This is a genomic window from Saliphagus sp. GCM10025334 (assembly GCF_042663485.1).
Lineage (GTDB): Archaea > Halobacteriota > Halobacteria > Halobacteriales > Natrialbaceae > Natronosalvus.
On the sequence record NZ_JBHTAF010000008.1, the window covers coordinates 55,142 to 109,974 of the forward strand.

General features: G+C 63.2%; 59 protein-coding genes and 1 tRNA gene (1 of these 60 cut by a window edge). 26 read left to right on the top strand and 34 right to left on the bottom strand.

The annotated features are described in order from the left end of the window. Positions 1-56: 56 nt before the first annotated feature. Together panB and ACFQO4_RS20275 are read right to left on the bottom strand one after the other, a co-directional pair. Positions 57-869 carry a 3-methyl-2-oxobutanoate hydroxymethyltransferase gene (panB, locus tag ACFQO4_RS20270; RefSeq protein WP_500262546.1) on the bottom strand — a complete coding sequence of 271 codons (813 nt, stop codon included), beginning with the start codon at positions 867-869 and terminating at the stop codon, positions 57-59. 31 nt (positions 870-900) lie between these two features. Then, entirely contained in the window at positions 901-2,667 is a 1,767-nt protein-coding gene (locus ACFQO4_RS20275) for a sensor histidine kinase (RefSeq protein WP_500262547.1), read from the bottom strand. Positions 2,668-2,797: 130 nt separating this feature from the next. Here ACFQO4_RS20275 and ACFQO4_RS20280 point away from each other — a divergent pair, with 130 nt between their 5' ends. After that, positions 2,798-3,034 (top strand): DUF5822 domain-containing protein, encoded by a 237-nt coding sequence (locus ACFQO4_RS20280; protein ID WP_500262548.1) that lies wholly within the window; start codon positions 2,798-2,800, stop codon positions 3,032-3,034. Between the two features lie 66 nt (positions 3,035-3,100). Here the strand turns inward: ACFQO4_RS20280 and ACFQO4_RS20285 are convergent, their stop codons facing one another. The 3 genes from ACFQO4_RS20285 to ACFQO4_RS20295 all read right to left on the bottom strand — a co-directional run bounded on the left by ACFQO4_RS20285 (position 3,101) and on the right by ACFQO4_RS20295 (position 5,947). After that, positions 3,101-3,640: an HAD family hydrolase gene (locus ACFQO4_RS20285; protein ID WP_500262549.1), complete on the bottom strand. Its 540-nt coding sequence runs from the start codon at positions 3,638-3,640 to the stop codon at positions 3,101-3,103. 131 nt (positions 3,641-3,771) lie between these two features. Continuing rightward, complete coding sequence (locus ACFQO4_RS20290; RefSeq protein WP_500262550.1) at positions 3,772-4,902, bottom strand: acyl-CoA dehydrogenase family protein; 1,131 nt, start codon at positions 4,900-4,902, stop codon at positions 3,772-3,774. A 133-nt stretch (positions 4,903-5,035) separates the two neighbouring features. Then, a complete protein-coding gene (locus ACFQO4_RS20295; RefSeq protein ID WP_500262551.1) occupies positions 5,036-5,947 on the bottom strand; it encodes a dihydrodipicolinate synthase family protein in 912 nt (303 codons plus the stop codon). Positions 5,948-6,056: 109 nt separating this feature from the next. Here ACFQO4_RS20295 and ACFQO4_RS20300 point away from each other — a divergent pair, with 109 nt between their 5' ends. From ACFQO4_RS20300 to ACFQO4_RS20315, 4 genes are all read left to right on the top strand, one after another. Further along, positions 6,057-6,509, top strand: coding sequence for a ferritin-like domain-containing protein (locus tag ACFQO4_RS20300; RefSeq protein ID WP_500262552.1), 453 nt, complete (start codon positions 6,057-6,059; stop codon positions 6,507-6,509). Between the two features lie 97 nt (positions 6,510-6,606). Continuing rightward, positions 6,607-7,341, top strand: coding sequence for a ribulose-1,5-bisphosphate 5-phosphatase (locus tag ACFQO4_RS20305; protein ID WP_500262553.1), 735 nt, complete (start codon positions 6,607-6,609; stop codon positions 7,339-7,341). A gap of 8 nt (positions 7,342-7,349) precedes the next feature. After that, positions 7,350-7,991, top strand: a complete 642-nt coding sequence (locus ACFQO4_RS20310) for a ribulose-1-phosphate aldolase (RefSeq protein ID WP_500262606.1) — start codon at positions 7,350-7,352, stop codon at positions 7,989-7,991. A 148-nt stretch (positions 7,992-8,139) separates the two neighbouring features. Beyond that, positions 8,140-8,859, top strand: coding sequence for a class I SAM-dependent methyltransferase (locus tag ACFQO4_RS20315; protein WP_500262554.1), 720 nt, complete (start codon positions 8,140-8,142; stop codon positions 8,857-8,859). Between the two features lie 68 nt (positions 8,860-8,927). On the opposite strand, the gene pyrE is transcribed toward ACFQO4_RS20315, so the two are convergent. Together pyrE and ACFQO4_RS20325 are read right to left on the bottom strand one after the other, a co-directional pair. After that, positions 8,928-9,461: an orotate phosphoribosyltransferase gene (gene pyrE, locus ACFQO4_RS20320; RefSeq protein WP_500262555.1), complete on the bottom strand. Its 534-nt coding sequence runs from the start codon at positions 9,459-9,461 to the stop codon at positions 8,928-8,930. Between the two features lie 204 nt (positions 9,462-9,665). Beyond that, positions 9,666-10,211, bottom strand: coding sequence for a CDP-2,3-bis-(O-geranylgeranyl)-sn-glycerol synthase (locus ACFQO4_RS20325; protein ID WP_500262556.1), 546 nt, complete (start codon positions 10,209-10,211; stop codon positions 9,666-9,668). Between the two features lie 150 nt (positions 10,212-10,361). On the opposite strand from ACFQO4_RS20325, the gene ACFQO4_RS20330 reads away from it, so the two are divergent. Genes ACFQO4_RS20330 through ACFQO4_RS20340 form a run of 3 tightly spaced genes read left to right on the top strand, consistent with a single transcriptional unit; the run spans position 10,362 to position 12,800 of the window. Beyond that, entirely contained in the window at positions 10,362-11,198 is an 837-nt protein-coding gene (locus ACFQO4_RS20330; RefSeq protein WP_500262557.1) for a proline dehydrogenase family protein, read from the top strand. A gap of 39 nt (positions 11,199-11,237) precedes the next feature. Beyond that, on the top strand, positions 11,238-11,954 hold the full coding sequence (locus tag ACFQO4_RS20335; RefSeq protein WP_312908138.1) for a DUF502 domain-containing protein: 717 nt from the start codon (positions 11,238-11,240) through the stop codon (positions 11,952-11,954). Positions 11,955-11,984: 30 nt separating this feature from the next. Beyond that, positions 11,985-12,800, top strand: coding sequence for a ZIP family metal transporter (locus tag ACFQO4_RS20340; RefSeq protein WP_500262558.1), 816 nt, complete (start codon positions 11,985-11,987; stop codon positions 12,798-12,800). Positions 12,801-12,870: 70 nt separating this feature from the next. Here the strand turns inward: ACFQO4_RS20340 and ACFQO4_RS20345 are convergent, their stop codons facing one another. Both ACFQO4_RS20345 and ACFQO4_RS20350 read right to left on the bottom strand, forming a co-directional pair. Then, entirely contained in the window at positions 12,871-13,149 is a 279-nt protein-coding gene (locus ACFQO4_RS20345; protein WP_500262559.1) for a hypothetical protein, read from the bottom strand. Between the two features lie 137 nt (positions 13,150-13,286). Continuing rightward, on the bottom strand, positions 13,287-14,168 hold the full coding sequence (locus ACFQO4_RS20350; protein ID WP_500262560.1) for an amidohydrolase family protein: 882 nt from the start codon (positions 14,166-14,168) through the stop codon (positions 13,287-13,289). 305 nt (positions 14,169-14,473) lie between these two features. Between ACFQO4_RS20350 and hflX the strand changes: the two genes are divergently transcribed. After that, positions 14,474-15,814 (top strand): GTPase HflX, encoded by a 1,341-nt coding sequence (hflX, locus tag ACFQO4_RS20355; protein WP_500262561.1) that lies wholly within the window; start codon positions 14,474-14,476, stop codon positions 15,812-15,814. A gap of 451 nt (positions 15,815-16,265) precedes the next feature. On the opposite strand, the gene ACFQO4_RS20360 is transcribed toward hflX, so the two are convergent. Then, positions 16,266-17,525, bottom strand: coding sequence for a magnesium transporter (locus ACFQO4_RS20360; RefSeq protein ID WP_500262562.1), 1,260 nt, complete (start codon positions 17,523-17,525; stop codon positions 16,266-16,268). A gap of 565 nt (positions 17,526-18,090) precedes the next feature. Between ACFQO4_RS20360 and ACFQO4_RS20365 the strand changes: the two genes are divergently transcribed. Continuing rightward, entirely contained in the window at positions 18,091-19,248 is a 1,158-nt protein-coding gene (locus ACFQO4_RS20365; RefSeq protein ID WP_500262563.1) for a thiolase family protein, read from the top strand. Further along, positions 19,245-19,622, top strand: a complete 378-nt coding sequence (locus tag ACFQO4_RS20370) for a nucleic acid-binding protein (protein ID WP_500262564.1) — start codon at positions 19,245-19,247, stop codon at positions 19,620-19,622. Before ACFQO4_RS20365 ends, ACFQO4_RS20370 begins: the two co-directional genes overlap by 4 nt. A gap of 20 nt (positions 19,623-19,642) precedes the next feature. On the opposite strand, the gene ACFQO4_RS20375 is transcribed toward ACFQO4_RS20370, so the two are convergent. Then, positions 19,643-20,578: a DUF7547 family protein gene (locus ACFQO4_RS20375; protein WP_500262565.1), complete on the bottom strand. Its 936-nt coding sequence runs from the start codon at positions 20,576-20,578 to the stop codon at positions 19,643-19,645. A gap of 158 nt (positions 20,579-20,736) precedes the next feature. Here ACFQO4_RS20375 and ACFQO4_RS20380 point away from each other — a divergent pair, with 158 nt between their 5' ends. The 4 genes from ACFQO4_RS20380 to ACFQO4_RS20395 all read left to right on the top strand — a co-directional run bounded on the left by ACFQO4_RS20380 (position 20,737) and on the right by ACFQO4_RS20395 (position 25,002). After that, positions 20,737-21,393, top strand: coding sequence for a DUF7504 family protein (locus ACFQO4_RS20380; RefSeq protein WP_500262566.1), 657 nt, complete (start codon positions 20,737-20,739; stop codon positions 21,391-21,393). Between the two features lie 60 nt (positions 21,394-21,453). Next, positions 21,454-24,246: an ATP-dependent helicase gene (locus ACFQO4_RS20385; RefSeq protein WP_500262567.1), complete on the top strand. Its 2,793-nt coding sequence runs from the start codon at positions 21,454-21,456 to the stop codon at positions 24,244-24,246. A 184-nt stretch (positions 24,247-24,430) separates the two neighbouring features. Continuing rightward, on the top strand, positions 24,431-24,748 hold the full coding sequence (locus ACFQO4_RS20390) for a HalOD1 output domain-containing protein (RefSeq protein ID WP_500262568.1): 318 nt from the start codon (positions 24,431-24,433) through the stop codon (positions 24,746-24,748). Between the two features lie 14 nt (positions 24,749-24,762). Continuing rightward, entirely contained in the window at positions 24,763-25,002 is a 240-nt protein-coding gene (locus ACFQO4_RS20395) for a UPF0058 family protein (RefSeq protein ID WP_500262569.1), read from the top strand. A 242-nt stretch (positions 25,003-25,244) separates the two neighbouring features. Here the strand turns inward: ACFQO4_RS20395 and ACFQO4_RS20400 are convergent, their stop codons facing one another. Further along, a complete protein-coding gene (locus ACFQO4_RS20400; RefSeq protein WP_500262607.1) occupies positions 25,245-25,667 on the bottom strand; it encodes a DUF371 domain-containing protein in 423 nt (140 codons plus the stop codon). 215 nt (positions 25,668-25,882) lie between these two features. Here ACFQO4_RS20400 and ACFQO4_RS20405 point away from each other — a divergent pair, with 215 nt between their 5' ends. Beyond that, positions 25,883-26,104, top strand: coding sequence for a hypothetical protein (locus ACFQO4_RS20405; protein ID WP_500262570.1), 222 nt, complete (start codon positions 25,883-25,885; stop codon positions 26,102-26,104). 48 nt (positions 26,105-26,152) lie between these two features. Here the strand turns inward: ACFQO4_RS20405 and ACFQO4_RS20410 are convergent, their stop codons facing one another. From ACFQO4_RS20410 to ACFQO4_RS20420, 3 genes are all read right to left on the bottom strand, one after another. After that, positions 26,153-27,496 (bottom strand): alkaline phosphatase family protein, encoded by a 1,344-nt coding sequence (locus ACFQO4_RS20410; RefSeq protein ID WP_500262571.1) that lies wholly within the window; start codon positions 27,494-27,496, stop codon positions 26,153-26,155. 122 nt (positions 27,497-27,618) lie between these two features. Next, entirely contained in the window at positions 27,619-27,744 is a 126-nt protein-coding gene (locus tag ACFQO4_RS20415; protein ID WP_500262572.1) for a hypothetical protein, read from the bottom strand. Positions 27,745-27,868: 124 nt separating this feature from the next. Beyond that, positions 27,869-28,402: an inorganic diphosphatase gene (locus ACFQO4_RS20420; RefSeq protein ID WP_500262573.1), complete on the bottom strand. Its 534-nt coding sequence runs from the start codon at positions 28,400-28,402 to the stop codon at positions 27,869-27,871. A 199-nt stretch (positions 28,403-28,601) separates the two neighbouring features. Between ACFQO4_RS20420 and ACFQO4_RS20425 the strand changes: the two genes are divergently transcribed. Beyond that, entirely contained in the window at positions 28,602-28,961 is a 360-nt protein-coding gene (locus ACFQO4_RS20425) for a PadR family transcriptional regulator (RefSeq protein WP_500262574.1), read from the top strand. 16 nt (positions 28,962-28,977) lie between these two features. Here the strand turns inward: ACFQO4_RS20425 and ACFQO4_RS20430 are convergent, their stop codons facing one another. Beyond that, positions 28,978-29,622, bottom strand: coding sequence for a DUF7108 family protein (locus tag ACFQO4_RS20430; RefSeq protein WP_500262575.1), 645 nt, complete (start codon positions 29,620-29,622; stop codon positions 28,978-28,980). A 296-nt stretch (positions 29,623-29,918) separates the two neighbouring features. Between ACFQO4_RS20430 and ACFQO4_RS20435 the strand changes: the two genes are divergently transcribed. Beyond that, the gene (locus ACFQO4_RS20435) at positions 29,919-30,512 is read left to right on the top strand and encodes a hypothetical protein (protein ID WP_500262576.1); all 594 of its coding nucleotides are present in this window, start codon (positions 29,919-29,921) and stop codon (positions 30,510-30,512) included. A 48-nt stretch (positions 30,513-30,560) separates the two neighbouring features. Here the strand turns inward: ACFQO4_RS20435 and rnhA are convergent, their stop codons facing one another. Beyond that, complete coding sequence (gene rnhA / locus ACFQO4_RS20440; RefSeq protein WP_500262577.1) at positions 30,561-31,157, bottom strand: ribonuclease HI; 597 nt, start codon at positions 31,155-31,157, stop codon at positions 30,561-30,563. A 161-nt stretch (positions 31,158-31,318) separates the two neighbouring features. On the opposite strand from rnhA, the gene ACFQO4_RS20445 reads away from it, so the two are divergent. Continuing rightward, positions 31,319-32,281, top strand: coding sequence for a transcription initiation factor IIB (locus ACFQO4_RS20445; RefSeq protein WP_254156548.1), 963 nt, complete (start codon positions 31,319-31,321; stop codon positions 32,279-32,281). Positions 32,282-32,361: 80 nt separating this feature from the next. Here the strand turns inward: ACFQO4_RS20445 and ACFQO4_RS20450 are convergent, their stop codons facing one another. The 4 genes from ACFQO4_RS20450 to ACFQO4_RS20465 form a co-directional block, all read right to left on the bottom strand. Then, positions 32,362-33,540 (bottom strand): LolA family protein, encoded by a 1,179-nt coding sequence (locus ACFQO4_RS20450; protein WP_500262578.1) that lies wholly within the window; start codon positions 33,538-33,540, stop codon positions 32,362-32,364. Positions 33,541-34,011: 471 nt separating this feature from the next. Then, the gene (locus ACFQO4_RS20455; protein ID WP_500262579.1) at positions 34,012-34,323 is read right to left on the bottom strand and encodes a DUF7521 family protein; all 312 of its coding nucleotides are present in this window, start codon (positions 34,321-34,323) and stop codon (positions 34,012-34,014) included. Beyond that, complete coding sequence (locus ACFQO4_RS20460; RefSeq protein ID WP_254156545.1) at positions 34,320-34,667, bottom strand: winged helix-turn-helix domain-containing protein; 348 nt, start codon at positions 34,665-34,667, stop codon at positions 34,320-34,322. The genes ACFQO4_RS20455 and ACFQO4_RS20460 overlap by 4 nt, the downstream gene beginning before the upstream one ends. A 113-nt stretch (positions 34,668-34,780) precedes the next feature. Further along, complete coding sequence (locus ACFQO4_RS20465) at positions 34,781-36,631, bottom strand: cation:proton antiporter domain-containing protein (RefSeq protein ID WP_500262580.1); 1,851 nt, start codon at positions 36,629-36,631, stop codon at positions 34,781-34,783. Between the two features lie 133 nt (positions 36,632-36,764). On the opposite strand from ACFQO4_RS20465, the gene nreA reads away from it, so the two are divergent. Beyond that, positions 36,765-38,120 (top strand): DNA repair protein NreA, encoded by a 1,356-nt coding sequence (gene nreA, locus ACFQO4_RS20470; protein WP_500262581.1) that lies wholly within the window; start codon positions 36,765-36,767, stop codon positions 38,118-38,120. 120 nt (positions 38,121-38,240) lie between these two features. On the opposite strand, the gene ACFQO4_RS20475 is transcribed toward nreA, so the two are convergent. From ACFQO4_RS20475 to ACFQO4_RS20485, 3 genes are all read right to left on the bottom strand, one after another. Beyond that, positions 38,241-39,053 (bottom strand): DUF8593 domain-containing protein, encoded by an 813-nt coding sequence (locus ACFQO4_RS20475; RefSeq protein ID WP_500262582.1) that lies wholly within the window; start codon positions 39,051-39,053, stop codon positions 38,241-38,243. 110 nt (positions 39,054-39,163) lie between these two features. After that, positions 39,164-39,460 carry a DUF8593 domain-containing protein gene (locus ACFQO4_RS20480; RefSeq protein WP_500262583.1) on the bottom strand — a complete coding sequence of 99 codons (297 nt, stop codon included), beginning with the start codon at positions 39,458-39,460 and terminating at the stop codon, positions 39,164-39,166. 66 nt (positions 39,461-39,526) lie between these two features. Then, complete coding sequence (locus ACFQO4_RS20485) at positions 39,527-40,291, bottom strand: enoyl-CoA hydratase/isomerase family protein (RefSeq protein ID WP_500262584.1); 765 nt, start codon at positions 40,289-40,291, stop codon at positions 39,527-39,529. 394 nt (positions 40,292-40,685) lie between these two features. Between ACFQO4_RS20485 and ACFQO4_RS20490 the strand changes: the two genes are divergently transcribed. Then, positions 40,686-41,273, top strand: a complete 588-nt coding sequence (locus ACFQO4_RS20490; RefSeq protein WP_500262585.1) for an AsnC family transcriptional regulator — start codon at positions 40,686-40,688, stop codon at positions 41,271-41,273. Between the two features lie 48 nt (positions 41,274-41,321). Here the strand turns inward: ACFQO4_RS20490 and ACFQO4_RS20495 are convergent, their stop codons facing one another. After that, positions 41,322-41,960 (bottom strand): FAD-dependent oxidoreductase, encoded by a 639-nt coding sequence (locus ACFQO4_RS20495; protein WP_500262586.1) that lies wholly within the window; start codon positions 41,958-41,960, stop codon positions 41,322-41,324. A 158-nt stretch (positions 41,961-42,118) separates the two neighbouring features. Beyond that, positions 42,119-42,583: a winged helix-turn-helix transcriptional regulator gene (locus ACFQO4_RS20500; RefSeq protein ID WP_500262587.1), complete on the bottom strand. Its 465-nt coding sequence runs from the start codon at positions 42,581-42,583 to the stop codon at positions 42,119-42,121. A 128-nt stretch (positions 42,584-42,711) separates the two neighbouring features. Between ACFQO4_RS20500 and ACFQO4_RS20505 the strand changes: the two genes are divergently transcribed. Next, positions 42,712-43,524, top strand: coding sequence for an AAC(3) family N-acetyltransferase (locus tag ACFQO4_RS20505; RefSeq protein ID WP_500262588.1), 813 nt, complete (start codon positions 42,712-42,714; stop codon positions 43,522-43,524). A 53-nt stretch (positions 43,525-43,577) separates the two neighbouring features. On the opposite strand, the gene ACFQO4_RS20510 is transcribed toward ACFQO4_RS20505, so the two are convergent. After that, a complete protein-coding gene (locus tag ACFQO4_RS20510) occupies positions 43,578-44,933 on the bottom strand; it encodes a hemolysin family protein (RefSeq protein WP_500262589.1) in 1,356 nt (451 codons plus the stop codon). Positions 44,934-45,698: 765 nt separating this feature from the next. Beyond that, positions 45,699-46,355: a helix-turn-helix domain-containing protein gene (locus tag ACFQO4_RS20515; RefSeq protein WP_500262590.1), complete on the bottom strand. Its 657-nt coding sequence runs from the start codon at positions 46,353-46,355 to the stop codon at positions 45,699-45,701. Positions 46,356-46,551: 196 nt separating this feature from the next. Here ACFQO4_RS20515 and ACFQO4_RS20520 point away from each other — a divergent pair, with 196 nt between their 5' ends. Further along, positions 46,552-47,724 (top strand): sensor histidine kinase, encoded by a 1,173-nt coding sequence (locus ACFQO4_RS20520; protein WP_500262591.1) that lies wholly within the window; start codon positions 46,552-46,554, stop codon positions 47,722-47,724. 172 nt (positions 47,725-47,896) lie between these two features. Here the strand turns inward: ACFQO4_RS20520 and ACFQO4_RS20525 are convergent, their stop codons facing one another. Continuing rightward, the gene (locus ACFQO4_RS20525) at positions 47,897-48,439 is read right to left on the bottom strand and encodes a type III secretion system chaperone family protein (protein WP_500262592.1); all 543 of its coding nucleotides are present in this window, start codon (positions 48,437-48,439) and stop codon (positions 47,897-47,899) included. Positions 48,440-48,927: 488 nt separating this feature from the next. Next, a tRNA-Met gene (locus tag ACFQO4_RS20530) sits at positions 48,928-49,080 on the bottom strand. Between the two features lie 107 nt (positions 49,081-49,187). On the opposite strand from ACFQO4_RS20530, the gene ACFQO4_RS20535 reads away from it, so the two are divergent. After that, a complete protein-coding gene (locus ACFQO4_RS20535; RefSeq protein ID WP_500262593.1) occupies positions 49,188-50,285 on the top strand; it encodes a DUF7115 domain-containing protein in 1,098 nt (365 codons plus the stop codon). Positions 50,286-50,409: 124 nt separating this feature from the next. On the opposite strand, the gene ACFQO4_RS20540 is transcribed toward ACFQO4_RS20535, so the two are convergent. Continuing rightward, complete coding sequence (locus tag ACFQO4_RS20540) at positions 50,410-50,769, bottom strand: DUF5830 family protein (protein WP_500262594.1); 360 nt, start codon at positions 50,767-50,769, stop codon at positions 50,410-50,412. Positions 50,770-50,958: 189 nt separating this feature from the next. On the opposite strand from ACFQO4_RS20540, the gene ACFQO4_RS20545 reads away from it, so the two are divergent. Further along, positions 50,959-51,675, top strand: coding sequence for a TVP38/TMEM64 family protein (locus ACFQO4_RS20545; RefSeq protein ID WP_500262595.1), 717 nt, complete (start codon positions 50,959-50,961; stop codon positions 51,673-51,675). 99 nt (positions 51,676-51,774) lie between these two features. Here the strand turns inward: ACFQO4_RS20545 and ACFQO4_RS20550 are convergent, their stop codons facing one another. Then, positions 51,775-52,302: a response regulator transcription factor gene (locus ACFQO4_RS20550; protein ID WP_500262596.1), complete on the bottom strand. Its 528-nt coding sequence runs from the start codon at positions 52,300-52,302 to the stop codon at positions 51,775-51,777. A gap of 117 nt (positions 52,303-52,419) precedes the next feature. Continuing rightward, on the bottom strand, positions 52,420-52,536 hold the full coding sequence (locus ACFQO4_RS20555; protein WP_305882003.1) for an HVO_2523 family zinc finger protein: 117 nt from the start codon (positions 52,534-52,536) through the stop codon (positions 52,420-52,422). 170 nt (positions 52,537-52,706) lie between these two features. Between ACFQO4_RS20555 and ACFQO4_RS20560 the strand changes: the two genes are divergently transcribed. Further along, entirely contained in the window at positions 52,707-53,027 is a 321-nt protein-coding gene (locus ACFQO4_RS20560; RefSeq protein WP_500262597.1) for an antibiotic biosynthesis monooxygenase family protein, read from the top strand. Positions 53,028-53,292: 265 nt separating this feature from the next. Here the strand turns inward: ACFQO4_RS20560 and ACFQO4_RS20565 are convergent, their stop codons facing one another. Beyond that, positions 53,293-54,833: the final stretch of an adenosylcobalamin-dependent ribonucleoside-diphosphate reductase gene (locus tag ACFQO4_RS20565; RefSeq protein WP_500262598.1), read on the bottom strand. The gene runs 1,603 nt beyond the window's last position; only the last 1,541 of its 3,144 coding nucleotides appear in the window; its start codon lies off the right edge, out of view; its stop codon occupies positions 53,293-53,295.

Sequence of the window (54,833 nt, forward strand, 5' to 3'; positions counted from 1 at the left end):
TTTGCCGGGCAATGGAGCCGCGTCGTAACGGGTGACGAACGGGATCGAGTGCGAACTCAGTAGATCCGATCCAGGTCAGACTGCTCGTAGCTGTGTTCCTCCGCGGGGAACGTCTCACCCTCGACGGCTTCGACGTAGCCCTCGACGGCCGACTCCATCTCTTCGCGGACGTTTCCGAACTGCTTCGAGAACGAGGGACTCCACTCGCTGAGCCCCACCGCGTCGTGGAACACGAGCACCTGTCCGTCGCAGTCTGGCCCTGCACCGATACCGATCGTCGGGATGTCGATCGCCGCCGTGACCTGCGCGGCGACGTTCGAGGGGACGTGCTCCAGAACGAGCGAGAACGCGCCAGCGTCCTCGTGGGCCTGAGCCAGGTCGACGATCTTTCGGGCGGATTCCTCGTCAGTTCCCTGGCGGGGGAAGCCACCGTACTGGTTGACGTGCTGGGGGGTCAGCCCGAGGTGGGCCATCACCGGGATGCCGAGCTGGACCATCTTCTCGGTGAGGTCGACGGTGTGTGGCCCCGACTCGAGTTTGACCGCTTCGGCGCCCTCCTCTTTGAGCATGCGTCCGGCGTTCTCGAGGCTCTCTCTCTCGTCGACGCCGAAGGAGAGAAACGGCATGTCGGCGACGACGAGGGCGTCCTCGGTCGCCCGGGAGACGGCGCCGACGTGGCTGGCCGTCTGGTCGACACTCACCGGAAGCGTCGTCTCGTACCCGAGGGTCGTGTTGCCGACGCTGTCGCCGACGAGAATCACGTCGACGCCGGCTCGGTCGACGATGCGGGCCGTTGGCGCGTCGTAGGCGGTGAGCATCGTGATCGGTTCCGTACCGGCCTTCTCGCGAACGTCACGAACCGTTGGCATACCACGACGGTCGCGGTCGAGCGAGTAAACGTCACTGTTTCTGGGCCAGAGCGGGCTCGAGACGGTCAGCCGAGTTCTGAACCGAGAACTCGAAGCAGGCGCCGTCGAACCCATTTCGCCCGCGTTCGCTACACTCGACGGTCCAGCCGTGGGCGTCGGCGATCTGGGTGACGATCGAGAGCCCGAAACCCGTTCCATCTGCCCCGGTCGAATACCCCGAATCGAACACGCGTTCCCGTTCCTCCGGTGGTATTCCGGGCCCGTCGTCGACGACGTAGAACCCCTCGTCGCTCGAGCCGACCGCGACGGCGACTGCTGGTCCAGCGTGTTCCACGGTGTCTTCGCGAGCGTCAGCGAGGGAATGGCTCGTGGAACCGTGTTCCACGGCGTTTCGAAAGAGGTTCTCGAGGACCCGAAGCAACCGATCTCGATCAGCCTCGAGCGACCGATCGTCGACGACCGTCAGCGTCTCCTCACCCGTGTCGACGCCGTCCCAGGCCTCGCGGGCGACGGCCTCGAACGACAGGGTCTCAGTCTCGGTTTCATCGACGGTCGATCCCTCCCGCGCCAGAGTCAACGCGTCGTCGATGATCGCCTGCATTCGATCGTGTTGCGTTCGAACGACGTCGAGGGTCTCTCGACCGTCCTCGTCGACGGACGTCTCGAGGATGTCGAGGTACCCGGCTGCGACGTTCAGCGGGTTCCGGAGGTCGTGACTGACGACACTCGCGAACTCGTCGAGGCGAGCGTTCGTCCGCTCGAGTTCGCGTTCGTGTTCGCGCCGATGGGTTACGTCCCGGATCATCACCAGCGTAGCGTCCGACCCGGTCGTGATCGGTTCGCTTCGGATGGCCACGTGCTGCGTGGTTCCCGCCCGTTCGATGGCGAGTTCGTCACGACCGGTTTCGACGATCGCTTCGACAGTTTCGGTGCCAAGTCGGACTCGATTGGCAGACGCGCCGATGAGGTCTGCATCGGGGTTGGACCCCTCGAGCATGCGCTCGGCCGTCGCGTTCACGTCAACGATGCGCCCCTGTTCGTCGAGCACGACCACGCCGTCGCGCATCGTTTCAACGATGGATTCCCGGGCGACTGGTACGATCTCGAGCAATTGATAGCGAAAGATGGTCCCGGCGATGGCGGCGCCGGTAACGGCGAACGCGACGGGTGTCCAGTTGACCACCTCGGATCCGGTTACCTGCGTGTAGAATACGTTTACCAAGAACGGAATGAGCACGGCGGTGACGATGACTGCCGCCTGTTTTCGGTAGAGTCGACGGGAGGTGTAGGCAACGTGTGAAACGAGAGCGATTCCGGCGAGAACCAGGCCGTACGAGTAGATGAGGTGGAGGTCGTACGCCCACCCGGCAGTGAAGGTGATGAAGAAGCGACCGTCGCCGAGAACGACGTCGGTCATGAACCAGCCGTGATACTGATTCGTCAGCATCGTCAGGAACGTGAACGCCGGAACGGCCGCCAGCCAGCGGATCGTCCGCCGGGTGAGGTGTCGCCCGTACCCCGCGTACTGGGCTGCGAAGGCGAACCAGGTCAGGGGTAGCGCGAACGTCGAGAGGTAGCCCACGCCAATCCAGAACCAGGTCGCCGACTCGCTCGCGCTCGTGTGCGCCCCTAGCGATCCGAGCGCCCAGACGCCGATCACCGACATCATCGCCGCCAGTAACGTAGGCAGTCGGTCGCTGCGTTCGGAGCGGCCTCGAAGGGCGTACAATGCGACGCCGGCCGAGAGCATCGCTGCGACGAGAAGCGCGATTACGTACGCGATTCGCTGTTCACTCATCCGGGGCCTCGGCCGGAGTCGCCTCCATACTAGTACGATTCACTGCCACCTCATGAACCCGCTGGCCGTCTGGTGCAGGAGGGCGGGCGAAGCCAGTATCGTTAAGCCCGCTCACTCGAGACGTCCGCGTGTGCCTCAACGCGTCGAGACGAGTTCCCCGGAGGGCGTCGATTACGGCTGGGTGATGCAGGTGACGTTCGTCACGACGATCGTGGTCGGCGCTCCGCTCGTCGCCCTCGCGTCCACGACTGTCGAGCTGCCGACGTGGAACGCTCGAGCCGAGTTCGCCATTCGGGTCGGTGCCATCGTCTGGGTCCTCACGGCGCTCACCGTCCTCGCGTACGCGAAGCGGGTGCAGGGTCGGTAGGCTGTCGGGATCTCTCTCGTCCGTATTTTGACGACCTCTCTCGTTCGCAATCCGTCGCCTCGAGAACTACTGTCCGTCGACGTACTGGAATCTCACACCCGCTCGTTTCGCCGTCTCTTCGTCGCGCGAAGAGTCCCCGACGAAGAGGGTCCGCGAGGGTACCGACTCGAGCGTGTCGATCACCGCGAGCAACGGCTCCGGGTGGGGTTTCTGCGTCTCGACGGTGTCCCGTCCGACTACGGCGCCGACGGCCGACGCGAGCGCGTGTTCCTCGAGGGCGATCCGACACGCCGCCTCGCAGTTGAGCGAGCAGACGCCGACCGGCATTCGCTCAGCCTGCTTCTCGAGGTCGTCGGCGTGAGCCAGTCGCGTCGACCGCCGTGCACCCTCGCGCTCGTGGCCGGCGATCGTCGCCTCGACCTCGGCCGCGAGTCCGACGTCGGGCGCGCTGGCCAACAGCGACCACAGGCTGGACGCCGGTGGGTCGACGTCTGCCGCGCGGTACACCTCGAGGACGTCGCTGGTGACGGTGGCCCAGTCGACGGGGAGGTCGACCAGCGTCCCGTCGAGGTCGTAGACGATCGCATCGTATCCGTCGGCGTTCACGAACGACGAGAGGAACGAGAGGGGGAAAGTGGCTTCGGTCGTCGCCGGGACCAGCGTCGATAACGGCGTTTCGAGGGGTACTCGAGCAGAACTCCAAAAACGCCCGGAGAACGCCTCTGATTGGTCGAGAACTACTCGAGCAGGTGACGAGCGATGATCTTCTTTTGAATCTCGGTCGTTCCCTCGTAGATCTCGGTGATTTTGGCATCTCGGTAGAGCCGTTCGACCTCGCCTTCGGTGACGTAGCCGTAGCCGCCGTGGACCTGGACGGCCTCGTTGGTGACGAACATCACCGACTCGCTGGCGAAGTACTTTGCCATGCTCGCGAACATCGCCGCGTCGCCCTCGCTCGCCGCTCGCTTGCGGGCCGCTTCCCGCGTAAGCAGGCGCGAAGCCTCGATCCGGGTCGACATCTCCGCAAGCTTGTGCCTGATCGACTGGATGTCGCCGATCGGCTGGTCGAACTGCTCGCGTTCCTGGCTGTAGGCGATGGCCTCGTCGAGGGCGCTCTGGGCGAGTCCGACCGACTGGGCGGCGATGGCGACGCGGCCGCCGGTCAGAATATCGAAAGCTGCAGAGAGTCCCCTGCCTTCCTCTGTCAGTCGATTCTCGGCCGGGATTCGAACGTCGTCGAAGTGGAGTCCCGTCGTGTCGCTCGCCCTGAGCCCGAGTTTGTCCTCCTTCTCGCCCACGGTGAGGCCGTCCGCGTCGGCGGGCACCAGGAACTGCGTGACCGTCGAGGGGTCGTCCCGGTCGGTCTTCGCGAAGAGGACGATCACGCCGGCTCGCTGGCCGTTCGTGATCCACTGCTTGTCGCCGTTGATGATGTACTCGTCCCCGTCTTTCACGGCCTCGGTCGTCATCTCGGCCGGATTCGACCCGGCGTGTGGCTCCGAGAGCGCGAAGGCGCCGACCGGTCGCCCGGTGGCCATCTCCGGCAGCCACCGCTCCTTCTGCTCGTCGTCGGCGAACTTGGCGATACACGAGGTCGCCAGACAGTGGACCGAGAGCGCCGTCGCCACCGCCAGCATCCCGTAGGCGACCTCCTCGTTGACGATCGCGTAGGTGACCGGATCGGCGTCGTACCCGCCGTATTCCTCGGGAACCGTCAGACTCGTCAGGTCCATATCCGCGAGGCCGTCCCAGACGTCCTCTGGGAACGTCTCCGTCTCGTCGGCCTCGAGAGCCGTCGGCCGGATCTCCTCGAGGGCGAACTCGTGCACCACGTCCCTGACCGCCTCCTGCTCGGCCGTGAGTTCCATGCCTCGAGATCCGTGTCAACGGCAAAAAATGCCACCGGTTTGCGTTCCTCGCTCCTTCTCCCCGCCTCCTCCTGTCGATCGGTAGCGAACCAACCTTCGACGAACGCGGGCGTCGAGGAACCCGGCGAGTCTCCTACAGCAGGTCCAGCGCCTCGAGTTCGGCCTCGAGTTCCGCCGTGCTCGCCTCGTCTTTCAGTCGCAGCGGACTCCGGAGCGGCCCTGCGTCGAATCCGCGCAGGCGGAGCGCAGTTTTGACGCCCGACATGTACGCACCGCCGGTCTTGAGCGCGTCCCGAACGTCGTAGACGCGACTCTGGAGTTCACGGGCGCAGTCCTCCTCACCAGCGTCGTAGGCATCGTAGAGATCCACGACGAGTTCGGGAAAGACGTTCGCGACCGCGCTCACCATGCCCGAGCAACCGATCTCGAGACCGGGGAAGAGCAGGGAATCCGACCCGGAGAGGAAGGTCAGTTCGGGGTGGGCGTCGATAGACTGGGCGAGCCAGGGCACATCCTTGCTCGAGTCCTTGAGGCCGGCGATACCGTCGACCTTCGCCAGTTCGTCGAGCGTCGACCGCGAGATGGCGTTCCCCGTTTTACTCGGAATGTGATAGATGTAGATCGGGAGGTCCGTCGCCTCGGCCACCCGGCGGTAGTGCTGGAGGGCAGCATCGTGATCGATCGGGTAGTAGTACGGCGTGACGACGACCAGTCCGTCGACGCCGACTCGCTCGGCGTGAGTCGCGTGCTGGACCGTCTCGTGCGTGCTCGGCGCGCCGACGCCCGCGATGACGGGCACCTCACCGTCGATTTCCTCGACCACCGCTTCGACCACGCCTCGCTGTTCGTCGGCGGTCAGCAGGGGGAACTCGCCGTTCGTCCCGAGCGGAAACACGCCATGGGCGCCGCCGTCGACGACGAACCGGGCGTGGGCCGCCGTGGTCTCGTAGTCGACCGACTCGTCCTCGTGAAACGCCGTGACCGTCGGGGGAACGACGCCGTGGACCGAGAGCGGGTCCGCCGTTCCAGGATCGTGATTCGACATACCCGCAACTCAGTCCGGCACGGCTATAAAGGACGGCGGTGCCGGCAGGGCTTCCGGCGTGAGCGATGCCGGTGTCAGCTTTATACGGGCGTTCGTGATAGAACGGATCATGGCAGACGAGGTCACCGACCTACTGACGAAAGCGTACATCGACGAACTCGAGACCGTGATGAACTACCTGACGAACGCGATCGTCCTCGACGGCGTCCACGCCGAGGAGGTCAAAGAGAGCCTCGAGGCGGACGTCGAGGAGGAACTCGAGCACGCGCGGATGCTCGGGAACAGACTGAAACAACTCGACGAGTCTCCTCCGGGTTCGATGGAGTTCGAGGCCCGCCAGTCGAGCCTCCAGCCGCCCGAGGACACGACCGACGTCCAGTCCGTCATCGAGGGCGTGCTCGAGGCCGAGGAGGACGCAATCGAGACCTATCGGGCGCTGTTCGAGGCGGCGGGCGAAGCGAACGATCCGGTCACGGAGGACGTCGCCGTGACGATCCTGGCCGACGAGGAAGCCCACCGGACGGAGTTCCGCGGGTTCCAGAAGGAGTTCCCGAACGATTAACTGGCACTCGACGTCGACTCGAGCGACTCGAGAATCGACACTCGAAGCGAGTTGATCGGACCGACACGCGTTTTACCGATGCCCGAACAGGTTACCTATGACCGTCGACGCCGTGCTCTTCGACTTCGACGACACGCTCTACCCCTACGCACCGTGCAACGAGGCGGGAAAGACCGCCGCCCACGAGGCCGCCCTCGAGCGCGGCTACGACCTCGACACCGGGGAGTTCGAGGCGTTCTACCAGACCGGCCGCCGCGACGTGAAACGTGACCTCGCGGGGACCGCCGCGTCTCACGACCGCCTGCTGTACTTCAAGCGTGCACTCGAGCGCCGCACGGGCGAGCCCCGACCGTCGGACGCGCTGGCTCTGGGCGATGCCTACTGGGAGGGGTACCTCGAGGCGATGGCGATCCACCCTGGCGTCGAGGAGACGTTCTCCACACTGCGCGAGGCCGGAATCGACGTGGCAATCGTTACGAACCTCACCACCCGGATTCAGCTCCGCAAGATCGAGCGCCTGAACCTGGCGGACGCCATCGACCTGCTCGTGACCTCAGAGGAGGTCGGCCAGGAGAAACCCGCCTCGGTCATGTTCACCTACCCGCTCGCTCGACTCGAGTGTCACCCGAGCGATGCAGTCATGGTCGGCGATTCGATCACCTCGGACGTCGTCGGCGGAAACGCGATCGGCCTCGAGACGGTGCTGTTCGACGCTGGGGGCGAGGAGCCGGACGACCCCGGCCCCTCTGAAGTCGATGATCGAACGAAGGACGACCGAATTCCGGACCACAGGATAGATCACTTCGGCGACCTAACGGACCTGGTACTGTGACTGTGAACCTGATCCTCGAGACCCAGCGCGAGCAGGTGGTCGAGCGCGCGAGCGACCTCGCGTCGCTGACTCCCGGCCGAACCGGCAACCTGAGCGTCCGCGGCGGCGACGGCGATGCATTCGCGATCACGCCGACGGGCGTCCCCTACGACGCGTTCGACGTCGCCGACGTGCCGGTCGTCGGTGTCGACGGCGAGCATCGCGACGGCGCCATGAAACCCAGCAGCGAGGTGCCGATGCACAGCGCCATCTACCGCCGCGAGGACGTGGGCGCCATCGTCCACACCCACTCGCCGTGGTCGACGACGCTGGCGATCGCCGACGAACCCTTGCCGCCGATTCACTACATGATCGTCGCCGTCGGCAAGCGAGTACCGGTCGCGGAGTACGCCCCCTACGGCACCGACGCGCTGGCCGAGAATATCGTCACCGCGATGCGTGAGGCCGACGCTACCGCGAGTCTCATCGAAAACCACGGCCTCGTCGTCACCGCACCGGACCTCGAGACGGCCCTCGAGAACACGGCCCACGTCGAGAGTCTGGCCCGGATTTACCTGGAAGCGCGCTCGGCCGGCCTCGAGCCCCAGCGACTCACCGACGAGCAACTCGAGACGGTCCTCGCGAAGTTCGAGTCCTACGGCCAGCAGTAGCGAGCATGGGGCGTTCGATATCGGTTTACTGTCTATTTCGACGGCGCTGGTGATTTACAGCGTCGTTGTCGATGCTAGTTACGCATGGGAAATGCCTCAAAATCGGAACCACAACGATTACTTCAGAGAGCGGCACACAAACGTGTTCATGCCGCCTGATGAGAGGCCCACCGTAGAGGACGCATACGATAAATTGGCACAGACGTACGAGACGCAAGAAGAGGACCCGTACTGTGCGGATCTGGAGTTTCCTGCGACGACGGAACTCGTTCCAAACGTCGCGGACAAACGAGTCCTCGATGCGGGTTGCGGTCACGGTCGGTACGCAGAGTGGTTGACCGAGCGGGGAGCGGACGTTCTCGCTGTCGACAGGAACACCGAGATGCTCGAACGGGCGAGACGACGAATCGGCGACCGAGCAGAAATTCGCCAGGCCGATATCACGGGGCCTCTCGAGTTCGCCGACGACGAGACGTTCGACGGTGTAATCTGCGGCCTTTCGCTCCATTACGTCGAAGACTGGCGAGACCCCTTCGCGGAGTTCGCTCGCATCCTCCGGCCAGGTGGATTCCTCGTGTTTTCGGCACAACATCCAGTCGATGAGTACATCGCGTTCGAGGCCGAGAACTACTTCGATGTCGAACAGGAACGGATGACGTGGTCCGCCTCCGGCGAGGAAATTGAGGTCCCCTTCTATCGTCGGCCCTTTTCTGAAGTCGTCAACCCGCTCGTCGAAACTGGGTTCCACCTGGACGAACTGGTCGAGCCGAAGCCGAACGAGTCATTCAAAGAGAAAAAGCCGGAATCGTACGAGAAACGGTTGAAATACCCGACGTTCCTGTGTGTTCGAGCGTCGAAATCCGGATAAGAAACTACCAGCACTACCGCATGTGAATTGGTTTCGACGTCCTATCGAAACCACCGCTCGAGAACCGCTCAGTCGCGGCCGGCCAGCAACTCCTCGGCCGTTACCAGCGCCTCCATCTCGAGGCCCGCGGCTTCGACGTTCTCGCGGCCGCCTTCCTGCCGATCTACGACGACCAGGGCGCGCTCGACGGTCGCACCCGCATTGCGTAGCGCTTCGACCGCCTCCACAAGACTCGTCCCCGTCGTGACGATGTCCTCGACGACGACGACCTCCTCGCCGTCCTCGAGTCGCCCCTCGATCAGGTTCGCCGTCCCGTAGTCCTTGCGCTGTTTGCGGGCGATGACGTAGGGTACGTCCGCGGCGACGCTCGTCGCGGCCGCCAGCGGGACCCCGCCGAGGGCGACCCCGCCGAGTTTCGCGTCGGCCCTGGCCTCGAGTCGCTCGGCGAAGGCCTCGGCGATCAACTCGAGACAGCGCGGGTCGGTTTCGAAGAGGTACTTGTCGACGTAGTAATCGCTGGTGCCGCCGTGGGAGAGTTCGAACTCGCCGTATCGAACCGCGTCGGCGTCCCGGAGCGCGTCGATGAGTGCCTGGTTCGTCATTGGCGAGAGTGGGGCGGCGAATCGAAATAAACGATGTGATGAGCGCTCGTGGCCAGAGGGGCTCGAGGTCGGATGCGCGTTCGGAGAGCGATCGCGTTCGAGGTCGGTGTCGACATTCGTTCGAGTGACCGAAACTCGAGGCCAGCACTCGAGCGGCCGGTTCGACGAAGACGACGCGACCCGATACCCGATACCCAATACCCGCTACCAGGGCTCGTCCTTCAACCCGAGTCTGTACGCGATCATATTCGTCGAGACGTGCAATAGCGGCGTAATGACGACGACGACGAGGATGACTTCCCAGGTGAATACGGACAGGAACCAGTCGATGTCGAGCAGGGCCGTCACCGGGAGCGAAACGATGACGAAATCCAGCTGGTCGACGACCGGAAACATCGCCCCGCGATCGCGGCCGGTTCGACGCTTGAGAAACGACGCTAGAATGTCCCCGAGCATCGCCCCGCCGGCGAGTCCGAGCGCCGCGAGCGGCGTGAACGTCGGCACCTCGAAGCCGAGCGCATCGCTCGCGTCACCGGCGATTAGCGTCAACACCGCCGCCAGGATCAGGCCGATCGCCGTCCCCACCGCCGTTCCGCGCCAGGTCTTGCCGTCGCCCAGCAGTCGCTTACTGTTGAGGGTTCGACCACCGTCGATCGGCCGACCGCCGCCTGCGAGCACCGCTGCGTTGTTCGGCACGTAGGCGGGCACCATCGCCCAGAACGCGACGACGACCGTCTCGAGTACTGCCATGTCACCCTCGATGCACCGGTGGCTCTTAACCGCTGGTGGTTCTCGACCGACGGCTGGGCGGTGTCGATGACCGATGACGGTCGCAGGCGACGATCCCTCAACGAGGACGAATCACAAACTGCCAAATAAGAGGGGGACACACGTTCGATTATGATCCCGCCCATCGCGAATCGGTTCGTTGCCGGGGAATCACCCGCGACGGCCCTCGAGCACGTGCGGACCCTGAACGACCGGGACATCAACGCCATCGTCAACCTCCTCGGCGAACACTACGACTCCCGGTCGCCGGCGGCGGCCGACGCGGCCGAGTACCGCACGCTCGTCGCGGCGATCGGCGACTCGAGCCTCGAGGCCTGCATCTCGGTGAAACCCTCCCAGATCGGCCTCGACGTGGGCGAAGACGTCTTTCGCGACCTGCTCGAGGAAATCGTCGCGGAGGCCACAGATCGAGACGTGTTCGTCTGGATCGACATGGAAGATCACACGACGACCGACGTCACCCTCGACGCCTTCGAGACGATGACGACGACCTACGACGGCAACGTCGGCGTTTGCGTGCAGGCCAACCTCAGACGGACTCACGAGGACGTCGAGCGACTCGCCGACCTGCCAGGCAAGGTCCGATTCGTCAAGGGGGCTTACGACGAACCGGCCGAAATCGCCTACAAAAACAAAGCCGCCGTCAATCGCGCTTATCGAGAACTGCTCGAGTACGCTTTCGAACACTTCGAGGACGGGGTCGCCGTCGGCAGTCACGACCCCGAGATGATCGACTACGCCATCGACCTCCACGAGGAGTACGGGACCGACTTCGAACTCCAGATGCTCATGGGCGTTCGCGAGGACGCCCAGGAGGAACTCGCCGCGGAGTACGAGATGTGGCAGTACGTTCCCTACGGCGGCCGGTGGAAGTCGTACTTCTACCGGCGGGTCATGGAACGCAAGGAGAACCTGTTTTTCGCCCTGCGGGCAATCCTCGACCGGTAAAGGGAAGGGCTGATAACCCCGTAGTGTGACCCACAGCACATGACCTCGTGGAAGCGGGACTTTGCGAGCGGCCTCGTCGTTCTCGGTCCCATTCTCATCACCCTCTACCTCCTCTACTGGCTCTACGGGATCATCGCGGGGGTCACCCCGGAGTTGATCCTGGACGCCAACGTGCTCCGATGGCTCATTCCGGACGGCGCGTTCGAGGGTGCGGCCCGAACCCGTGAACAGGTCGCACAGTTCCTGCGGGTCGTCATCGTCCTTACGGTGCTCATCATCCTCACGCTCTCGATGGGGTACCTGATGCGAACGACCATCGGCGGTCTGGTCGAACGCGTCCTGGACAACGTCGCCAACCGCGTGCCTGGCCTCCGGGTCGTCTACAACGCTTCCAAGATGGCTGCCGAAACCGCCTTCGGAGAGCAGGAATCGCTGCAAAAGCCGGTCAAGATCGAGACCTGGAACGGGGCGCGAATGACGGCGTTCAAGACCGGAAAAACGGCCGACGACGGCCGCGAAGTACTCTTCTTGCCGACGTCGCCAAACATCACGACGGGATTCGTCATCGAGGTCGAAACAGACCGCATCACCGAACTCGACGAGGACGTCGAAGACGCCCTGACCCGGGTGCTCAGCGCCGGGTTCGGTGACGCAGACCGGGGCATGGACGCCGGCATCTCCATCGACGTCGTCGACGAGCGCGTCGCACAGCACTTCGAGCCCGACTCCGACCAACCGTCCGAGGCGAACGACTGAAACCGAGCCAATTCCGGACAGATCACACTTATGTCGACGCTCTCTGAGGTCCTCGTAATTGCAACTCTCGCCGGTTGTGCGACCGGAATCGGTGCCCTGCCGACGGTCTACACCGACCGAGTGAGCCACAGCGTTTACGACAGTTCGCTGGGCTTCGCCGCCGGCGTCATGGTCGGCGCGGCCGTCTTCGCGCTGATCATCCCCGGTCTCAACCTCGGTTCGCCGCTCGAGGTCGTCACCGGCATCGTCGCCGGTGGGGTCTTCTTACTCGTAGTCAACGCCGCGCTTCCCCACCTCCACATCAACACCGGGTTCCGAGAGGAAGCCAGCGGAATGGAGGGGATCGCCCTGCTTCAGAGCGACGAGGCCGCGGCCGAACGGGCGGCGATGGACGACAACCGGCGGCGGGCATTGCTCGTCGGCGCCACCGTCACGATCCACAACGTCCCCGAAGGACTCGCCGTGGGCATCGCCTTCGCCAGCGGAGAGGCTGGACTGGGTCTCGCGATCGCGACGGCCATCGCCGTCCAGAACGTCCCCGACGGATTCGCGATGGCGATTCCGGCCATCAGAGCCGGCGTTTCCACGCCGAAGACGATCCTCTACACCACGCTCTCGGGCGGCCTCCCCGAACCGATCGCGGCCGCGGTCGGTTTCGCCCTCGTGGCGTTCGTCACCGGTATCTTCCCGATCGCGGCGGGGTTCGCCGCTGGCGCGATGATCGCGGTCGTGTTCCGCGAACTCATCCCCTCGAGTCACGGCCACGGCTACGCGGACACGGCGACGATGGCGTTTCTCGCTGGATTTTCGGTGATGCTGGTCGTCGATACCGTCCTGGCGGTGTGATCCCGTTCGAATTTCGCTACGACAGGGACGAATCGGAGGGGCGACTACGCCGCGCCCCCCATCCCCTGAACTACTCCCGTTCGCTGTCACCGTCGCTCTCGGAGTGGTCTGGTTCGGCGTCGATCGACGCCTGAATCTCCTCGAGTCCCGGGGCTCGTCGTCGGACGATCAACAGAACGAGGCCGAGCATGATCGCCGGAATAACGACCATCGCCACCAGGACGAAAAGCGCGATCTCGAGTTCCGGCGGGCCTGGGATGGTCGCGGGGGCGTGCTCGAGCCAGCGGCCGATCGAATGGCCGAACGAGGGGTCGACCGAATGGCTGAACGAGCAGTACGACACGGACATAGCTCACGTACTCGAGACGCACATACAACAGTTGTCCTCGTTCTCAGTTCGAGCGGTATCGTCGTTTTCCGTTCACGACGTTCCCGCTCGTCAAGTACGCCCACCTCTCCAAACCGCTCACTCGAGGTCCAGGCTGCTCACTCGAGACCCAGGAACGACTCGGCGTTCTCCCAGAGGAGCTTTCGCTGCACGTCTTCGGGGAAGTCGAGTTCGGCGAACTGCTCGAGCCAGGGTTTGGGCTCGAGCATCGGGTAGTCGGTGCCGAACATGACCTTGTCTTTCAGCAGGGACTTCGCGTAGTGGAGCACCTGGTCGTCGATGTAGCGAGGCATCCACCCCGAGAGGTCCATGTAGACGTTCCCCTTCTGCTGACAGATAGCCAGTTGTTCCTGTTCCCAGGGGAACGCCGGGTGGGCGATCAGGATCTGGAGGTCGGGGTAGTTCGCCGCTACGTCGTCGATCAGCATCGGATTGCCGTACTTGATCTTGAGCCCGCGGCCGCCGGGCGAGCAGGCCCCCAGCGTCGAGTTCCCGCCGTGAAAGACGACCGGGACGCCCAGGTCCTCGATGGTCGCCCACAGCTCCTCGTGTTCGGGGTCGGACGGGTCGAAGCCCTGGGCGATCTGCTGGAACTTGAATCCGGAGAGGTCGAGGTCCTCGACGCAGCGAATCGCCTCCTCGACGCAGTCGTCTTTGAGCGGGTCGACCGAGCCGAAGCCGACGAAAAAGTCCGCATAGGTGTCTCGAACTTCGGCGACGTAGTCGTTGGGAACCGGCGGATTGCCGGTGTTGGTCTCGGCGTCCCACCCGAGGAGGACCGCCCGGCCGACGCCCGTCTCGCGGTACTCCTCGACCATGTGCTCGTAGGTGTCGGTCTCGAGGTCGGCCCCAAAGCGGTCGGCCGCGTCGCGCATCATTTCCCCGCCCGCGTCGTGGAGGAACTCGCTTGTCGGCTGGTGGGCGTGGGTGTCGATCGCTCGCGGCCCGTCGGCGGCCTCGAGTACTGCCGGAAGCGTCATACCCAACTTTCCGACCGCGGCCGTAAAAACGGCGCCGGTTCGCGCTGATGGGTGGTCGCCACCGCATTCAAGACCCTTCCCGACGTAGGTGACGTATGATTCGCGACCAGTTAACCGAGGTGACCGGCCGGCATCCCTGACGTGGTCAGGTATCGGGCGAATTCGAGAGACGACGCCTCGAGGCACGCCTCCGTCGACAGCGTTCGCGAGTGTCCAATCGACCGCTCGCTCGAGCGCCCACTTGAGCACCCGATCGACCGCTCAAAGCGCGTCGACGCCCCTATCGACCACGGCCAGCTACTCGTATGAACGAACGTACACACGAGCGGACGAGTGCGGATGCGTCGGCGAGCGAACGAGCGATCGTCGCTAAACGCGTCGACTCCGGCGTGGCCGACACCGAGGAGATCTCGGACCTCGCCCGCGCTGCCGGGTACACCGTCGTCGACGAAGTCACCCAGACCAGAACGGCGGATGCCGCCCTCCAGCTGGGCGAGGGGAAGGCGAACGAGCTAGCGGAGGCGGTTCGACGGACCGACGCCGAGACGGTCATCTTCGACAACCGGCTCGGGCCCTACCAGACGTACAACCTCGGACAGCTCCTGCCCGAGGGCGTCACGGTCATGGACCGGTTCACCCTGATTCTCGAGATATTCGGCCAGCGCGCTCAGACCCGGAAGGCCCAGCTCCAGGTCGAACTCGCCGAACTCCGGTACGAACTCCCCCGCGTCGAGGCGAAGGCGAGCCTCGCCAAACGGGACGAACACCCCGGCTTCATGGGGCTCGGTGAGTACGACGAGAGCCGCGAGCAGGACATCAAAGACCAGATCAGCCGGATCAGGGACGAACTGGACCAGATCGAGCAGACCGAGGAACAGCGTCGCGAACGCCGCCGCGACTCCGGATTCGACCTCGTCGCTCTGGCGGGGTACACCAACGCCGGGAAGTCGACCCTGCTCCGGCGCCTGGCGCGGGACCTCGAGGTCGAGGAGAACGAGGACCTCCACCCGGACCTCGACGCGACGGCGGAGTCTCAGGACAGGCTGTTCACGACCCTCGGGACGACGACTCGACGGGCGGACATCGAACCCCGGAACGTGCTCGTGACCGACACGGTCGGATTCATCAGCGACTTGCCTCACTGGCTCGTCGAGTCGTTCAAGTCGACGCTGGACTCGGTCTACCGGGCAGACCTCGTCTTGCTCGTCGTGGACGTGAGCGAACCGGTCGAGGAGATTCACGAGAAGCTCGTCACCAGCCACGACACCCTCTACGAGCGCAACGAGGCGCCCATCGTCACCGTCCTCAACAAGATCGACTGTGTGAGCGACGAGGAACTCGCCGAGAAACGCGAGGCGCTCTCGGCACTGGCGCCGAACCCGGTCGCCGTCAGCGCCCAGGAGGGGAGCAACGTGGACGCCCTTCTCGAGCGCATCGACCGGGAGCTTCCCGACTGGGAACGCGAGCACCTCGTCGTGCCGATGACCGACGATACGATGAGCCTCGTCTCCTGGATCCACGATCACGCCAGCGTCGACGACGTGACCTACGGCGACGACGACGTCGTGATCTCCTTCCTGGCCCGGCCCGCGGTGATCGATCAGGCGCGGTCTCGAGCGAGCGACCTCCAGGCGGCGGAGGTCTGACTGGCGGCGTTCGGCACATATCTTCGCCGAGCACGGACTCGAGACGAAATGTTCGCTCCGGTCGAATTTCTGCGTCCGGGTATCGTACCGATGTATGCGGATTACGCGCTCACTATTACCGGGCGAACGTCCCGTATTCGGTTTCGGATGGTCAGTCTGGTCTCGTCGTTCACCTCGTTGCTGCACGATTTATATGAGATCCCGCACGTGTCGTCGAAGACGACATCGTAACGTCTCCGGCAGTCATCGGCTCCCGGGAAAACTCGACGCCCTGCTCGCTCGAGCGTTCGTATTCGGCCTCGACATCCTCACATCCTCATATCCAAACATCCAAACATAATCTCGGGGATGCCGTTGACGACGAGTGCATCGCGGTACGCCTCGAGTTCCGGTCGGTTGGTGGGTTAGCTGTGGGTTACAGGAACACCGGCTCGGGCCCGTTCGGCTTCATTTATAGTAGGATTGCTTGGGCCAATCCGAGGAACACGAAAAAGCCCAACACGTCGGTTGCCGTAGTAATGAAGATCGTCGCTGACGTGGCTGGATCGTATCCGACTCGGTCGAGTAACAACGGGGTCAACGCACCGAAAAACCCCGCGATGACGAGATTCGCCACCATCGAGACACCAATGACGGCCCCGAGTAAGATCCCGAACTCGCCAAACGAGAAGGCGATAGCGATCACGGCCACGAGCACCCCGGTAATGAACCCGTTGGCGGCACCAGCAACGACTTCGTTGAAGATCACCCGCTTGCCGGTGTTGAGAGACACCTCACCGAGTGAAATTCCACGAACGGTGACTGCCATCGCCTGCGTCCCAGCGTTCCCGCCCATCCCGGCAACGACTGGCATGTACGCTGCCAGAATAGCGACGGCGGCAATGGTGGACTCGAACAGTCCAACGACCGCTGCAGCCATAAACGCAGTTCCAAGGTTGAGGATTAGCCACTTGTACCGCCTCCGTATCTTCGCTCCTGGACCGTCGAGGACACTCTCCTCTTCTGCGACGCCAGTGAAGTCATAGAGCGTTTCCCCTCGAGCCTCTTCGAGCAGTTGCAACAAGTCCTCGGCGTGTATCACTCCGAGAATGTCGTCCTCTTCGTCGAGTACGGCGACGGCGCGCTCGCGGTTTTGCCTGAAAATCTCGATCACCTCTTCGTCATCGTGGTCGTAGCGGACGTGTGGCGTCTCCTGTACGTAGTCGCTAACTGTTTCGGTGACGGTATCGGCTATCGACAGTGCCGCGCCAGGGAGTTCACCTTGTAATCTACCATCATCGGTAACGAAAATCGTCGGAACACGTCCCGTTCGCTCTTCGAATCGACGAACCCGCTCGGTCACTTCGGAGAATTGGCGCGTTTCGTCGACGGTAACGTAATCGAGGCTCATCAGCCCAGCTGCACTTTCTGGATCGAACGAGAGCAAAAAGTCGATTTTCTCGCGGCGCTGGTTATCGAGCGTAGCGAGGAGCGCCTCACGCGTCTCTTCATCGGTGTGTCTGAGAACCTCGGTCACCTCGTCTGGGTCGAGTCGGTCGATAAAGCTCTCCAGTTCCGACCGACTCATATCCACGACGAGAACTTCTTGTACCTCGTCTGGAAGTCCAAAGAAGACGTCCCGCCACTCCGTCCGTGGCAGAGCAGTAAAGGGAGCAGACGGCGAAGGAGACATCGCAATCGTCTCCTGGACGTCTGTAGATTGCTGGGACATACACGGAGCGTACAGACCAACGCCTAAATTATAATCGATAGCCGAATTCGGCCTGTCAACACTTATTTAGAACATGTACTGAACAACCTCACGTACTCTCGCTGGAAACCGAACGTACCGAACGGATGCCCTGTTTCTCTCTCGCGCGGCATATGACAACAGTTCGTTAGGTATTCGAGTTCATATACGAAAAATGGCATGCATCTCGTACTGTCTTGCCCGTGGGGGGAAACCAGCCAAATGCCTGCGAGCGAGAAAAATCGTCTTCCCTCACGGGGTGATGCTCGAGCACACGAACAAGAGCGGAACGCTAGTTGCGTGTGGCACCTCTATACTCGCGAGCGATCGAATCGGATGACCTCCGACCACGGTCGACGATTGACGACTGCCTACGAAGGTGGAGGACACTGATAACGTGCTCACTCTGGAGTACTACATCGATACGCCGTATTCGCAGACTAATCCCGACACCACCTGGAGAGATAGACAGCTGATCCAGGAACGATTAACAGCGATTCTGCCAGCATCCTCACCCTATAAATGCGTGACCTGACTCAGTGTGAGCATGGAACGCGTTGCGATCATCGGCGCGTCGATGACCCAGTTCGGCCAGCGCGAGGCGTGGATCCGTGATCTCCTCGCCGAGGCCGGCATCGCCGCCCTCGAGGACGCCGGCGTCGCTTCCGACGCTGTCGAGCACTGCTACGTCGCGAACATGTCTAGCGGCGAGTTCGAGGGCCAGGGCGGCATCATGAACATGCTCGCTCACGACCTCGACCTCCTGCCGGCGTACGCCCAGCGGGTCGATCAGACTTCCTCGAGCGGCGGGGCCGGCATCTACGCCGCCTGGCAGTCCGTCGCCAGCGGGGCCAGCGAGATGACGCTGCTCGTCGGCGGCGAGAAGATGACCCACCGAACGACCGGGGAATCGACCGACATCATCGCCTCGATCACCCACCCCGAGGAGTACAAACACGGCGTCACCCTGCCTTCGTTCGCGGGGATGACCGCCCGGCACTACCTCGAGCGATTCGACGCGCCCCGGGAGAGCCTCGGAAAGGTCGCCGTGAAGAATCACAAAAACGGCGTCGACAACCCCCACGCGCAGTTCCGGAAGGAAGTGGACTTAGAGACCGTCCTCGAGTCGCCCATTGTGGCCGACCCGCTCAGACTCTACGACTTCTGTCCGATCACCGACGGCAGCGCCGGACTCGTATTCTGCCCGGAATCCGTGGCGAAGGAGTACGCCGACGAGTACGTAGTCGTCGCGGGCGTCGCCGGGGCGACCGACACCCACGTCGTCCACGAGCGGCCCGACCCCACCGTCATGAACGGCGTCGTCGAGAGCGGCGAGGCCGCCTACGAGATGAGCGGCCACGGCCCCGAGGACGTCGACGTGGCCGAACTCCACGACATGTTCACCATCCTCGAGTTCCTGCAGATGGAGGGACTCGGCTTCGCCGATCACGGCGAGGCCTGGGAGCGCGTCGAGGCAGGCGACACGGAACGCGATACCGGCGATCTCCCGATCAACACCTCCGGCGGCCTCAAGTCGAAGGGCCACCCCCTCGGGGCAAGCGGCGTCGCCCAGGGCGTCGAGATCTACGAGCAACTCGTCGGCGAGGCCGGCCCGCGCCAGGTCGACGCCGACGTCGGCCTGTGCTGTAACGTCGGCGGGTTCGGCAACTGCGTCATCACGACGATCATGGAGGCTGCAGCATGACGATGGAAGCCTACCGTTACGCCGACGGGACGATCGGGTTCCCCGGTCACCACCTCGGACCCGACGGCGAAGAACCCGTCGACACGGTCGACCTGAGCGAGTTCACCGCGACGGTCGTCACCTGGACGACGAGCACCGCCACCCCGCCCGGCGTCCGCGAACCGAATCACCTGGCCATCGTCGAGTTCGACCTCGAGGACGCGCTCGAGGTCGACCAACCGTCCGTTCGAGCCCTGGGTCAGCTGACGACGGGAGACGTCGAGACCGGCGACGAGGTTCGGCCGGTCTACGTCGAAGAACTTCGAGAACCAGGTGTGGGGATCAAGGTCACCGAGAGCCAGGCATGGGACGGCTACCGGTTCGAACCGGTTTGAGCGGTCGCTCGCTCGCAGACCTATTCGTCGTCTTCTTCGTCTCTGCTGTCTCCGTCGTTTTCGTTGTCGTTGCCGTTTCCTTCGCCGTCACTCGAGCCGTCGTTCGCCCCTGTTTCGCCGGTACTCGAGGCTCGCGTCCCGTCCAGGTCACCCCTCGACTCCCCCTCGTCCGCCGACTCGCCGTTGTTCTCGGCCGGCGCAGATTCGTCCGTTTCATTCGTTTCGCTCGCGCTCGAGGCGCCGTATCGATCCCGCAGCGTCTCGAGTTCGGCGTCGACGTCGACGCCGGAGTCGGTGGATTCCTCGGGGAGACGGGCACCGCTGTCGCTCTCTCCGTCCTCGTCCCTCGTCGACCGCTGGTCACCCGCGGGTCGCTGGTTGTCGTCCCCGGACTGAATGTCGATCCGGTAGGGCTGAGACGCGGCGTCGGATTCGGACGCTTCCATCCGGTCGACGCGCTCCGCCAGTCGATGGTCGATATCGTCGCGAAGCCGCCTGGCGTCCTCGAGCAACGTTCGCGTCCGATCGTCGACCTCGATCCCGACTTCGTCGGCGTCGCCCGAGACGGCGTCCTGCAGTTCTCGAAGCGCGCGGTCGAGGTGCGTGAGCGTAGTATCGCGGAGTTCGCTCGAACGGCTAGCCGTCCGATCGGCGGCGTCCGTTGCAGCGTCGCGAACCGCTCGCTGGCCTCGGGCGAGCTTGAGCCCGCGCCTGAGGGCCTCGAGCGCGCGAATGTTTGCTTCGAGGGTCGCGATCAGGGCCGGAATCGCGACTTCGTCCCCGAACCGCGCGAGTTCGCCCGGCGTGGGCGGGCGTAACGAGAACCGTCGTCGACGGGAGTCTCGGGACCGGGCGTCGACCTCGAGTTCGTCGCGGAGCGCGTTCAGCGTCGCGCTCAGCTCCCGAAGCGCTTCGGCGAGGTCGTCGCGGTCGTTACGGTCGTCGCGGTCGTCCATGCGACCACTGCGTGGTCATTCGTGAAAAAATGGCCGATTGGATCACTCCCCAGCGAATTATCCGCCGAACTCGTCCGACGAATTTTGTTCGAGTTGAACTTACTTAGATGAATGACGACCGCAATGTTTATTGCGATCGACGGTGAGGTTGTAAATGGATGCAGACTGAGTCAGGTACCGGTGTGTCAGACGGCGTCACGTTCGCGCAGGCGCTCGACCGACTCAAACGGAACGGAAGTACTGTACTGGTCGTCGGGAGCAGCGAGCAAGCAGCGCACGAAGTCGCGTGTCAGCGCTTGCTCGGGACGCACACCGATAGCGAACGCCATCGACTCGCCGTGACGGCTCGAGACGCGACGTACCGCGGCCACGGCTGCGTCTGTGAGTCCACGGACGCGCGGACGCGGCACATCGAACACACCGTCCGACCAGCACAGGAACCGACCATCGATACGGCCGGTCGGCCGCTCGCCACCCTCGGAACGGACGTCATCGACGCGATTCGAGAAATCGAGTCGACAGAAGGCGGCCTCGATCCCGCCGAACTGCGCGTCTGCGTCGATTCGATCGTCCCGTTACTGAGCGAGTACGATCCCGAAGACGTGTTCAAACTGCTCCACATCACGACGACTACCGTCCGCAGCACGACGGGAATGGGTCACTTTCACCTTCCGCTGGCGCGCGATCACGACGCAGTCAACCTGTTCGAACCGCTGTTCGATGCGATCGTCGAGGTCCGACGCCGCGACGGCCGCGTCGAGCAACGGTGGCAACTCCGTGACTACAACGTCCAAAGCGAGTGGCTCGAACTGTAGCCGTCCACTTTCACCCCGCTGACCAAACCCTCTTAGGCGGTCGGACCCCAGTGACTGACGATGGATGGGGACGAGTCGTCGCACTCGACGAGACCGTCATTGCCGCCCGCACTCGAGTCGGCCGACGTCGCTGACTGGGACGTCTTCGAGTTACTCGAGCCGGCAGTCCAGGAGTGGTGGCTCGAGGCCTTCGGTGAGTACGTCCCCGAGAACGGCGGCTTCTTCACCCCGCCACAGCGCGAGGCCATCCCGAAAATCCACGCAGGAACGAACACGCTGATCTGTGCGCCGACGGGCTCCGGGAAGACGCTGGCATCGTTTACGGCGATCATCGACGAACTCTTCAAGCGCGACCGGGACGGCGACGGACTCGAGAACGCGGTGTACTGTCTGTACGTCTCGCCGTTGAAGTCGCTGGCCAACGACATCCACCGGAACCTCGAGGTCCCGCTCGAGGGGATCGAATCGATCGTCGAAGAGCGCGGCGACTCGATGGGCGAGATCCGCCACGCGATTCGTCACGGCGACACGAGTTCGAGCGAACGCCAGGCGATGCTCGAGACGACGCCACACGTCCTCAACACGACGCCGGAGACGCTGGCTATCCTGCTTAACGCACCGAAGTTCCGCGAGAAACTGCGTAACGTAGAGTACGTCATCGTCGACGAGATTCACTCGCTGGCGGCCAGTAAACGCGGGACGCACCTGTCGGTGAGCCTCGAGCGACTCGAGGCGCTGGTCGATCACGACGTCACGCGGATCGGCTGTTCGGCGACGATCGAGCCGCTCTCGCAGGTCGCGGAGTTTCTGGTCGGGTGTGAACCGTCGAGCGAGCCGGGGTCCGCTAGCTCGGATTTCGAAACTGAACGAACCCCTCGAGACTACGACATCGTCGACGCCCGCTTCGCCCGCGAGTTTGACCTCCGCCTCGAGTGCCCTGCCGACGACCTGATCAACACCTCACGAGACCTCGTCCAGGACCGGTTCTACCGACTCTTACACGAGCACATCCAGAACCACACCAACACGCTGGTCTTCACGAACACACGTTCGGGTGCCGAGCGCGTGTTGCACACGCTCCGCGAGCGGTTCGACGCCTACGACGAGGACAACTCGGGGTGTCACCACGGGAGCCTCTCGAAGGACGTTCGACACCGGGTCGAAGGGAAGCTCAAAGCGGGCGACCTCGACGTGGTGACGTCCTCGACCAGCCTCGAACTGGGTATCGACATGCCCCACGTCGACCTCGTCGTGCAGGTGGGCTCGCCGAAGTCCGTCGCTGCGTTGCTCCAGCGCGTCGGCCGGGCGGGCCATCGGGTCGGTCAGACCGTCACGGGTCGAGTGATCGCCCTCGACCGAGACGAGTTGCTCGAGTGCGCCGTGATGCTCAAGAAGGCCCAGGAGGGCTTCGTCGACTCCGTGTCGATCCCCGAGAACGCCCAGGACGTCGCCGCCCAGCAGGTCTACGGAATGGCGATCGCCGAAATTCGACCGGAACGAGAGGTGCTCGAGACCCTGCGACACGCCTATCCCTACAGGCGCTACGGCGATGACGACTGGGAGCAACTCCTGGCCTACCTCACGGCCGAGTACGGCGGTATGGAGGACCGAAACGTTTACGCGAAGGTCTGGCGGGACGCGAACGATCCACCCGACGGCGAGCACCACTACTCAGAGTACCCCGTCGGCGAGGTACTGATGGGCAAACGTGGCCGACTCGCCCGCGTCATCTACATGACTAACGTCGGCACGATTCCCGACTCCTTCACCTGCGACGTCTACACGCGCGCCGATAGCGCGTGGGTCGGCCAACTCGACGAGGGCTATCTGGACACCCTCGAGAAGGGCGACGTGTTCGTCCTCGGCGGGGATCACTTCGAGTACCGCTACCGGCGCGGGTCGAAGGTGTACGTCGACCGGACGAGCGCGCGGCCGACGGTGCCGTCCTGGTACTCCGAGCGCCTGCCGCTCTCCTCGGACATGGGCCGCGAAATCCTCGCGTTCCAGCGGACGCTCCTCGACCACTACGACGAGGGCGGCTCCTCACGCGTTCGCGCCTGGCTTCGTCAGTTTCCCCTGGACGACTCGAGCGTCCGTGCGATGTCCAGGCTGTTCGACTACCAAATTCGCTACGCGGGCGTCGAGAGCGTGAGCACGCCCGACCGACTCGCCGTCGAGGTCGAACGGGACCGCGACGAGTACGAGCGCCACTACTACGTCCACTCCTGTTACGGTCGCCGAATAAACGACGGCCTCTCGCGGCTGCTCGCCTACCGGTGTGCCCAGGAGGCGACGGCAGACGTCCGCGTCGCCGTCGCGGACAACGGGTTCGTCCTCTCGATGCCGCTGAACCGAAAGGTCGATCTCAAGGGCATTCTCGCCGACCTCGAGGCCGAGGACGTCCGCCCGGACCTTCGACGTGCGCTGTCGGGAACCGACCTCCTCCAACGGTACTTCCGGATCAACGCCACGCGCTCGCTGATGATCCTCAAGCGGTACAAGGGCTACGAGAAGTCCGCCAGCGAGCAACAGGTTTCGAGCGAGATGCTGCTCGGATTCGCAGAGGGCCTCGAGGACTTCGCCGTCATCGAGGAAACCTACCGCGAACTCCTCGAGGACAAGTTGAACGTCGCGGAGATCGAAGGCATCGTTTCGCGCCTCGAGTCGGGCGAACTCGAGGTCTCGAGACGACTCGTCGATTCGCCGACGCCGCGTGCGTTCGGACTGGCGACGCTCTCGGCGAGCGACGTGGTGCTGGCCGAAGACGAGAGCGCCGTCTTGCAAGCGTTTCACGAACACGTCCTGGAGGAGATCGGCGAGGGTGCGCTCGCCACGTCGGGCAAAGATCGATAGGGGGTGTCGCGTTTTCCGACCCAAAATTCAGTTCGTGCTCGAGGAGCGTTCTTCGTCCCGTTTACAGCGATTATAATTCCAGTTTCTGCTGGTGAAATTGTTTCGAGAAACGATAATGGCGGATATACCTCGACATTTAGGGACACCGCTTTCATAGGTGTTCGTTGGCCCGCTATCCAGAGATATGAGCAGTCAACTCGATCACGCAGCCAACGGCGAGATGGGACTCGACTCGATGGAGGACGAAACGGACGCGTTGACGGGAGAACTCGTCCAGGCGATCGCGGCCCTCGAGGAGGTGCCCGAGACCGACGTCGGACCGTTGTACGAATCCATCGAACTGGAGTCGGTCGTGACGCTGCTGCGTCACGCGAGCGCGCACGATTCGACGGTCAATGTCGAATTCGAACACGAGGGCTACACCATCACCATCGGTTCGGACGGAACGGTTCGAATTTACGAGGGAGACCCACAGATCGGCCAGCCGAACGAATCTGCGTGAGAGGAGTTGACGGAATGCGTAAACAGGAACTCATCCACCTACACGCCCTCGCGGTCGAGCTTCGCAAAGACGTAACCGAACACGAGTCGGTGCCACTGGGCGCATTCGACGAGTACGATCGGTACGGGGTCGCTCCGACGTCGATTCACTACAACAAGCCTCGGCACAAAGAGAGCCTGCTGTTGCTTCTGGACGGGATCTGTCGTACTATCGGTCGGCCGCCGGTGCAGGAGCTCCCCGACGGGATGCGGTGAGGCCGGCCGAGCACGCGTGAAGATGTCGTCGTCTCGCTGTACCGTCAGTCGCGACTCCGCTCGAGGGAGGGGTGTACCAGTGCCGGAATACTGGGATACGTCTCAATAGATCACAGATATTCGTCATCGCAATCGCCGTGATGTGCTCGATACTCGAAACGGCATCAGCGAGCGAGGAACGGACGGGTCTCGAGGATTCGGCGGCCGACGGACGGCGCACCGATTAATCTCGCTCCCGTCGATCACTCGGGGGACGAGACGGTAAATGTCACCCGCGCTTCGGCACCGTCGGCGAGTGCGGCCACCAGTTCGCGGTCGAACCCCTCGGCGGCGACGTCGGCCTCGAGCAGGACCGTCCGCTCGTCGACGTACGTACTGGTCCGTCCGACGGCACTGCGCTCGCTGGCGAATTCGAGGTCGGGGTCCCCTCGCCCGGCCACGCTGTCGACGTGCCCGTCGGCCTCGATGGAGACCGTGATCGTCGCGTCGGCGTTCCGACAGGCCTCGACGAAGGCCGGGTCGAAGTCGGCGGGGGCGCGGTCGGCGTCGATGGCGAGGATGCAGTCGCCGGCGGGGGTGAGGTAGTCGTCGGTCGTGATCTCGAAGGTGCTCGCGTGTCGGGCGGAGACGTGCTCGTGACCGCGGGCGTGGATGACCTCCGTCAGCGTGCTCGAGTCGTCACTAACGTCGGCGTCGCCTTCCGCTTCCTCCTGGCCGTCGCCTTCTACGTCGGTGGCGTCGCGCATACTCGAGCCAGCATCGGGACTGTCAAAACGGATTCGAAAACGCGTTCTCGAGCGGAACCGTTCCGCGAGGTGACGAAAGAGACGCCGTTCGACCTCGGCAAATCGCAATACCGATACTCGCGGCGACGTCTCTGGTGACTGTGCGAGTCACCCTCGTTCGAATGCTCGTCTGGATCGGCATTTCCCTTTCGGCCGTCTGGGCCATCGTGGTCGTTCTCCTCGTGCTCGTTCGATTCACGCCCCTTCCGTCGTTCGAATTCGTCGCCTCGATCGTCTTCGTCGGTGCCGTTCTGGCGACGGTCGTGGGTATTGGGCAACTACTCCGAAACGGATACCGGTGGCTCGTCGATCGGTGACGCCATTCGATAGTCGGTATCCGTAAAAACGGGAGCTGGTGACTCGCTCTATACCAGGCTCGCGCCGTCGAAGGCCGACCGTTTGACGTCGACCTCGAGCAGGTCGAGGATCGTCGGCGCGACGTCGTAGAGGTCCGCGTCCTCGATGGTGGCGTCGGGATCGTCGATGAAGAGACTCGTGTCGTCGAAGCTGTGCATCCCGTTACGCGGCCCCGTGGTGAAGACGTCGCTGTCGGCTTTGAACCCCGACTTGAGGTCGAAGCCATTGTTCGGAATCGCCACGAGATCCGGCGCGATATCGTCGTGGTCGCCGCGGAACGCCGTCTCCTTCTCGACGACGCGGTCGACCACCTTCCGACCGTCGGGACCCTCGAGGCCCTCGAGCATGGCCTTCAGTTCGTCGCGAACCGCGTCGTAGTCCTCCTGTGGGACCGATCCGCGGGGCTCTCGACCCTCGAGGTTGAGGTAGAACCGGCCGGGGATGAACGAGTACGCGCGCGTCTCGTCGGCGATGTCGCCCAGTTCGTCCGGGTTGTCGGTGTCGAAGGAGAGCCAGCCCTCCTCGCGGAGCCACTCGTTGAAGTGGACCTCGTAGTCGAGGCTGGTGAAGCCGTGGTCGGAAGCGACGATCAGGGTCACGTCATCGGGCAACAGCCCGCGGATGCGCCCGATGTAGTCGTCGAGTTTCTCGTAGAACTCGAGGAACTCCTCACGGTACTCGCCGTCGCGCTCGTAGTCCTTGAACAGGAAGTGGTTCACCCGGTCGGTCGTCATGAAGACGCCGAAGAAGAGGTCCCAGTCGTCCGTCTCGAGGTAGTGACGGAACGCCTCGAAGCGGGCGTCGAGCGTCTCGTGGGCGTCCTGGATGAACTCGGTCTTGTCTGCCTCGTGGCCGAGTTTCGGGTTGACGTCGATGCGATAGTCGATCGACTCGAGGTACTCGCGAACGTCGTCGGGAAACGCCGCCTTCTCGAGGTCGGGGGAGAGAAAACCCGAAACCATCCGCTGGACGTCCCGCTGTGGCGGGAACGTAACGGGAACGTTGAAGACGGTTGCCTTACGACCCGCCTCTGTTACGCGGTCCCAGAGGCGGGTCGCCTGCACCTCCCGCCCCATCGGAACGTACGTCTCGTAGGTGCCGACCTCCCGATCCTGGAAGCCGTAGACGCCGGTCTCGCCGGGATTGACGCCGGTCGTGAGCGCCGGCCAGCACGCGCTCGACTCGGGCGGAACGATGCTCGATATCTCGCTCGCCGTCCCCTCGTCTGCGAGCGCGGTGAAGTTGGGGAATCGATCGCGGTTGTTCGTCAACAGACTGTACGGCACACCGTCGATACCGATAAACGCGACGCGCGGGTTCTCATCGCCGCGCAATCGGTCGAACAGACCCATGGGGGACCGTAGTCCGACCGGCTACAAGAAGGTTCGTCTCGAGACACTGTTTTCGAGACCGATAGGGCCCCTCCGGTTCTGCCGGGCGTCTTGCCGAGTGTGATCGACTTCAGCACACCGGGTCAGTCTCGGCGCTGATTCGCCGCGTCGGGGTCGAAATTCGTCGGGACGACCGTCAGGTGGGCCATTCCGGGTTCCTCGTCGTCAGCCGACGCCGGGTCGTGGGTGGGGTGTTCGGTGGTCGCCATCTCACCTCTAGCTACGCCAACGATGCCCATAAAATTACCCATGCTCATAACGTATCGGTCGAGCCGATCGAATAACTCTCGGGTATTCGGCACTCGAGAAAATCGCGACGGCGCTCAGATGGCGTTACCCGAAGTGCTCCTCGTAGAGGTCCTGGGCGTGCTCGATCGCGTCGTAGGCAGCCTGCCTGTCCTCCCAGCCCTGCGTTTCGACTTCCTTGCCCTCCTCGAGGTTCTTGTACGTCGAGAAGAACTCGTCGATCTCGTCCCGTTGCTGTTGCGGGATGTCCTCGAGGTCCTGGATGTGATCGTACCGGGGATCCTCTTCGGGGACGGCGACGACCTTGTCGTCCTGCTCGCCGTCGTCGTCCATCTTCATGAGCGCGACGGGACGGGCCTCGATGACACAGCCGGGAAACGTCTGGTCCTCGACGAGCACGAGCACGTCGAAGGGGTCCTCGTCGTCGTAGTAACTCTGCGGGATGAACCCGTAGTCCGAGGGGTAGTGGACGTTCGAGTGGAGCACGCGGTCCAAGACGACGCCCGGCACGTCCTTGTCGTACTCGTACTTGTTTCGCTCGCCTTTGAGACACTCGACGACGGCGTAGATCGTTTCCGGTGCGTTCGGTCCGGTCTCGAGGTCTTCCCAGAGATTGACCATACAGGCAGGTCCGCGGTCGATCAAAAAGTACTTTCGTAATCCCGTGGAGCCACGACGTGCTGGTGTTTCACGTGGGAGTCGAACGAACCGAAATTCGCCCGCATACGGGCCGTCTGCCCCGCGTAGCACCCGTTACCGCGCACTGGCTCAAATTGAATAGTTGGTAACTCTTAAATATCTTGGTGACATTTGCACATCCATGTCAGAGGCACAAGCAATCACCGGCGAGCAGAGTATCGCACGCGAACTTACAGCGTTCCAGCGGAACATTCTGGTCATCCTGGCGAAGGAGCCGATGTACGGCCTGGCCATCAAGCGCGAGCTCGAGGACTACTACGGGACGGAGGTCAACCACGGTCGACTCTACCCCAACCTCGACGAACTCGTCGACCTCGGCCTGGTCGAAAAGAGCGAACTCGACAAGCGAACCAACCAGTACGAACTAACTGACGACGGCTACGAGGCCGTCCTCGACGGTCTCGAGTGGTCGCTCTCGAAGGTCGTCACGGGCGACGACCGCGCCGACGAGATCGGCGATATCATCGAGAACAGTTACTGAAGAACCCGTTCTGACATCACCGGGACGGTTCCGACCGGAATTCGGGCACCGGTTTTTCGGCCGTCTCGTAAATACGCTCGAGAGAGTCGTCTAACGCGTCTAGTTGCGCCTCGGTGGGCCAGGCGTTGCGAACGAAGTACTCCGACCGGAACTCCGCGAGTTCGTCGCTCGAGGCCGACGTGATCGGTTTCGCGTAGTGGTTCCCCATGAAGTCCGCGAGCGCCTCGGCGGTGGTACCGTGAACGTCGCCGTGAACGTCGCGAACCTCGGCCGCGAGCGACCGGTTTCGCTCGTCGACGGTCTCCCAGTCCTCGGGATCGCCCGGCCCGTCGAGCGGAATTTCGACCGCGCGCGTGAGATCCTCGATGCGGTCCGTTCTGATGACCCCGGCCTCCTGGTCGTGCCACTCCTCGGGATGTAAGACGAGCACCTCGTCGCCGTCGTCCGCCCGGACGTGCTCCGTGTAGTCGTGTTCGTCGAGCAACCGTTCCCGGCGATCGGCGTAGGCCTCGCGTGCCTCCTCGTCGACGGCGTTTCGCTCGAGACGTCGGAGGCGTTCGGCCTCGTCGACGACCTCGGCGGGCAGGTCGTGCGCTGCGTCGGACGCACCGTCGGCGTCGTTCTCGCCCGGTTCGGACTCGAATGCGTCGTGGCCGGTCATTCGTCTCGAACGGTGGGGCTCGAGGCTATTGGGCGTGCTGTTTCTGCTCGCGTCGGCGCTACGATGCCTGGAGTCGATACGTGTTTGGCTCAAGTTGGCACGGATGAGGAACGGGTGGCGCGCCAACGTCGCACTGGCGGGAGCTGTTCTCTGTAGACGTTCGTTCGAGTACCCGGTTCGGTCGATACCCGCGGACGGTCTCCTCGGTGCGTATTACTCGACAGCGAACCTGTCTCGAATCTATACGACACCGTTTCACATGCGCTCAGCGAAAGTACGAACGAACGGGTACGACAATGAGTGTTCACGTTGACATCGGCGAAAACCGAAACGTTCGATTGACCGACGAACGCATCGTGTGTCGACCACCGAATCGGATCGCGTTCGCGGCTGAAGGGGTGATTACGGTGACCAGAGGGTTACTGGGCGAATTCGAGGGAGCCTCCCTGAAACCGGTACGCGTCGATATTTCGGTCGACGAGTCACGCACCGTCAGGACCGATCTCGAGAAGGAGGCCTCGCTTCGGCTCGAAACGGTGGACGTCGGCGTCGAAACGCCCGATACGGACGATCTTTCGCCGGGGATGGACACGGTCTCCGCTTCGTCAGGCGACGGCACCGAGTCGACCGACGCGTCGCCTGGAGCGATCGCGTTCTCCGTCGAAGGAGCGATAACAGACGTGCCGACGGAGACGTTCGACCCCATCACCGATGGCTCCCCGTCGCTCGAGTCGATCGTGTTCGCCGTCGACGATCCGGTCAGGACCGACGGCGGATCGGACGACGTCGTCTTTTCGCTCGGACTTCTGGGCCACCGCATCATCATCTACCGAAACGGTGCCATCGACGTCGGTACGGGCGAGAACGGGGTGGACGTCGATATCCTGTGACGAGAGACGGTCGACGTTCGTGGCCGCAGAGAACCGATCTCGCGCCTCTCACTGAGCCTGATCCAACGCTTCGTTCGCCAGCGCGTCCGCTCGATCGTTGACCTCCCGGGGAACGTGCTCGAGCGTCCACTCGTCGAACTCGCGAAGGAGTTCGTGGACGGTCACCCGCTTTTCTCGCAATTCGGGATTGTTGGTGTTGTACTCGCCGCGAACCTGCTTGACGATGAGTTCGGAGTCCCCGCGCACGTGAATCTCGTCGTAGTCGTAGTCGCGGGCCGCCTCGAGCGCTGCGATCAGGGCCTCGTACTCGGCCTGGTTGTTCGTCGCGCGCCCGATCGTCTCGCTCCCTTCCGCGACGATGCCCTCGCTCGTGACGATCACCCAGCCAATCCCGGCAGGCCCGGGGTTGCCGCGCGCGCCACCGTCGAAGTAGACGTGCGCGCGACCGCCGCCCTCGCGCAGGAGGGCCTCGAGATTGCGGGGCGTACTCCCCTGTACGACCACCTTGTTCTCGTAGGCGACGGCCGTCGCACCCCCGTGAGACGCCCGCCAACGTTCGTGATCAGTGTTTCCCGACTCGACCGTCACTCCCGCATCCTGGAGACGGTCGCGGGCGTCTTCGACGTCGCACTCGATGACCGGCATACGCCGAATTGTCGCCATACACTGGCTAAAACTGTTGTGGTTCTGTGCCGAAATCCGGGCAGAAACCCGGCCGAGTCGGTCGAATCCGGTCGATTCGATCCCTGCAACGAACATACGGACCAAAGGTTTATATAATACCGTGCTACTACTATAAAAGTGCGATGACACGGTCCACCCGCCAGCGGGAGCGAATGCGCGAGACGGACGAGACCGAGGATCAAGAGGGGGTACGTGCGTGCCCCGAGTGCAACTCGGACAACCTCGTCAAGGACTCCGACCGGGGTGAGCTCATCTGTGAAGACTGTGGGCTCGTCGTGGAGGAAGAACAGATCGACCCCGGCCCGGAATGGCGGGCGTTCAACCACCAGGAACGACAGAACAAGTCCCGCGTCGGAGCGCCGACGACGCAGACGATGCACGATAAGGGACTCACGACGACGATCGACTGGAAGGACAAAGACGCCTACGGTCGATCCATCTCCTCGAAAAAGCGCAGTCAGATGCATCGACTGCGCAAGTGGCAAGAACGCATCCGGACGAAAGACGCCGGCGAACGCAACCTGCAGTTCGCCCTCTCCGAGATCGATCGCATGGCCTCGGCACTCGGTGTTCCGCGATCGGTCCGCGAGGTCGCGTCGGTCATCTACCGACGCGCGCTCAAAGAGGACCTGATCCGCGGACGATCGATCGAGGGCGTCGCCACGTCCGCACTGTACGCTGCCTGCCGAAAGGAAGGCATTCCGCGCAGCCTCGAAGAAATCTCCGAGGTATCCCGCGTCGAACGCAAAGAAATCGGTCGCACGTACCGGTACATCTCGCAGGAACTCGGCCTCGAGATGAAACCGGTCGACCCGAAAAAGTACGTCCCTCGTTTCTGCTCCGAACTCGAACTCTCCGAAGAGGTCCAGACCAAGGCCAACGAAATCATCGAGAAAACGGCCGAAGAAGGGCTCCTCTCCGGAAAATCACCGACCGGGTACGCCGCCGCGGCGATCTACGCAGCCTCGCTGCTCTGTAACGAAAAGAAGACCCAGCGAGAGGTCGCCGACGTCGCGCAGGTGACCGAAGTCACCATCCGAAACCGGTATCAAGAGCAGATCGAAGCGATGGGCATCCACGGCTAACGTCGGTTAGCCGTCCGTTTTCAGCCGAAAGTAGGCTCGAGAGTGGCGGGTCTGTCAGGTACTCGTTTGCGTGAACTGCGTCACTGACAGCCGATTTCCTCGGCCCGCTCGAGCAACGCCGCTTCATCGATCGAGCTGCTCAACTGGTAGGTCAACTCGCCACAGTCCCAGGTGACGAGGGTCGTCCCGTTGTAGGCCGAGACGGTCGCCTCGAGTTCGCCGACGTTCTCACGGTCGGGGTCGTCATCGCGGAGATCACCCTCTGAGACGCTGAACCAGAGGAGGTCCTCGCCAACGCGGTACTCCTCGTGGTAGGTCTGGACGCCGTTCCACTGGTCCGCAGAGACGGACTGACGTTCGTACTCTGTGGGGAACGTGGCGTTCGGAACCTCGAATCGCAGGTACTCGTTCGCTTCCGAGCGGTCCTCGAACTCGTGTTGTTCGAATTCAGGCTCTTCGACCGACTCCTCGTCACTCGTGCCGTTTTCCACCGGCGGGTCGAACAACCCGTCCTCGAGGTCCGCTCCGAACGTGACGGTCTCGAACGTGCTGGTGACCTCGAGTTCGGTGCCGTCGACGTCCGTGTACGTTCCCTGCATTGCGAGCGGATACCCGTGTTCGTCGTCGATCCAGAACGTCCCGCCCTCGAAGTCAGTCTCCTCGTACGCACTCGTCTCGAGCGGGTAGACGTAGCGGGTGTCGCCGACGAGCACGCCAATGCCACGGTCGACTGTCGTCTCCTTCGGTTCGACCGAGACGACGTGGGTCGTCCGGTTCGCGACCGTTTCGGTCCCCTCGTAGGCCACGTCGTACCGGTCGAGGCGCTCCTCCAGTAATCGTGCCTCGTCGTCGGCTTCGTTCTCGCTCTCGCTCTCGGACTCGGACTCGGACTTGGATTCGAGATCGTACGTAGTCACGTTGTCAGTCTCACCGTCGGTCAGCCAGAGCGTCGAGCCGTTTCGAACGGCAATCCCGCCTTCGTGGCTCTCCTCGAAACCGCTCGAGTCGATCACTTCCGTTCGCATCTTCGACGGCGGGCGTTCCCAGACGCGTTCTGTCGTCTCGTACGTTCCTGCACTGTCCGCGAACGTGACTGTCCGCTCCCCGGTTAGCGGCGGTACATCGTCAGACGTCACCGCCTCCTCGAGAAGCGTTTCCCCATCCGGTTGCGTCTCTCCGGAAATTGCCACCGTACACCCGGCGCAGACGACCACGAGTGTGATCGCTGCGAGAACCAGTCCGTCGTAAGTCCACCCCATACGCATTCGTACGCTTACACTCTTATCTAAGTATTTCCATGTCGGGGAAAATATCAATGGGGGTGGATGCAGTTGAGCCGTCGAGTGTGTGCGTACACCTCGGGCGTCGATGGGTCGGAGCGGCGTGTCGAACGTGGTGTCAGAGGCACGTTCGGTTTGATGGATGCAGTGGAGGGCCGACTCCGCCCAGCACGCCGGTTACGGCCTGCAACTACCCGTTGAGACCGATGTATAATCAAATCGGACGAGCGACTTCACGCAGAGAAAAGACCGCGGACTCTTTAAGAGGCACCGCGTCTTTGATGGATAGTATGATCTATACCGGGTGGTATCATCGGAGTATATCTCCGAGGATTTCGTACAATCGCTCTGTCCGCTCGAGAGCTTGTATTGGCCGAATCGGTCGCCAGTGCCGCCCACACCTCGTTCTCCGAAATCGTTCGCCGCCACCCACGCCGTCCCCTTGGCCCCCTACTTCGTTCCGTACAGCGAGTACGTGATCGCCAGCAACCCGAGCAATCGACTCACGTTCTCGAGGAAGACTGTCGTCGCCTGATCGGCGGCGGTGAACGTCGTCACCGAGACGTTGATTACGAACGGGCCGAGTGTCAGCAATAGCAAGCCGATGGCGAGATACTTCATCGCTCGACTGTCGTTTCGCCGATAGCCGCGGTAGGCCTGCACGGCAAGGACTGTCCCCACGAGCGCGACGAGGAGCAGACTCGCGACCGTCAGCAACTCGAACGTCGACGCCTGATCGAGTCGGACGACGCCCCTGGTCATCGCAATCCCTCCCACATTCGGGTAAATTTGTCGGCGACGTCTTCGTCCTTCCGGGTAATTTCGAGGGACAGTTCGCCGTCCTCGAGGGTCACCTCAAGTCGTTCGAGGCGGGCCGCGTAGACGCTGTAGTGGTTACCGTCCGGTGCAAGTTCGGTCTGTTCGCTGATCAGGTCACACTCCCGAAGCCGCTCGAGGCGACGGTAGATCGTCGGGAGCGATGCGTCACAGCGGTCGCTCAGGGTGCTGGCGGACATGGGTTCGGCGCTCGTTTCGGTGAGGATCGCGCGGGCGTACTCGTCGTCGAGGAGGGCCAGTAGTTCGGGGGGATCGGCGTCCTCACTCACGTTTGATACGTCGTTCCCACACAGCTATCAAAAGCGCCCCGGTTTTTCTGGCTCAGAACATCCGCTCGAGAGCGTTCTGACTCGAACCTGCCGCTCGAGCGTGACAACCCGACTCAGTCGCGCGGGTGAAACCGCTTGACGGCCGTTCGGACGGCGTCTTCGCGGCCGATGAACGTGACCCGATCGCCCTCTTCGAGGACGGTGTCGGCCTCGGGGACGTGCGTCTCTCCGTTACTGGCGATTACGGCGACGATACAGCCGTCGGGAATCTCCGAATCGAGGTCGCGGATGGTCGTCCCGACCAGTTTGGCCGCGGTGACGACGATCTCCTGGGCGTCGTGGCCCTCACCGAGTTCGTTCATCCAGTGAGCCAGCGCCGGGCGTTCGATCTCGTTGTCGATGGTCCAGGCCGTCGCGCTCGAGACGTCGATGGCGTCCACGTCGAGCGTCTCGAACGCCTCTACGTTCTCCGGTGTGTTCACTCGGGCGAGGACGCGTTCGACGTCGAAGCGCGTGGAGGCGAGCTGAGAGACCAGCAGGTTGGTGTCGTCGTCGGCGGTCGTGGCGACGACCAGTTTCGCGTTGTCGATGCCGACCTCCTGAAGCGTCTCGGTCGAGGTGCCGTCGCCGTGGTGGGTCGAGAACCCCTCCTGACGGAGTCGTTCGACGGTCGCCGAGTCGCTGTCGACGAGGATGACGTTCTCTCCACGGTTCTCCAGTCGCGTGGCGAGCGTTCGGCCGACCCGACCGCCGCCGACGATGATGGTGCGCATTGGTTCGATTTCGAAGTGTTCCGCGAGCTGGCGGGCGAGCCCCGCCTGTAGCACGACCGTGATGAAGATGACGAGAAAGACGGTGCCGGCGAGGGTCTGTGCGGCCACGGCGTTTCCGGCCGTCTCGAGTTCGATGGCGAACAGCGTGGCGATGGAGGCGGGGATGATCCCTCGCGGGCCGACCAGGCTCAAGAAGTACCGTTCGCCCGCGCTAAATCGCCAGTGGGTGGTCGCTGCAGCGACGATCAGCGGTCGAACGATCAGCGTGACCGCGACGACGACCGCGATGCCGCCGAACCCGAGGCCGAGGAGCGCTTCCACGTCGATGAGCGCGGCCAGCGAGATGAACACGAACGAGAGCACGAGCAGCGTCAGGTCGCGGTTGAATCCCTCGATTTCCTCGCGATGTGGCAGGTCCAGGTTGCCCAGGACGAACCCGGCCGTCCCGGCCGCGGCCACGCCCGTCTCGGCGAAGATCGAATCCGCGAGTCCGAAGGCGGCTAACGCGCCGATCAGTACGACGAGACGGGCGGTCTGTGGGGCGTCGCCCGCGGGCTGTCTAACTCGCGTCAGCAGGGCGTAGACGACGATGGCGACGACGATTCCCACGCCGATGCCGACCGCGTAGCGCTGAAGGAAGTACACCGGTACGTGCGAACGCTCGTCCCCGACGACGACCGTCTCGAAGATGACGATGGCCAGGAGCGCGGCCGTCACGTCGTTGACGATTCCCTCGGCCTCGAGAGCGGCCTCGACGTGCTCGCGGACGGTGATCACTTCGAGGATGGGCGTCACCACGGTCGGGCCGGTCGCCACCAGCAGGGCGCTGATCAGGAAGGCGATTCCCCAGTCGGTGTGGAGGAAGTACCGGACGGCGAGGGCGGTCCCGCCGAGGGCGATGGCCGCACCGAGCGTCGTCAACCGGATGATGGCTCGAGGGGCCAACTCGAGTTTTTCCCGGCGGAGGTGAAAGGCCCCGTCGAAGATGATGATGGCGACGCTCAGACCGACGACGGTTGAGAGGCCGGCGCCAAAGGTATCGATCGAGACGAAGCCAAGCCCTTCGGGACCGACCAACAGGCCAATGAGGATGAGAAACAGGACGCTCGGGATGCGGAGGCGATTGGCCAGCAACTGCGCGCCCAGTCCGAGGACGAGGATGCCAACGATGATCGGGAGGATGGACGACACTACGACGACGTATGTGATTCCGCCTGATAAATCAATCCCGCGTGGGAGTTCGGCGATCACTCGTCGAGAGAGACCACGCCGCTCGGGACCTCGAGACGAACATTCAAACCCTCGCCGCCCCTACCTCGAGTGAATGCGCCTCGACGACTACATCGAGGAGTTAGAACCCGACGAGGAGGCCGAGCGCCGGCGCCTCGCGAAGGAGAAGTCCTACGCCATCACGGACCACCTCGAGGACTTCGAGCGCAACTTCGAGCGGGCGCTCTCGGGCGACACCCTCGTCGGCTCCACAGCGCCCTCCATCTTCGTCGGGCGGTCGAACTACCCCGACATCCCCGTCGGCGTGCTCTCGCCGGTTGGCGACGAGGACGACGCCGAGTCCTACGTCACGGACGGGAACTGGTACCAGCAGGGGTACGGAATCGACGACGTGCTCCAGCGCCGGACCGGCCTGCTCAACTCGAACAAGCGTGCCAACGTCGACGCACCGGGGATTGCCAGCCGGCTCGCTCCCTCCGTCCAGGACGTCTGGGACGGCTTCGTCGGCGTCCAGCGCGAGGTGGCAATCGCGGATCGACCGGTGGACCTCGAAATCGGTCTCGAGGGCAAACCCGACCTGGGCCTCGACGCGGGCACCGACGTGGCGACCCCGCGCGGGCCCAGGGCGGCGGCCCGCTCCGCGGATTTAACGGAGAACCCGCACGTTCCCCGACCAGTGAAGAAGACCCTCGAGGACGACGACTGGCAAGCCCAGGGGGCGATGACCTACCTCTACCGGCGCGGGTTCGACGTCTACGAGATCAACTCGATCCTCTCGGCGGGTGCCCTCGGCGAAGCCGCCCAGCGACGACTCGTTCCCACCAGATGGTCGATCACCGCCGTCGACGACACCGTCGGGCAGTACCTCCGCGGGCGGATCCGGAACGCCCCGAGCATCGACGAGGTACAGGTCTGGGCCAACGAGTACGTCGGCAACCGCTACTGGGTGATCCTCGCTCCCGGCACCTGGGAGTACGAACTCGTCGAGATGAAGGCGCCGGGCAGCATCTGGAACCCCGATCCGGGCGCCGGAATCTGGATGGCCAGCGCCTCGGAGGGGTACCAGGGCCGCTCGAGTTACGTCGAGGAGACGGCGGGCGCCTACTACGCCGCCCGACTCGGCGTCCTCGAGCACCTCGAGTCGATCGGTCGCCAGGCGAAGTGTCTGGTGCTTCGGGAGGTGAGCGACGATTACTGGGCGCCAGTTGGGGTCTGGCAAGTCAGAGAGAGTGTCCGGAACGCGTTCGAGAGCGCACCGGGGGCCGCAAACGGTCTCGAGGACGGCAACCGTGCCGGCCTCGCCGGGGAGTACGGGACTGCCGAGACGTTCCACGATGCCGTCGCAACGGTCGCTCAGCAGTTGCCGGTATCCCTCGATCGGTTACGGCGAAAGTCGGAACTGGCGGCGGGCGTGCAGTCGAGTCTGGCAGCGTTTTCCGGGCGGGAGTAACCGACGATCGCGCCGGTTCTGGCCCGTTCGGTCGTTGGTGGTTTCAGGGATCGAATCTCGAGCCTCAAGCCGCTGGTTCCAGGCCACAGGTCTCAAGTCTCGGCCCTGAGGCCTCTGTTCTCAGATAATCCGCTCGTCGTCCTCGTCCTCGGTACTCCGTCGCTTCCCACGGCGTCGCCGGTCGTCCTCTTCCTCACTGCGGTCGCTCTCGGAATCGGAAACCGCATTCATCTCCTCCGCCTTCCGTTTTCTGGCGCTGTCACCGTCCGCGTCGCTCACGCTTCGCCCGTCTGCCCCTCGCTCCCGATCCGGTTCGTCGTCGCGTTCCCGCGCGAGGCCGCCGTGGTGCTGGTCGGCCGTCTTCGACCTCGAGTCGGGTTCGACCGCGGATTCTTCGTCGTCGAAGACCCCTTCGCCCTCGTCGAACAGGTCTTCGTCCTCCTCAAAGACTTTCGCCGTGTCCTCGTCATCGACTCGGCCGTGACCCTCGTCGATACCGCGGGTTCGATCCGGTTCCGACCGGTTCGGTTCCGTCTCTCGACTTCCCGGTCCCTCCTCGATCGGCTCTCGTTCGTCGACACCGGTCCTGGTCCCCGTCTTCGGTTCCGCTTCCATCCCCGATCCCCTCTCTATCTCGGACCCCATCTCCGTCTCGTGACCGCTCGAGTCGCCCACGTCGTCGGCACCCATCGCGCCAGGACTCTGGAGGTGAACCTCCGTGCGGGTCACCTCGGAGACGTTGGACTCCTCGAGTGTGATCGCCTCGTCGCTCGGCGACCCCCAGCCGAGGGCGGCCTTGATGCTGTCGGTGATCCCCGGATCAGGCTCGACGTAGGCAGTAGCGCCCTCGACGTCAGTGACCATACCGACGTCGTCGCCGTGCTCGTTGATGACACGCTTACCGACGTCCTCTGGCGTAAATCGTGCGGACATAGCGCTCGAATCAACGGGCGGCACACGGATGCAAGTGGACCTTGCATGCGCGTGCTATCTCTTGACACGATGGGCGACGGAAAAACGATTGGAACCTGGTTCGAACCGGTTTAGAGGTCAGTTCCGCGGTCCGTCCCTCTCGTGCCGGTCGTGCCGGTCGTGTCACCGAGGTCGGATCGGAGGTGGATCTTGTCGTCGGTGACCCGCTCGATGGCGTTCTCCTGGAGCGGGTAGGTGTCCTCGTTGGTGTCGCCCCAGCCGAGTTTAGCCTTGATCGTGTCCGTCATTCCCGGGTCCGGTTCGACGTGGGCCGTGCCGTGTTGCATGGCGGAAACCATGCCGATCGTTTCGCCGTTCGCGTTGACCACTGTCTTGCCGATGTCGTCCTCTGTCAGGTTTCGTGCCATTGCACTCGAACAGTCCACGAAATTGATGAAGGGTCTGCTGCCTGCCGCTGCAGGCACTCGAGTAGGTCAGTCGAAATCCGGCTCTCTCCCCTCGAGAAACGCCGACACGCCCTCCTCGTGGGAATCGGAGGTGTACGCCTGCACCTGCAACAAGTTCTCGTACTCGAGGGCCTCACCCCAGTGGCGACCGAGGTTTTCGTGCATCGCCCGCTTCATCAGCGCGATGGTTTCGGTCGGTCGACGGGCGAGTCGATCTACGGTCTCCTCGACGCGCTCTTCGAGGTCGTCGGGGTCGACGGATTCGTTTATCAGGTCGAGGTCGGCGGCCTCGTCGGCGTCGAAGAATTTCCCAGTAAAAGCGAGTTCCTTCGCCGTTCGCAATCCGACGAGTTTCGGCAGGAGGAACGTTCCACCGGTGTCGGGAATCAGCCCAACGCGTACGAACGCACACGAGAACGTCGCGTCCTCGACGGCGTACGCGAAGTCCGAGAGGGCGACGATCGCCAGGCCGGCGCCGACGGCGTCGCCGTTGACCTTCGCGACGATCGGAACCGGACACTCGAGCATCTCCTCGACGACCCGGCCGAACGTCTCGGTGATCCGGTCGAACGCCTCCTGTGGCCCCTCCCGCCGCTCGGCCATCGCCTGAATGTCACCCCCGGCGCTGAACGCCGTTCCCTCGCCCGTCAGGACGACGGCGTGATGGTCGGCCGGCGAGACGTCGGCTATCGCATCGGCGAGCGTCACGGCCGTTTCCGTCGAGAAGGCGTTGAGCACGTCGGGTCGATCGAACGTGATTCGAACGACGTCGCTTGCATCGTCTATCTGCATGCCTCGAGCATTCGCCAGGAGGCGCTTAACGGTATGCGTTCGACCCTCGACGGCCGGGGACGCGACAGGCTAGAGGACATTGACATTCTCCCTGCGCTAAACAGCAGTTGCCGATTCAACGCGGACGGCCGAGCGAAGGTGGTCGATCAACTGATTTGGATTGCAGCGCTCCAACGATCTATGCGGGGGAGGGAGCGAACAAACGGCGCTGTTGGCGGCGATTCTGAGCGTTTCGATTCCGCTGCGGCGTTCTGAAGAGGAACCGTTCGCGGCGTCGCTCGAGTCACGAGAGGCGCCGTCTTTGCCTGAGCCCAACGTATCGTTTCTGCATGGACAACTATGATGCTTCTGCAGAATCCAAAAATTGTAATACTGGAGTATACAATTTATGTATGTGCGAACCCTGGATAAAATCGACATCGAGATCCTCCACCACCTCGTCGCGGATGCCCGCCAGCCCTACAGCGAAGTCGCCGAGCGGATCGACGTCTCCGCGCCGACTGTGTCCAACCGAGTCGACCGACTCGTCGACATCGGCGTGATAGATGGCTTTACCGTCGACGTCGATCGATCGACCGTCTCTGCGGGGACCGAGGTACTGATCGACTGTACGCTCTCGCCGGACGCAGACGATGGGATCGCCGACCGCCTGTCCTCGCTCGAGGCGATCGAACACGTCTTCGCGACGGCGGACGGCCGAGTGCTCGCGACCGCTACCGTCTCCCAGGCACGAATACGAGCGGTGCTCGCCGACGCGGTCGACCTCGAGTCCCTCGACAGCTACCGGGTTCACCTGCTCGAGGACCGCCACTGGTCCCCGTCGATCGCCTCGTCCGATCTAGCCTTTACGTGCGACGAGTGTTCGAACCGGGTGACTGACGACGGCGTCTCGATCACCATCGACGACGACCGCTATCACTTCTGCTGTCCGTCCTGCCGGTCAGCGTTCGAAGAGAGTGCGACGATCAGCGAGTCTGTGTAACTCGAGTCGAGAATTCACGCAAACCTGCGAGCGCCGAGAGAACCGGCCCTACCCGAAGTTTTCGATGCGCGCCTCCTCCGGATCCCCGCCGGCGGCCTCGATCGCCTCGGCGACTTGGTCGACGAAGTCGGCGAACCCAAAGACGTAGCACTGCCCGTCCTCGAGGTGGGCGTCGACGGCCGACTCGAGACCCTCGTGGTCGTCCGCCTCGAGTACCGTGACGGTCGCCCCCGCTTCCGAGAGTGCCTCGAGTCGCTCGGTGTGGGCCGGTTCGTCGTCCCGGTAGATGACGGTCGCGTCGTGGCCGGCCCTCTGGGCAGCCTCGGCGATGGCGACCGCGGGGCCGATGCCGGGTCCGCCGGCGATCGCCACGACGTCGCCGTCGTCCTCGTAGGCGATCGTTCCGAACGGGCCCTCGACGTGAACCGTTTCGCCGCCCTCGAGGGAGGCGAGCCACGGTGCGAGTTCGCCGTCGGGGTCGACCCCGACGGTGATCTCGAACGTCTCCTCGACCGTCGGCGACGAGAGGGTGTAGTGGCGTGCGACCTCCTCGCCCTCGGGCGCCGCTCGGAGGAGGACGAACTGCCCGGGGAGTGCCTCGAACTCTTCGGGCGTCGCGAGCTCGAGTGCGACGGTCGACGGTCCCACTTCGGTGACGGACTCGACGGTAACGGCCGTGCCTTCCATACCGGACCGTACCGGCGGGTGCCTCAAAGAAGTTCCTTTCCCCGCGACGGTTTCGGGTCTCGAGCCTCCGATGCTCTCGCTTTCGTATGGAGTTCTGGGGCCTCGTTCTGGACCCGATTTTCGGGAACTTGGTCACCCCTCGAGTTTCCGAGGCCCGTTCACCCCTCGAGTTCGTCGCCGTATCGACTCTCCCACAGGCGGAGGTAGACGAACAGCGGGGAGAGTGTCGCCCCAGCGTCGGTCGGTTCGTACTCCACGCGCGGGGGAACCTCGTCGTAGGCAGTTCGCTCGAGCAGTCCGGCGTCGACGAACTCAGAGAGGCGCGCGGAGAGGGTGTTCGGGGAGGCCGGAATCACGTCCTCGAGTTCGGAGAAGCGACTCGGCCCGCCCGCGGTCGTAATCGCTCGCAGAATCGAGAGGGCGTGTCGGCGTTCCAAGAGCGAGAGAACGTCCCGTTTCGCCGACGACTCGTCGTTCGTCGTCTCGTCGATCGCTTCTTCCCCGCCTGCCGTTTCTACCCCGTCGGGAACTTCTCTCACGTCGGTCGCCGACTCGAGGGCCTCAGTCGCCGGAACGTCGAGGATCGTTTCGAGCGCGTCCATGATGGTGTCTGAATCGGTCATACGACCACTACGTAATCTGTAGTATTAAACTTCATGATATATAGCGATCTATCGAGTCCTGCTGGGTCGTGGTCTCTGCTCTGGATCGCGTCCGAACACTCAAATGATTCCTGTGTGTGAGACGAATTATGTCTGAACGAGATGCGATCGACGCAGTGGACGAACCCGTGACAGTGTCGTCGCTCGTCGACGACCTCCGGGCGCTTGGGCTGACGGCGGGTGAGACAGTGCTCGTCCACTCTTCGCTCAGCTCCTTCGGGTGGGTCTGCGTGGACGCCCAGACCGTCGTCGACGCGCTCATGGCCGCCGTAACCGAGGCGGGGACGCTCGTCATGCCGACCCACTCCGGACAGTACGGCGATCCGGCCGTCTGGTCGAACCCACCCGTTCCCGACGACTGGATCGACACGATTCGAGCGGAGCGACCACCCTATCGACCGGCGACCACGCCGACACGCGGCGTCGGCGCGGTTCCGGAGTGTTTTCGATCGTACCCCGACGTCTATCGGAGCCAGCACCCGACCGTCTCGTTCGCGGCCTGGGGCGCCGACGCCGAAACCATCGTCGCCGACCACGGGTTCGACGACGGTCTGGGGGAGCATTCGCCGCTGGCCAGCGTCTACGACCGCTCCGGCTCGGTCCTCCTGCTAGGAGTCGACCACGGCGCCAACACCTCGCTCCACCTCGCCGAGTACCGGGCGGACATCGATTTGCCACCGACCGATACCGTCGCTACCGTTCTCGAAGAGGGCGAGCCAACGTCGGTCACCTTCCAGGACATCGAAACCGACGCCAGCGACTTCGCGACCCTCGGCGACGCGTTCGAGGACGAACACGACTCGATCGTTCGACGCGGATCGGTCGGCGCCGCCGACGCGCGGCTAGTTCCCCAGCGAGCGATGGTCGACTTCGCCGTCGACTGGCTCGAGGCGAATCGGTAACGCGCTCCACCACCGACGCGAGACCTCGAGAATCGATCACGCGCTCTCGTCGATCACTCGAGGCTCGAATCTTCCGTGGATTCGGCGGACCCCGCTCCTGCGTTCCGGACCTCGACCTGCGAGATACGTGTCCCCTCGACTGCCGCAACGGCGAACTCGTACCCCTCGATCTCGAACTCGTCACCGACGTCCGGAACGCGACCCGCTCGAGACAGGATCAACCCACCGACAGTCTCGACGCCGTCGGCTTCGAACGCGGTCTCGAGCGTCTCGTTGAGCCTCGAGACCGTGAGTCCGCCGTCGACGACGTAGGTGCCGTTGGGTCGCCGATCGATCGACGGTTCGTCCGTGGCCACGTCGAAGTCGTCGCGAATGTCGCCGACGAGTTCCTCGACGACGTCCTCGACGGTCACGATGCCCTCGAACGCGCCCCACTCGTCGACGATGGCGACCATCTGTTTTCGTTCGCGCTGGATCTGCTCGAGGAGGTCGATGACCGAACCGGTTTCCGGATAGATGAGCATCTCCCGGGCGACGTCGCCGGCCGTTAGCGCGTCGGCGTCGGGATTTTCGTGGGTGACGCGGAGAACGTCTTTCACGTCGAGGAATCCCTCGATCTGATCGTCCGTGTTGGGATCGATCACCGGATATCGGGTGTGGCCTTCTTCGATGATTCTGGACCGAACGGCCGGAAGCGGCGTGTCCGCGGAGACTGTGATCACGTCTGGTCGGGGAACCATGACTGCCTGGACCGAGAGGTCGTCGAAGTCGAACACGCGTTCGATTAGTTCGACTTCCTCCATCTCGATGTTCCCTTTCCGACCGGCCGTCGACAGCACGGCGAGGATCTCCTCTTCGGTCAGTACCTCCTCGTTCTCGGAGGCCGGCGGGATGCCGATGAGCCGCGTGAAGAAGTTCGCGGTCCCGTTGAAGACGACGAGTCCGGGGATAAAGACGTAGTAGAAGAGCTTCATCGGTCGGGCCACGATCAGCGCCACGCGTTCTGCCTCGGCGATCGCGATCGTCTTCGGCGCCAGTTCTCCGAAGACGACGTGCAAGAAGGTGATAATGCTGAACCCGACGGCGAAGGAGACGAGGTGGATCAGCCCCCCGGGTAAGATCGGCGACAGTACGGGTTCGAGCAGAGCCGCGACGGCGGGCTCACCGATCCAGCCGAGACCGAGTGAGGAGATGGTAATGCCGAGCTGGGTCACGGCGAGATAATCGTCGAGGTTATCCATCGCGTCCTGTAAAAGGACCGCCCCCGAGCGCCCTTCCTCGACGAGTGCGTCGACAGCGGTCGCTCGAATTCGAACGTATGCGAACTCCGCGGCGACGAAAAAGCCGTTCAGGAAGACCAGGACGAACGCGACGAGGAGTCGACCGACGGAGAGGGCGACGTCTACCATCGTTTTCTCCGTATTTGATCCGTTCTCGAATTCTCGCTCGAGACACGAACTGGCTGATTCCGGTTCTGTGCGGTGTTCCACATAGTACGGTCTTCCACCTTCAGCCAGATAATTCCTATAGAAATCTGTACAGTATCCGCGTCGATGTCACACACCGGTCGAGATGTGACAGTGGAGGCACTTGTGGAAGACGACCACGTTAGCGACCACACAGCCACGAATGGTCGCGAGGCGTGGTCGACTCGAGCATGAGTGATCCACCATGACACGTCGGTTGTGTCACGTGGCACCCGAACTGCGTCGTTCGCGAGCCACTTGCACTCACAGGGGTCGTTGATGCGTCGATTCCTTAGTCGGCGGGAGGTCCCGTCGACGAATCACTATTGATCGGATATCTTCATAAATCCGACTCAATGAGCAAATTTAGCAATATTACCGGTATTTTGGGGACGAATACGGAATAATTGGGGGTCAGGAAAAACGATCGTCAGTATTTGTTGGGTGCATTGGCACAGAACTATTCGGTTGATCACTGACGGGACTTGAGGCGGGACAGACTGACGGGACTCAGACGGGGTACCACTGGCGATGCTCGAGACGGAGTATCTACACTATTTACACCGAATGTTCACGCATCCGCGTTCCGCCAATCCAGGACGCCAGTGTCGGTCGACGGTGTCCGATGGTCGTCACTCACCGCTTGCAACCCGAGTCACGTCACTCGAATTGAGTGCACGACTACGCGAAGAAGTCGACGGAGGGCAGTCAGAGATCGACCTTCCGCTGGTCTCCATCGGACAATTTGGCGCTCACGAGCGCCGCGTGGCTTCGCCGTAATCGTTCCGACAGCGCCTGGTGAGAGATACCGAGTTCGTCCGCGAGCTCTTTCAGCGTCACCTTTCGCGGTACGTCGAAGTAGCCCAGTTCGTGGGCCGTGACGATCGTCTCGTACTGGGTCTCCGTGAGCGGCGTCTCCTCGCTGAGGTCGCCGTCCAGTTCCGTCATGCGACGCACCGAGACGGAGAACTCCTGATCCAGCAGTTCGTCGTGTGCGGCCGACAGCGACTGTCGATCGTGAAAGAGCAGTTCGATCGTCCAGTCGTGGTCAACTCCGGTCGTCTCGAGGATGGCTCCACCGTGATCGGCGATCACCTCCTGGAACTGCATGATCGGCGCGTCGAACTCGAGGCGAAAGAGCCAGCGTTCGCGGCTGGCGTCGGTCAGACTGGCGAGCACCGAGAGCGTTGGATCCGCCTCGAGCGCCTCCTGAATCTCGTTGCGACTCGCCCCCGACACCCACACGAGTGGCGGGCCCTCTCCGACCACCCCTGCGAACTGGAGCTCGAGCGACGGGATGCGCTCGAACGCGGTCGCTGCAGCGAAGTGGCCGGCGGGGACCTCGAGTTCGGCGACTGTCGTCATCATCGACATTCACCACAACCGCATATAGACGGCTTCTGTTAGCGGTAGGTGTTCCCGCTACCATCGTTCGGAAACTATCTCGTGCGGAGATAGGTTACTTCGTTTTACCGCCTCCACGTCGGGTGTTCACGACGGACTACTCGAACGACCGACATACATCGTTAACTGATACCGTGTTCAATCCCAGCGCATTACGATGACGACTTCGTCTCGTCTGTCGGTAGGAGTAATCGGCCGATACGCGGTGATGGGACTCGGTCTACTGTACGTCCTGGTCGGCACCACGTACTTCGTCACCGTGGTGTCGGAGGGAACGTCGCTCGGGTCCGCATTCGTCGTCTTCTCGTTTATAGCCGGGTCGGGCCTCGTCGTCTTCGTCGGCGGGTATCGTCTCCCGACGTCGGCCGTCGACCATCGATTCTACTCGTCCGTCGCGCGCTGGTCGCTTCTCGGAATCGGCGGAATGCTCGTTATTCTAGGGGTCTATCACGCGCAACCGGACATGGGGCTCGAAGACCCCCGACGGTCGCTCGCCGTTCTCACCGCGCTGAGTTGCGTCGCCGGATTCGGCGTCGGAACCTACGCCGCCCGGGCCAAAACGAACGCCCTCGAACTCGAGCGACGGAATCGCGCGCTCGAACGCGTCCAGGACAAACTCGAGGAGACGAACGAACAGCTCGAGCGATCGAACGAGCGACTCGAGCAGTTCGCGTACGTCGCCTCCCACGACCTTCAGGAACCGCTTCGTATGGTCACCAGCTATCTCCAGTTGATCGAACGTCGCTACGCCGACGAACTCGACGAGGACGGTGAGGAGTTCATCGAGTACGCCGTGGACGGCGCAGAGCGAATGCGGGCGATGATCGACGGCCTCCTCGAGTACTCGCGCGTCGAGACGCAACGGGAACCGTTCGAACCGGTCGACCTCGACGACGTCTTCGCTGACGTTCGCAAAAACCTCGAGCTCAAGCTTCGAGAACGCGACGCCAATCTCGAGGTGGACGACCTCCCTCGCGTCGAGGGTGACCCGAGCCAGCTCCGTCAACTCTTTCAGAACCTCGTCTCGAACGCGATCGAATACAGCGGCGACGAACCGCCAGTCGTCGACGTGACGGCCGAACGGAACGGCGACCGTTGGCTCGTCTCGGTTCGCGACGAGGGGGTCGGAATCGATCCGGACGAGACGGAACGCATCTTCGAAATTTTCCAGCGGCTTCACAGCGAGGACGAGGTCTCAGGAACCGGGATCGGCCTCGCGGTCTGTAAGCGAATCGCGGAGCGCCACGACGGCGATATCCAGGTCGATTCCGAGCCTGGGGAGGGCGCGACGTTTTCGGTCGCTCTTCCGGCGGCGCAGGGCGAGACGTGATTTCCAGGCGACGGAGCACCCGGTCGAGCCGGTAGCTCCGCTGCAAGTGAACGACGTAATGCCGTACGTAACAGTCCGTTTCACGTCCTAAATCTTCGGAATCTACAATCAAGAGCGTCGTGAGTACGAAAGATGCTCATCGACTCATGCATTTTTGGCAAAACGAAGGGAATCAGTCCGCGTCCGTTTCGTCGGTGGACGGAGTATCCGATTCTGAGGTACTCTCGTTAGTGGATTCATCGGATACCGCTGATGACCCGGGGTGTGTCGCTGCCAGTACGTTCTGGACGTAGCGCATTCCGGTGGCGATTCCCATCACGCTGTCCATCAACGATTGTTGAGTCGCCTCACCAGGATAGATCCGGTGCTCTAGTTGGAGCACCTCGGCGTTCCGAAGCTCACAGGCACGGTCCTCCTCGTCGAGGAACGTGTAGAACCCGGGCGTCGCAGCAAGCACTGGCCCGATCTGGGCCAGCAGCTCTGTGCGCGACTCCTCCTCGCGGATGAGTCGCTTTGCCCGTTCGGTGTCGAACGCGCTACGCCCGACGACTCGAATCGGACCCCGCTTCTCCTCCTGGATGAGGTGTATCGGCAGGCGCGAGAGAGTCACCTGCAGGTTGAACTCCGTTTCCTCCTGAGAGTGAGGCGTAACGTCCTGAATGGCGTTCTCGTCGAGCCACCACCTGACCTGCTCGACGCTCACGTGGGTCGTCATGACTCGACTCCGGCTTCGAGCCAAAAAAGGACTGACCTGGCAGGAGCCGACTTTTCGACTTCGAGAACGTACGGACTTACCGATACTCGGGCTCCCCGGAAGATCGCATTCGATGACGGTTGTAGTCGCGGGCGCCCCTCTCCTTGGGCAAGGCCGTCGCCGACGCCCCACCGACCCGCCCGATAGGTACGACGTCGACAGCGGTCTCGAGATGGTCGCGATTAGTCCACGGCACGAATAGTAGTTTCCCACCGGGGCCTGCGGCCCGTCTACCTTCGAATTCGATGTGTTCGGCGAGGTAGCTGTCGGACTCGGGAACGGTGAAGTCGGTGTCCTTCCACGATTAAATGGTGCGCGGAGAGTCGTCACAGTACGCCTTCCAGAGCGACAGTAGCAGGGAACGTCGGATCAGGCTAATCACCCCGTACACCAAGTGAGGGGACGCTCAGCTCGAGGTCGTTAATAGTGGCTCCGTAGAAGTGGCAATATGCCCGGGGAGGGCTCCGAACCCTCGATCTCCGCATGTCCCAGGTTCGAGGCTCGGCAGAGTCCTCGAGGGACACGGAGGCTTCCAAGGCGAAACCGCACCGAATCTCTGAACCCTATGAGTGCGGCGCTATGTCCAGCTAAGCCACCCGGGCTTGCTGCAGTAGCGGGTTGTTCGCTGTGTTTCTTTAACCTTCCCATTCGCCGACGGCGTGTAATCCCTACCCACGGATTTATCACCAGCCCATACGAACCACGGTGCATGACCGTTCCCGGTATCGTCCAGTCGACGCTCGAGGGCGAGGAAATCGCCGCTCGAGTGCCACTCGGTGGTGACGACGAACTGTTCATCACACCCTCCAGGACCATCATCTATCGCGCCGAAGGACTGTTGAGCGACGAATCAGTCGACACGTTCCCGCACGACGCCGACCGTCTCACCCTCTCGGAGGGGCGTCGAAAGACGCGATTTACGCTCGAGTATCCCCTCGACGGCGAACGCGAGTTCACGATTCCGGCCAATCGAACCGACGAGGTTCTCCACCCCGTGCTCGCCGGCGTGCTCACCGGCAACGACATCACCGACTCGGGCGAGTCCGTCCTCAAGACGTTCCGGTTCAGCGAACTCACCCTGATCATCACGAGCGACCGACTCGTCAAGCACATCGGCGAGGCCGTCTGGGACAGCGACTTCGAACAGTACCATTACGCCGACGTGACGAACCTGTCCTTCGAGGACGGCAGCGTCGCCACGCAGGTCGTCCTCGGGGTGGACGGTCGCCAGCAGCGGATCAAAGCGCCGAACGACCAGGCCGACGAGGTCGCCGAACGCCTCAAGCGCGCGCTCTGTTCGTTCCACGACGTCGAGACGCTCGAGGAACTCAACGCGCTCCTCGCGGCAGACGAGGACGACGCGGACGAACCGACGAGCGAGTCAGCGTCGGGCGTCGACTTCGGCATCGGCGTCGACCCGCTGGATGCTAACCCGCCGGAACCAGACGACCTCGACGAGGAGGCGGCCGCGAGCCAGGAACCGACCGAGACCGACCCCTCCAACGACCCACTCGGCTCCTCGAGTGCCTTCGATTTGGGGTCAAACACGGACGAGGTGCCCGGGCAGACGGCCCAGCAGCAGGCCGCCGACGGCGATCTGCACGACGAATCCAGCGTGACCAATCGATCTTCGGCCTCGGCCGGCGCAGTCCGGGACACGTCGACGGCCGACTCGTCCTTGGCCGACCCGGAACTGCTCGAGCGGATCGAGTCGCTCGAGTCGGCCGTCGAGGCCCAGACCGAGTTGCTCGAGGCCCAACAGGCGACTATCGAGCAGTTGATCGAGGAGCTTCGGCAGGGTCGATAACTGTTGCTGACAAAGCTATCGGAACTATAGCAACTACCGAAACTATAGTAGCTACCGACTGTATGGCAACTACCGAACGGATAGTTCTGGCGTTACGGCGGCGTTTCTGACGTAATCATTGCTCTCACTCCCGCCCCGTGACCTTCCTGATACACGACGAGCCGAACGGCCCGAGTTCGCCAGCCTCGAGTTTGATGAAGTGACCCGTCGAGAGTCCGGCGCCACAGCGTCGGCAAGAGAATTCGCCCTCCCTGGTGACGACCTGTTCCTGAAATCGAACGTACTGGCGGCTCTTCACCCGGACGATGCCGTCCTCCCGGTCGATGATGCCGCGTAACTCCGCCTCGTCGAGGATCGTTCGCGTCACCGCGGGATCCTTGGTGATCGTCTCGATTCGGTCGACGACCGCCGGGAGCGGGAGCGACTCGTGCTCGAGTCGCTCGAGGAGAGCGAGTCCGAGGTTGACGCGGTCGTCTTCGGCCATCGTGCTCGCTCTCGAGTGTTCCGTGGACGGTGATAAACGTTGTGTCGACGCTCGGCCCCATCGCTCGGTTTGGCGCTCTCAGTACCGAACAATACGGAGATTGGAAGGAAGGGAACCGCTGCTATCACTTCGGGAGAACGTCACGAGACAGAAAGGTTTCAACCCCGGCGTTCGAACCTCCGGCAATCGATGGCGTCGCCGATCACCACTCGAGCCCTCCTCGGGACGGGACTCGTGGGTTTCGTCTTCCTCGCGAGCCTGTTCGTCTCGCCGTCGGCCACGGTCGGCGTGCTCGAATCCGTCGCTGGCGATCCGTACCGGTTCGGGCTCGCCGTCGCCGTTCTGTACACTGTCCGGCCCCTCTTCGCGTGGCCGACGACTCCGCTCGCCGTCCTGGTCGGCTACGGCTACGGCGCGGTTCTCGGCCTCCCTGTCGCCCTGCTCGGCGTCTCGCTGACCGTAATTCCGACCTTTCTCGTGGTTCGCTGGCTCGTCGGGGGAAGCAACCGGTCGACCGGCGAGAGACGCCCGCTCGCCGGTTTCCTCGGGCGGAGTTGCGACGTGATCGACCGTTACTACGACGCCGTCGGCCCCGTTCGCGGCGTCGTCACGTCTCGACTCGCGCCGATTCCCTCGGACGTCGCGACAGCCGCCGCAGCCGTCAGCGGGGTTCGGCTTCGACACCTCGTTGGTGGGACGGCCCTCGGCGAGCTGCCGTGGACGATCGCGGCCGTTCTCGTCGGTGCCTCGGCGGCCAGGCTCACGAACGACGTCCTGGTCGACGGGGTCGGTCAGCACGGGTTCGTCCTCGCCGGGTCGGCAGCGGTCGTCGCCGTTGCACTGGTCGCACCGTCGATCTACAGCCACCTCCGGACTGGGTCGACCGCGGGGACGTCGCTCGAGTGAACGAAGACGCATCTCCATTCACGATTCTGTGTCCTCACGGTATTCGGGCTACCCATCCCTGGCGGATCCTTGCGCTCTCGCCCTCGGCGAACCCCTGCGCTATTCCCTTTCGGCGAACCCGTCTCCCATCGAGTCACCGAGTTCCTGTAAGTCCGCCTCGAGCCGTTGGTATCGGTCGGTTCCCTCCAGGTCGTCGATCGAGAGGGAACCGTCGAGTGCTTCCTTCTTGTTCGAGAGCGCCGCCACTTCACGACGACCGTGCTGACCGTATCGCGACTTGGCGCGGAGGGTTTCGATCAGGCGTGTCAACGTCGTTCGCGAGACTGGCTTCGTCACGTAGTCGTCGACGTCGAGATCGATGATGTCGAGTCCGGGGTCGACGGCGGTAACCATGATGACCCAGCAGTCGTGGCCTCGACGACGGAGTTCGTCCAGGACCTCGTCGCCGGCGAGATCGGGCATCTGTCGGTCGAGCAGCACGACGTCGACCTCGTCGCTCACCTGCTCGAGTGCGCCGCGACCCGTGTAGGCGGTGCGAACGGCGTAGCTGTCGCGCATCCAGCTCGCGTATAGGTCGACCAGTTCGCGCTCGTCGTCGACGACGAGAATCGTCGGTTCGGTGGCCATGCGACGGGAATCGTCAGAACGTGGGACACTCGAGGAGGTAGTCGTTTCGGTCAACTCAGTCGGTGAGTCGTCCGTCCACGTGGGAGTATCGAAGTCGTTGAACCGGCTGTCGGTGGACTATCGAAACGGATCGGAACAATCGTAGACGACGCCGTGTTGGGGACAGACGTACTTGCAGTGACGTTTGTAGAGGTGGGCCCCGCAACTGGGACATGCGGGTCCAGCGTCGGTCATTGGCTGCGTTTCGGCGTCGGGCGTGCTAAGTGTTCCGTCGGAGGAGCTTGTCGAAGGTTGCCCTCGTATCTCGTGTGTGGACGGTGCGTTTGTGTCACGAGGGTATCTCCGGCGCATCGTGTTCGCGGAAGCGAATCTTTTTGACCGCAAAAGCCTGGGTACAGGTATCGATGTACCTGGTTACGTTTCGCCTGGATCCGGGGGAGTACGATGCGGAGTTCCACGAGTTGAACGACTCGATCCAGGCCGTTGCCGAAGAGACGGACGGTTATCGCGGTAAACGAACGTGGAACGACCCAGCAAGTGGCGAGGTGCTCGTCGTCTACTACTGGGACTCACTCGACGCGCTCGAGGCGTTTGGCGCGGATGCAGACCACAAACGAGCGAAACAGCGGTGGAGCGAGTGGTACGACGCGTACGAAGTCACCATCACGGAAGTCATCGAAACGTATGGAAGCGGATTCGGTGACTCCGCTGACCCACCCGAGTAGTGTATCCACTGTACTGACCGCACCAGGTCGCGAATATCATTTACTAGCATTTCAACAGAGCCCCGTAGGATGGTCACGTCGTCGGGTTCAGGCCCGACTCGGACGTTCGCCGCTCATCTCGAGAACCTCTCGACGGGCGCGGTAGGAGTCAGAAACGATTCGATTTCGGTGTGGCCGCTGGCTCGAGAGCCACTCCTCCAGTGAAGTCGAACCCTCCGTTGAAACTCTGGAAAGCTAAAATCCGAATCGGCGTCGAGCTACTCGATCAACACTCGCTCCAACCGCAGGATTCGCAGGTCTTACAGCCCTCCGAGAAGTAAAGCGAGAGCGACCCACAGGAGGGACACTCCGGAGATTCGCCGGCGTCGATGAGGTCCTGCGTGGCGTCCCGTTCGTCCGCAGTCGCCGCCCCACCGTCGGTCTCGTGGTCGTCCGCGTCGACGACCTCCACGTCGGTCTTGAGGCCGGCGTCTGCGTCAGTGTCAGTCTCGGCGTCCGCTGACTCCTCGAGCGTCTGCTGTTTCGGGTACGGCTTGTCGATTTCGTCGTCGAGATACCGGCGCATCGCGGTGCCGATGGCGTCCGGGATCGACTGTATCTGTTCGCCCTTGTCCCAGGCGACTTTCGGACTCCGGGTCCCACAGAGTTCGTCGATGACCTCCTCGGGATCGACGCCCGAGCGCAGCGAGGTGGAGATGACCTTCGCGAGCGCTTCCGTGAAGGAGTTCGTGAAGCCCCCGGAGTGGCCAATGTTCGCGAAGAGTTCGAACGGCTGGCCGGTCTCGGGGTCCTCGTTGATCGTCACGTACACCTTGCCGTAGCCGGTGTCGATCCGCTGACTCACGCCCTGGAGCGAATCGGGGCGTTCGCGCTTCTCGGCGAAGTCGACCGTAACGGGTTCGTCCTGAGTGCCGATGGTCGCGCCGTCGGCCTCGAGTACGTCTCGGACGTCCTCGTGCTCGAGGAACTGCTCGAGACCGCCGAAGATGTCGTCGATCTGCTCGAGCAACGCTTCGGCGGCTTCCTGCTCGTCGGCGAACTCCGTATTGTCGGCTCGCGTCGTCAGGACTTGCTTGGTTCGGGTGCCGTCGCGGTAGTACGTGACGCCCTTGCCACCGTGCTCGTAGACCCACTCGAAGACGTCCTTGGCGTCCTCGAGCGTGGAGTCGTTGGGCGCGTTGACCGTCTTCGAAATCGCGGAGTCGACGCCCTCCTGGCAGGCACACTGGACCGCGGCGTGATCTTTCGCCGAGAGGTCCGCGGTGATGACGAACAGTTCGCCGATGGCGTCCGGGACGGTCTCGAGGCCGTCGACGCCGTCGAACTGGTTCGTGGCCATCTGTTCCTGGGCTTCGCGTTTCGCGGCCTCGACGTCGACGTCGTTGGCCTCGAGCGTCCGAAGGAAATAGTCGTCGAACTCGACGAGCATCTCGTCGCCCTGGACGTCGTCGGTGACGTTCTTGTAGTAGGCGACGTTGTAGATGGGCTCACAACCGCCGGTCGTGTTGCCGACCATCGAGGTCGTCCCGGTTGGTGCGATGGTCGTCACGTTGTGGTTTCGGATGGGGTAGCCGTCCGCCCAGTCGTCGGCGGACTCGCCCGTCTGGTGTTCGAACCACTCGCGGTACTCGATCGGGTTCGCATACTTCGAGTCGTCCCAGTCGGCGAAGGAGCCGCGCTCTTCGGCGAGTTCGTGGCTGGTCTCCTTCGCACCGTGGTTGATGTGCGTCATCAACTGGCGGGCGACCTCGTTGCCCTCGTCGCTGCCGTACTTGATACCGAGCTGGATGTACAGTTGGGCCAGGC

Coding starts and splice junctions, on each gene's coding strand:
- ACFQO4_RS20505 (WP_500262588.1), top strand. CDS start 42,712: ATGTCTGAACGAGATGCGATCGACGCAGTGGACGAACCCGTGACAGTG.
- ACFQO4_RS20520 (WP_500262591.1), top strand. CDS start 46,552: ATGACGACTTCGTCTCGTCTGTCGGTAGGAGTAATCGGCCGATACGCG.
- ACFQO4_RS20325 (WP_500262556.1), bottom strand. CDS start 10,211: ATGGCAGTACTCGAGACGGTCGTCGTCGCGTTCTGGGCGATGGTGCCC.
- ACFQO4_RS20455 (WP_500262579.1), bottom strand. CDS start 34,323: ATGACCAGGGGCGTCGTCCGACTCGATCAGGCGTCGACGTTCGAGTTG.
- ACFQO4_RS20380 (WP_500262566.1), top strand. CDS start 20,737: ATGCAGACTGAGTCAGGTACCGGTGTGTCAGACGGCGTCACGTTCGCG.
- ACFQO4_RS20485 (WP_500262584.1), bottom strand. CDS start 40,291: ATGCAGATAGACGATGCAAGCGACGTCGTTCGAATCACGTTCGATCGA.
- ACFQO4_RS20445 (WP_254156548.1), top strand. CDS start 31,319: ATGACACGGTCCACCCGCCAGCGGGAGCGAATGCGCGAGACGGACGAG.
- ACFQO4_RS20525 (WP_500262592.1), bottom strand. CDS start 48,439: ATGACGACCCACGTGAGCGTCGAGCAGGTCAGGTGGTGGCTCGACGAG.
- nreA (WP_500262581.1), top strand. CDS start 36,765: ATGCGCCTCGACGACTACATCGAGGAGTTAGAACCCGACGAGGAGGCC.
- ACFQO4_RS20365 (WP_500262563.1), top strand. CDS start 18,091: ATGGAACGCGTTGCGATCATCGGCGCGTCGATGACCCAGTTCGGCCAG.
- ACFQO4_RS20435 (WP_500262576.1), top strand. CDS start 29,919: ATGAGTGTTCACGTTGACATCGGCGAAAACCGAAACGTTCGATTGACC.
- ACFQO4_RS20545 (WP_500262595.1), top strand. CDS start 50,959: ATGGCGTCGCCGATCACCACTCGAGCCCTCCTCGGGACGGGACTCGTG.
- ACFQO4_RS20560 (WP_500262597.1), top strand. CDS start 52,707: ATGTACCTGGTTACGTTTCGCCTGGATCCGGGGGAGTACGATGCGGAG.
- ACFQO4_RS20305 (WP_500262553.1), top strand. CDS start 6,607: ATGACCGTCGACGCCGTGCTCTTCGACTTCGACGACACGCTCTACCCC.
- ACFQO4_RS20275 (WP_500262547.1), bottom strand. CDS start 2,667: ATGAGTGAACAGCGAATCGCGTACGTAATCGCGCTTCTCGTCGCAGCG.
- ACFQO4_RS20345 (WP_500262559.1), bottom strand. CDS start 13,149: ATGTCCGTGTCGTACTGCTCGTTCAGCCATTCGGTCGACCCCTCGTTC.
- panB (WP_500262546.1), bottom strand. CDS start 869: ATGCCAACGGTTCGTGACGTTCGCGAGAAGGCCGGTACGGAACCGATC.
- ACFQO4_RS20480 (WP_500262583.1), bottom strand. CDS start 39,460: ATGGCACGAAACCTGACAGAGGACGACATCGGCAAGACAGTGGTCAAC.
- ACFQO4_RS20410 (WP_500262571.1), bottom strand. CDS start 27,496: ATGGGTCTGTTCGACCGATTGCGCGGCGATGAGAACCCGCGCGTCGCG.
- ACFQO4_RS20430 (WP_500262575.1), bottom strand. CDS start 29,622: ATGACCGGCCACGACGCATTCGAGTCCGAACCGGGCGAGAACGACGCC.
- ACFQO4_RS20425 (WP_500262574.1), top strand. CDS start 28,602: ATGTCAGAGGCACAAGCAATCACCGGCGAGCAGAGTATCGCACGCGAA.
- rnhA (WP_500262577.1), bottom strand. CDS start 31,157: ATGCCGGTCATCGAGTGCGACGTCGAAGACGCCCGCGACCGTCTCCAG.
- ACFQO4_RS20535 (WP_500262593.1), top strand. CDS start 49,188: ATGACCGTTCCCGGTATCGTCCAGTCGACGCTCGAGGGCGAGGAAATC.
- ACFQO4_RS20420 (WP_500262573.1), bottom strand. CDS start 28,402: ATGGTCAATCTCTGGGAAGACCTCGAGACCGGACCGAACGCACCGGAA.
- ACFQO4_RS20555 (WP_305882003.1), bottom strand. CDS start 52,536: ATGACCGACGCTGGACCCGCATGTCCCAGTTGCGGGGCCCACCTCTAC.
- ACFQO4_RS20295 (WP_500262551.1), bottom strand. CDS start 5,947: ATGTCGAATCACGATCCTGGAACGGCGGACCCGCTCTCGGTCCACGGC.
- ACFQO4_RS20515 (WP_500262590.1), bottom strand. CDS start 46,355: ATGACGACAGTCGCCGAACTCGAGGTCCCCGCCGGCCACTTCGCTGCA.
- ACFQO4_RS20495 (WP_500262586.1), bottom strand. CDS start 41,960: ATGGAAGGCACGGCCGTTACCGTCGAGTCCGTCACCGAAGTGGGACCG.
- ACFQO4_RS20370 (WP_500262564.1), top strand. CDS start 19,245: ATGACGATGGAAGCCTACCGTTACGCCGACGGGACGATCGGGTTCCCC.
- hflX (WP_500262561.1), top strand. CDS start 14,474: ATGAACGAACGTACACACGAGCGGACGAGTGCGGATGCGTCGGCGAGC.
- ACFQO4_RS20510 (WP_500262589.1), bottom strand. CDS start 44,933: ATGGTAGACGTCGCCCTCTCCGTCGGTCGACTCCTCGTCGCGTTCGTC.
- ACFQO4_RS20415 (WP_500262572.1), bottom strand. CDS start 27,744: ATGGCGACCACCGAACACCCCACCCACGACCCGGCGTCGGCTGACGAC.
- ACFQO4_RS20350 (WP_500262560.1), bottom strand. CDS start 14,168: ATGACGCTTCCGGCAGTACTCGAGGCCGCCGACGGGCCGCGAGCGATC.
- ACFQO4_RS20290 (WP_500262550.1), bottom strand. CDS start 4,902: ATGGAACTCACGGCCGAGCAGGAGGCGGTCAGGGACGTGGTGCACGAG.
- ACFQO4_RS20540 (WP_500262594.1), bottom strand. CDS start 50,769: ATGGCCGAAGACGACCGCGTCAACCTCGGACTCGCTCTCCTCGAGCGA.
- ACFQO4_RS20335 (WP_312908138.1), top strand. CDS start 11,238: ATGACCTCGTGGAAGCGGGACTTTGCGAGCGGCCTCGTCGTTCTCGGT.
- ACFQO4_RS20500 (WP_500262587.1), bottom strand. CDS start 42,583: ATGACCGATTCAGACACCATCATGGACGCGCTCGAAACGATCCTCGAC.
- ACFQO4_RS20385 (WP_500262567.1), top strand. CDS start 21,454: ATGGATGGGGACGAGTCGTCGCACTCGACGAGACCGTCATTGCCGCCC.
- ACFQO4_RS20475 (WP_500262582.1), bottom strand. CDS start 39,053: ATGTCCGCACGATTTACGCCAGAGGACGTCGGTAAGCGTGTCATCAAC.
- ACFQO4_RS20395 (WP_500262569.1), top strand. CDS start 24,763: ATGCGTAAACAGGAACTCATCCACCTACACGCCCTCGCGGTCGAGCTT.
- ACFQO4_RS20390 (WP_500262568.1), top strand. CDS start 24,431: ATGAGCAGTCAACTCGATCACGCAGCCAACGGCGAGATGGGACTCGAC.
- ACFQO4_RS20300 (WP_500262552.1), top strand. CDS start 6,057: ATGGCAGACGAGGTCACCGACCTACTGACGAAAGCGTACATCGACGAA.
- ACFQO4_RS20450 (WP_500262578.1), bottom strand. CDS start 33,540: ATGGGGTGGACTTACGACGGACTGGTTCTCGCAGCGATCACACTCGTG.
- ACFQO4_RS20360 (WP_500262562.1), bottom strand. CDS start 17,525: ATGTCCCAGCAATCTACAGACGTCCAGGAGACGATTGCGATGTCTCCT.
- ACFQO4_RS20330 (WP_500262557.1), top strand. CDS start 10,362: ATGATCCCGCCCATCGCGAATCGGTTCGTTGCCGGGGAATCACCCGCG.
- ACFQO4_RS20375 (WP_500262565.1), bottom strand. CDS start 20,578: ATGGACGACCGCGACGACCGTAACGACCGCGACGACCTCGCCGAAGCG.
- ACFQO4_RS20550 (WP_500262596.1), bottom strand. CDS start 52,302: ATGGCCACCGAACCGACGATTCTCGTCGTCGACGACGAGCGCGAACTG.
- ACFQO4_RS20315 (WP_500262554.1), top strand. CDS start 8,140: ATGCCGCCTGATGAGAGGCCCACCGTAGAGGACGCATACGATAAATTG.
- ACFQO4_RS20340 (WP_500262558.1), top strand. CDS start 11,985: ATGTCGACGCTCTCTGAGGTCCTCGTAATTGCAACTCTCGCCGGTTGT.
- pyrE (WP_500262555.1), bottom strand. CDS start 9,461: ATGACGAACCAGGCACTCATCGACGCGCTCCGGGACGCCGACGCGGTT.